This window comes from Blautia sp. OF09-25XD, assembly GCF_003482095.1.
In the GTDB taxonomy this organism is placed as follows: domain Bacteria; phylum Bacillota; class Clostridia; order Lachnospirales; family Lachnospiraceae; genus Fusicatenibacter; species Fusicatenibacter saccharivorans.
The window spans coordinates 345,632-403,302 of record NZ_QUMG01000001.1; the positions used below are offsets into that span (position 1 = coordinate 345,632).

A 57,671-nucleotide genomic window follows, 5' to 3' on the forward strand; every position below is an offset into this window, starting at 1 on the left:
ACGGCTACAACGAGTCCGTCGAGAATATTATCAAGAGCCAGGGCGTCAACGCTGAGTATGCCGTTGCAACGACAGGCGACAACTTTGCGCAGATGTTTTCTGCCATGGACGATGATTACATGAGAGAGCGCGCGGCAGACGTAAAGGATATTTCCGAGCGTCTGATCTCCATCTTAAACGGAGACGACACCGACGCATCCTTAAACGACGAACCGGCGATCATCGTGGCAGATGACCTTGCGCCGTCTGAGACGGTACAGATGGATAAGGACAAAGTTCTTTCTTTTGTTACCGTACACGGTTCTTTAAATTCCCACACCGCTATCCTTGCAAGAACCATGGCGATTCCGGCACTGGTCGGAACACCGCTTCCGCTGGATGAGAGCGTAGACGGAAAGCTCGGCATCGTGGACGGATCCGATGGAACCATCTATGTTGATCCGGACAAGGAGACTCTTGCTGCCATGCAGAAGCGTCGCACCGAGGAGGAGGAAAAGAAAAAACTGCTCCTCACCTTAAAGGGAAAAGAAAATATTACACTGGACGGACAGAAAATTCTGCTGTATGCTAATATTGGAAACATCAAAGACCTTGCGGCTGTCATGCAGAACGACGCGGGCGGCATCGGCCTGTTCCGAAGCGAGTTTATCTATCTTGAGCAGGATCACTATCCAACAGAGGAGGAGCAGTTCCGTATCTACAAACAGGCAGCAGAGACGATGGCGGGAAAACGCGTCATCATCCGTACCCTCGATATCGGTGCCGATAAACAGTGCGATTATTTCGAGATGGAAAAAGAGGAGAATCCGGCACTTGGCTGCCGTGCGATCCGCATCTGCCTGACGCGGCCGGAGATCTTCAAGACACAGCTTCGCGCGCTGTTCCGCGCAAGCGCATATGGAAAAATTGCCATTATGTATCCAATGATCACAAGTGTCGGCGAGGTTAGCCAGATCAAAGCGATTGTGGAGGAAGTAAAAGCTTCTCTCGCTGAGCAGGGCATTGAGTACGGAAATCCAGAGCAGGGTATCATGATCGAGACCCCGGCGGCTGCCATCATCAGCGATGAGCTGGCAAAAGAGGTTGATTTCTTCAGTATCGGAACGAACGACCTCAGTCAGTACACCCTCGCGATCGACCGCCAGAACACAAAGCTGGATCCGTTCTTTGATCCGCATCACCCGGCGATCCTGCGCATGATTCAGATGGTTGTGGAGAATGCACACAAAGCCGGCATCTGGGCCGGTATCTGCGGCGAACTCGGCGCTGACCAGGAGCTGACAAAAGAGTTCCTTGCGATGGGCGTAGATGAACTTTCCGTTTCTCCGGGAAGCATCCTTCCGCTCCGCAAGATCATTCTGGAAACAAACGTGGCAGAATATAAGGCAGGAAAGAAATGTTAACACAGCAGAGACATGAGATAATTTTGAAACTGTTAAAAGAAAAGGGAAGCATCACCGTGACGGAAGTCCGGGATCTTCTCGATACATCGGAGTCCACGGTACGCCGCGATATCACAGCGCTCGACAAGGAGGGCAAGCTGGAAAAGGTATTCGGCGGCGCCGTGGAAGCCGGCCAGAAGGTGACGGCACACGAGTACACCGTTGCACAGAAAAATGAGCTGAACTGCGATGCCAAACGGAAAATCGCAGAATATGCGGCATCCCTCATCGAGCCGGACGATTTCGTCTTTCTCGACGCGGGAACGACAACGGCGCATATGATCGATTTCATCCGGGCAACCTCCGCCGTTTTCGTGACAAACGCCGTTGCCCACGCACAGCGGCTGGCATCACGTGGGTTTAAGGTCATTCTGGTAGGCGGCGAGCTCAAAAGCTCCACAGAAGCCGTCGTCGGAAACCAGGCAATCCGCACGATCCAGGAGTATCATTTCACCAAAGGCTTTTTCGGAACAAATGGCGTAACCCGAAGAAGCGGCTGCACAACCCCGGACGTCAACGAGGCCGTCACCAAAAAGACCGCCATGGAACAGTGCCGCCAGTGCTACGTCCTCTGCGACGCAAGCAAATTTAACAGCATCAGCTCCGTCACCTTCGCAGACTTCGAAAAACCGATTTTTATCACGGACCGGAAAGTTCCCGGGTATGAGAAGAGCAAACATATCATCGTATGCGAGACGGAGCGAAAATAAAAAGCCAACATCTTACACGCACATAAATTGCAAAGCGCCCCGGCCCTGCAGATCATCTGAATGCAGGACCGGGGCGCCGTTTACAGACTTATTCTTTGATTTCCGCCAGCGTTACATCTGGATGATGATACTGCGGACGATGTTTCAAAAATGGAACTTTAAGCAGGGTAGCATTCTTGGGACACCAGTGAAGACAGGCATAACAGGCTGCACAGGAATGTCCTCCATAAAAATACGATGCAGTAACAAAATCTTCTTTTGGCAGACTTCCGTCAGATGTAAAGTTTGTTTTTCGTTCTTTTATAAAAGATATGATAGATTTTAACCGTTCCGGTGCTTTTTTCAGTCGTTCCAGATTTTCCTGCTCTGAGCTGATTAAACAGTTGCCTGGCATCTGCAGATCAAAGACAGCCGACAGGTTTGCACCGCTGCGGGAAAGTGCCTGACTTAGGCTGACAAAAGAATTTCCGCTTTTTCCATTGTTAGAAGTCATGACGACAAAAGTATAGCAGTCAGGATTGACCGTTAACTTCAATAAAAATTCTTTTACAATCCATGGCAGATCGCTCATGTAGGTAGGAAAGACAAAACCGATTATATCGTCTTTGCAGAAAAAATTGCTTTCTGTTTTCTGTTTTATAATATTCTCAACAGGCTGATTCAGCTCTTTTCCAATTTCTTTTGCAGCCCAAAGCGAATTACCAGTTCCGGTAAAATAAAAAATCATAAGTTTTTCCCTCTCTTTTTGAAGTTTATGACGGAGAAAATATTTTTATCCGTTTGCTTTATATTATTTTAAAACTATGATGTTGGGGTCAAAAGCCCCTCTATAGTACCTTGAAAAGTTCATATATTTTGTAGTAAATACAAGCCTAAATGGTTTACTTGCTGTATAATAGAGATATCTTAGTAGGAAAGAAGGCAATCTCTATGTCATTCAAAGAAAATACTTACCAGCAAATGTCATTTACAGATAGTTTTTCTGGATTAACTGCCAGAGAACAAAAAGCATTGGAAAAATCCTGGGCAAAAGTCTTTGCCGATGAAATATTTCCTGCCATTGATGAAAAGCGTTTTTCTGCCTTATACAGCGATAAGGCATCCAGACCGAATACTCCGGTCAACGTGATTGTTGGTGCGCTCATTATCAAAGAGCTTTTTGATTATTCCGATGACGAGATGGTCGAAAATCTTATGCTGGATTTTCGAATTCAGTACGCACTGCACACAACAAGTTTTGAAGAACAGCCTTTGAGTGACAAGACCTTAAGCCGTTTCCGCAAGAGGCGCTATGATTATGAAACACTTCACAACAAGGATCTTTACCATGATTGTGTGAAAGATTTAAGTGCTTCCATTGCAAAACTGATGGGAATCAGCGGTAAAGTCAGACGTATGGATTCCGTGATGATCGAATCCAACGTCCGCAGGCTCAGCCGAATGGAACTGATATACACCTGCATTGTAAAGCTGGCGATGTATGTGAATAAAATCAATGGTTCCGTTCTGTCTGACGATTTAAAACATTATATCGATCCTAACGATTTTAACAGAGTGATTTATCGTCAGCGCAGTACCGATGCAGATGAGCGCATGAAGCAACTCTTAACGGATGCGGATAAACTTCTTGCTCTGTGTGAGTCTGATTACAATGATTCAACAGAGTATGATCTGTTTGTCAGATGCCTGTCAGAACAGACCATTGTTGAAAATGAAAACCGAAGACTCCGCACGAAAGAAGACGGCGGCATGAAATCAACCATGCTGCAGAATCCTTCTGACCCTGAAGCGACATTCCGGAATAAAGCAGGAAAAGAGCATCGAGGATATGCTGCTAATCTTGAAGAATCCGTTGGAGCCAATGGTTCTGTTGTAACAGAGTACCAGTATGAGCAAAACAACCATAGTGACAGTCAGTTTATCCAGGAGCACCTTGCGCAGATGGATAACCAGGAAGAACGGACTGTTATAGTCACGGATGGAGCATATAGTGGAACAGAAAACACACAACTTGCAGCTCATAAAAACGTAGAACTGATTACCACAAGTCTGACGGAGAAACCGGCTCCGGATATCCTTGCTGATTTTGAATTCAACGAAGAGGGAACAAAAGTCCTCCGATGTCCAGCCGGCCATGCACCGAAAAGCTGTTCTTATATGAAACCAAGCAATCAGTGTGCCGTTTCCTCTCTGCATGAGCAGTGTGCCAACTGTCCGTAGCAGGATCAATGCAAGCCGAAGATCTTTAAGAAGGTTGCAAAAATAGTAACATCCAAAGCAGCGCATGAACGTGCGAAAATCCAACGGAACATGAATAGCAAAGAATTCAAAAATTATACAAGGCTGCGTAATGGAGTGGAAACTGTTCCATCGAATATACGCAAGAATTACCACTTGGAAAAGATACCTCGTGGGAAACAGCGGGGCAAGTTCTTTTTCGGTTCCAAGATAGCAGCATTGAATTTCAGAAAACTCTTCAACTATGTGAAGGGTTTAGGACATTACGCTCAAAATCCGGTACTTGTATAAAATCAAGGAAGGGAATACCAGCGTATATCCGAAGAAATCCGGTATTATACTACAAAATATGAATTTTTCAAGGTGCTATAGAAATAGAGGACAAAGTTATTTATGGTTTTGACCCTAACATCATAATATAAAGCGGGGAACAAAAAGAGATGGGATGGATATGATGGATCGGATATCTGCCTACCGGGAACTGATTCGGAAAAATATTGATTACGAGAACTACCCGCCGATCTATAACAAGCAGGAAGTGGATGAACTGATCGATCTGATTGTAGAAACCCTAATGCTGCCGCCGGATGCAGGAACAATTCGGATTGGAGGAAAGGAACGTCCTGTTCCGATTGTAAAAAGCATGTTCCTGAAGCTGGATAAAGATCACATCTGTTATATCCTGAAGTGCCTGCACAATACGGAAAAGAAAAAAGAGTAAAAATGGCCGTATCAAAAAAACAGCCAGCGAAAAAAGGCAGAAAAAGAAAAGCAGCTTGTGGATCATAGCGTTGATTGCTGTTATTTTGCTGATTCTTGTTGGAGTCGTATTTTTGGTACTGCCAAAATTTCGAAAAGAAGCTGCACCGGAAAAACCGGAAACGATCAAGGTGGAAGCTGCAGAGAAAAGCTATGCTGCCGGAAGTAGGATTTCAGAAAAAAATTTCCGCGTATACGGAATATCCGGGAAAAAGAAACAGCTTCTGGATGCAGATACATACAGCGTGTCACCGGCTAAAGTGCCGGCACATGGCCACAGTGTTACCGTAGAGGTTTCCTCCAAGGCATATCCGGATATCAAGGCAGAGATAACAGTGCTTATTGACCGTGATGAAAGTGTTAGGTATAAAATCGGCAGAGAAAATCCAGATGATGTGGAGGCTATCCTGTATTCCAACGGGGATCTAGAAATATCCGGAAAAGGAAGCGTCCGGAATTTCAAATCAGATTCTGCGCCATGGAAGAAATATTCTGTTCAACGGCTGACCTGGATTGATCCGGAGGCAGAAGTGGAAAGCATGGACTACTGGTTTACAGGAAATGACGAATACCTGGAAACATTGTGCCGCATCCCGGATACAGTGAGAAGCATGGTGGAAACATTCAAGAATGCTACGGCGATGACCAGTATGCCGGATATGTCTGGTGCGGTCCGGCTGGAAGATATTACATCCTGCGCAGAAGGGTGTATCGCACTGGAAAAGGCCATGGAACTTCCAGGAAATATAAAACAGGCAAAAAAAGCATTTTACGGTGATACGGCACTGATCGAGGGAGCCGATACAACAGCCTGTATGCAGCTGGAGAACATGGATTCCATGTATTACGGCTGTATGGCTCTGGCATCTGTCCAGATTCCGGACAGTGCGAAAGAACTTTCGAATATCTGCAATGGCTGCGTCAACCTGAAAGAAGTACATATCCCATCGTCTGCACAGAAAATGAACAGCAGTTTTTTCGGATGTACCGCACTGGAATCCATAACCGGTGAAATCCCATCTTCCTGTACGGATAGCGGGAACCTGTTTTCCGGCTGTAAGTTCCTGAGTGGAACACTTACCGTTTCCTGTACATCCAAGACAACCCTTTCAAGCTCGTTTTCGGACGCTGCAACGGCTGGAACAGGACTTACGATCATTTTACGGTACGATGCAGAAAAATCGCAGGAAACGGCCAATACGGGCTTCTACGGGGGAACAAAAAAGTGCAGATGAAATCCTGAACGCATTAAAGGCATCTATGGAAGCCGCATTCAGCAGCGGAAGCCATATTACAATAACAACAAGCAAATAAAACAGAGGGGTGATTAGAATGTAATAAAAATGCAATATGAAAAATAGCAAAAGACTCTTGTAATTACGGAATTGGAAAGGTAATATGATAATATGATCCAAAGAAATAAAAAAGGGGAGAAACCATATGGACATGAAAGAGCTTCGAAAAAATGCAGAAAAAGTAATAGCAGAACGTTTTCCGAATTTCAATTTTTCCACACTGGACTGGGGAGAGCTTGATCCATTCTATCTGGAGCATCCGGAAGAAATACCGATTGAGCATGAGTTTATTGGCTACCGGCAGGATGGTGATGTAGCGGAAGATTACCAGGGAAATCTGTATCTGGTTCTTTGTGATCCAGGAATCCACCCGATCGGAAGTGTATGCATGGAACAGTCCGAACTGGACGATGCCGTAAAACTTGGAAAACGGGAAGATTATACCGGGGAACTTCTGGAAGAAATTCCGGAGTAAAAAGTGAAATAACAAAACAAGGAATCCCGTGTCAAACGTTGACATGGAATTCAAACAGAAAAATCGGTGTCAATGTTTGACACGGACGGAGGAAAAAGTATGAGAAAAAGAATCGCAATGGTACTTCTTGGCCTGAGCCTGGCAGTAGGTACACCGGCCACAACAAATATGTTCCCAACAGTTTCTGCCCAGACAGTACAGGCAGCTGGAAAAACCGGATGGACGCAGGAGTCCGGAACCTGGTATTTTTATAAAGACGGTGTAAAACAGACCGGCTGGCAGACCTGGGACGGAAAAAAATATTATCTGAATGCAGACGGAACCATGAAAGCAAATGAGTGGATGATTGATACGGATGGATCGGTTTACTACTTCCGCAGCTGGGGTGGAGCTTACCTGAACTGCAAGGCAAGAATCAACGGCAGAAGTTATACATTCGGTGCAGACAGTAAGGTACAGGGTTCCCAGTGGGTTGTAAAAGGTGGAAAATGGTATCTGGTGAAAGACGGAAAAATTGCAACGGGCTGGCAGACCTGGGATGGAAATAAATACTACATGAATAGTGATGGAAGTATGCGCTCCAATGAGTGGAGACTGGATGATACAGGGAAAATCCGCTATCTGTGCAGCTGGGGCGGCGCATATAAGAACAGATCTGCCAAAATCAACGGACGCTCCTACACTTTTGATGGTAATGCTAATGTAACCAACATGCAGTGGATCGTGATGGATGGACAGTGGAAACTGGCAAAAGATGGAAAAATTGCAACGGGCTGGCAGACCTGGGACAATAACCGTTACTATCTGAACGCAGACGGAACCATGAAAGCAAATGAATCTTTCACGGACGGGGGAAAAACCTATTTCTTCTGCAGCTGGGGCGGAGCTTATAAAAACTGCTGGCAGACCTGGAACGGAAAAAAATATTACCTGCATGATAACGGTGCAGCCTATCAGAATGAGTGGCTGAAAACCGGAGGAAAATGGTACTGGTTCCAGGCAGACAGCACCATGGCAGTGAACACAAGCTTTACATACAAAGATAACCTGTATTTTGTGGACGGAAACGGAGTTATGCTTTCCGGATGCTGGAAAGAAGAAAACGGAGCAAAATACTATATCCGGAGCTGGGGCGGAGCCTGCAAGGATATGCAGATGAAAATTTCCGGAAAGACATATTATTTCCGATCAGACTGTAAGATGGTAACGGATCAGACGGTAAACGGAAATTACTACGGAAAAGACGGTGCGCTTACAACAAAACCGGAAGCGAAACCAACAGAGACACCAAAGCCAACGGAAACGCCAAAGCCAACGGAAACGCCAAAGCCAACGGAAACGCCAAAGCCGACAGAGACACCGAAGCCGACAGAGACACCGAAGCCGACAGAGACACCGAAGCCAACAGAGACACCGAAGCCAACAGAGACACCAGCAGAAACCGTTTATGCAACAAGCGTAACAATTACACCGAACAGTAATCTGGAATTAACTGAAGTTGGACAGACACTGCAGCTGGCCGCAACCGTATATCCGGAAAATGCAACCAACAAAGCGGTAAAATGGACTTCGGATGATCCGGAAGTAGCAAGTGTAGATGAAAATGGACTTGTAACGGTTCATAAAAAAAATGGTATGCGAAAAGTTATTATCTCAGCTGATGCAATGGGATCTAAGCCAAACGGAGGTGTTGTTGGAAGATACGTAGAAGTAAAAATTAATATCCCATACACCAACGAAGAGGCTCTTGGAATGACCGTTTACGATCAGGAAGTTTCCAGAAAGATTTTCGATCTGGTAAATGAAGAACGTGTCAAAGAAGGACACGCAGCCATGATCTGGGATGATAAGCATTGTTATCCGAGAAGCGTTGCCGCTGCCGGATACCATATCATGAGATCAATCACACAGCCAGGATACGGAACTTCTGATAATCTGGCCCTGCATGGTGGCAGACAGAACGGCTGCGGCGGTGGTCTGTCATATACAGATTCCGATGATCTTGCCCGCCAGATCTTCAACCTTTGGATGTCCTCTCCAGGCCATAAAGCAAACCAGATGGATGATTATAATGCATATGGAGCAATCGCTGTAATGTATGGACAACCGCAGGAGTATAACGGAAGAAAGATTGTGAATTTCTCAGCTGTATTTTCCTTCTCAGATCAAGATTATGATTATGCAACAACCTGGGAACATATGGACGATGGTATGAGTGATGTACTCGGCATGACAGAAAACGATTATTATCAGATTACAAACTACTTTATCCGATAAAAAAGAATCCCCTCTCGTAGACGAATTGCGAGAGGGGATTTGTATGTCGAAGAGGTAGTAAAATAGTCGATGATATGCTATACTGAATCTAATCAGATCAGAACGTGATAGGGGATAGCCTATGTCTCTTGTTGCTCTTTGTAATAATTTAGATTATTTCAGAAAGGCAACCACCGACACTGGTATATCCTTGATTGCTTCTGATTTGATTATAAGCTGCCGGACGAAAAAAGTCAAGCAGTACGGGGGATGCGCAGAACTTTGTGCATCCCTTTTTTAGAAAAAAGGCAGTTATAAAAATGTCATCTTTTTTGAAAAAATGTCATATCTTTTGAAAAAATGTCATGTTTTTTGAGAAAATGTCATGTTTTTCAAAAAAATGTCATATTGCACGTCACAGAAAGGTATGCTATGTTATACTTGCAAAAGAAGGAAAACAGAAGGGACAGCAGGTAGGACAAAAAAATCTTTCAATTGCTCGTGTCAATGATTGACACGGAAAAAAGAAAAATGGGCTTTCATGCATCAGAACATGGTTTTCATGGGCTGGTGTATTTTTTATGCCCATTTTTAGGGGGTGACGCCGTTGCACGGAAAAAGTGGCAACAAAAAGTAAAAAAGGAGAGAGAGGAAAAATGAAAACAAAAGTAATACACGCATTCCTATGGATTCTGGTTTGTATGGTGCTTGGTATTACCTGTTATCAGTGCCGTGATTTAAGGGGTTATGTGATTCTGTCAGGTTCTATGGAACCTGTGATTCCCACAGGATCAGTGGCAGTTGTGGATTCATCGAAGAGGGATGTACGTCCAGGAAATATTGCTACGTTTGAGAGGCACGGGGATCTGGTGACTCACCGGATTTTGTCAAAAACAGAAGAGGGATACCAGACAAAAGGGGATGCAAACACAGATCCGGATTCCGGAACCATTCCGGCAGAAAACATTCGCGGAACATATCTGTTCTGCATTCCATATTTGGGCTACGGATTCATGTGGGCTAAAAACCACATGTTTTTAACCGTAGGTTTTCTGGCGCTGTTTATGCTTCTGGTTTTCTATTTTCCGGAGAAAAGACCTGAACCAAAGGAACGGGAACAGGTAAAAAAAACAAAAAGAAAAAAAGGAGAATTACGATTATGACAAAGAAAAAAGTAGCAGCATTTTTTACAGCAGCAGCACTATGCGGCGCACTGGCCGTTGGATCATCCATGGCATATCTGACAGATCATGATTCTGTAACCAACAAATTTTCTGTAGGTAAAGTAGACATCGTTGGCCATGAGCCGAACTACACACCGGATAATGATGGAAAAACCAACAATATCGTTCCGACCCAGGTAATCAAAAAAGACCCGCAGATCGAAAATGTTGGAAAAAATGATGCTTATGTATATCTGGATGTTTCTATCCCGATTGCAAAGGTGATTACTGTTAATGCTGCAGGTAACCGTTTGAATGGAGGCGTTGCAAAAGATACAGAGCTGTTCTCCATGAACAATGTTTCTAAGAAATGGACTCTGATGTACAACAAGCGTGTAGGAGATAATATGGTTTACACCTACAGCTATAACGAAATACTTGCACCGGGAAAAACAACAGATCCGATCTTTACAAGCCTGACAGCTGCCAATATTGTAGAGGGACAGCTGGATGGAAAAGATCTGAATGTGCCGGTACATTACTATGCAATCCAGGAACTCAACACCGGAGAAGGAACCACGATTCCACAGAAAGCAGCTTCCGCATGGAAAAAATATGAACTGCAGAACCAGGGCCAGGCAGGACAGATCACGACTCCGCAGTCTGACGAAAGCGGAAATAATGGGGTTACAACCGTTGATGGAAACGGAAATGCAGCATCGGATGAAAACAAAACAAATACCCCAGATGATGTTCAGGTTGAGCCGGAACAGGATGGAAACAACACTTTATCATAAGAATACTTTTCAGAACAGTCCGGAAAGCCATCCGGACTGTTCTGAAAAAGAAGGGAAAACAGCATGAAAAAAAAGAAAAAACGAATGCTGTCAATTGCCGGAATGTGCTGCTGCGGTTTTCTTGCAGCAGCCACCGCAATATCGGGATCTTCTGCTTACCAGACGGACCATGATGAAGTAGTAAACATTATCAGGACTGGAAATAACACCATTATTCCGGATGAGGATTTTCCGACACCGACACCGGTTCCATCCAGCGGATCAGTAGTAAAAAAAGTCAGGGCAAAAAATACAGGAGATGTACCTTGCTATGTCCGGGCATATATTACATGCAGTGAACCTGTAAAAGAGTTCACGGGACTTGATACCACAAACTGGTTTAAGGGAAATGATGGCTATTACTATTACAAAAAAGCTGTTCCGGTTGGAGGAACAACAACTTATCTGTTTACGGGGGTTACTGTTGCAGATGAATATGAGCAGGATAACCTGGAAGTAACAGTTTACGAGGAATCCGTTCAGACAACAGATGGTCAGAAGGAATACACTTCTTATCAGGACGCATGGAAACGGTTTGGAGGAGGTGGCCAGTAATGAAAAGGAAAATTGCAATAGCAGCCGGAATTCTGGTCACGGCAGTAAGTACCATCAGTGGATCATATGCTTACTATCAGGACAGCGTTACCGTTACAAACCACATCAGTACCGGTGATGTAAACATTGGAATCCAGGAATACGAAAAAGATGGTGATACGGAAAAAGTTTACGCAGGACCTGCAGATGGAATTGTGCTTCCATCCCAGAGCATTTCAAAGATTCCTCGTATCACGAATTATGCGGAAACCTGCTACATCCGGGTGAAAACCACTTATTCCGGAGAGGCATCGGATTCCGTGTCAAACGTTGACACGGAAAAGCCAGAGGAAGATTCCAAAACGGATGCAGACCCGAATGAAACGCCGGAAGCAACAGAAGAGACAGCACAGGAAACGACAGAAAATGCCGAAACGGAAGTAACACCAGCACCGGAAGAGCCAGAAAAACCGGAAATAACGCCTGAACCTACAGAAACACCTTCGGTGGATCAGGATAAGGAAACGCCTGCGGAGTATGTTCTGAGTGATGAAGAACTGGATGGAATTTCCGATGAATGGGTAAAACAGGGTGAGTATTATTACTATACGCAGCCGTTGAAAAACGGAGAATCCGCAGACTTTTTCCAGAACGTAACGATTCCTGCAGCGTGGACATCAAAAGCACAGGACAGGGTTCTTGGACTTACTGTGACCGCAGAAGCGGTGCAGGCAGCAAACTTTACACCGGATTTTAATTCGGAATCCCCATGGGGCGATACGGAAATTGAACAGTGCGTACATGAGACGGATAACAGCATCACAGAAGTGACAAAACAGTATACCGCTATGTCCGTCACTTATGAAGGGGCTGCCAGAAAGCTGGTGGCTGCGCCGGAAGATTTCTTTAGAAATTTACAGACGGCAATGCCTGGCGATACGATCAGTGATAGTTTTCAGCTTTCCAATACGACAGCAACCAGTGCCGAATTTTTCTTCCATACGGAAACGCCTGGAAATTTAACGGATGAAGAACTTGACCTTTTAAAACAGTTTAAATTGACGATCACGCAAAACGGAAAAACCCTGTATAACGGTGATTTGCAGGCTGCATCCCTGAATCAGGAAATCAGTCTTGGAACACTGGAAACAGGGAAAAATTCGCGGGTACAGTTTACGCTGCAGTTACCGGCAGAACTGAAAAATGCATATGCAAAACGGGAAAGCATGGTAAACTGGATTTTCCGTGTACAGGGTGCTGAAGAACCGGGCAAAAACGAACCGTCCCCTGCCATTTCGCAGACTACGGCACCAAAAACCGGTCTTGCAGATCCATACGTTTTTGTTCCTCTTGGAATTGCGGCGGTAGCGGCTCTTGGAACCGTGAAACTGTCCCGTAAAGAGAAGAAAGAGAGGAGGAAAAAACTGTGAAACGATGGAAAAAGGCACTGTCAGGGCTGCTTATGGCAGCCTTGATGGTAACTGGAATTTCTTTCCCGGAAAATGTTTTTGCTGTCAGCGCAGGCATGGATGGGTTACCATCTGTGGTTGATTCTGGCATTGGAAAAAAGGTAGATACAAACAGCACGATTGACGGAACCTACAATTTTACGCCAGTCATTGGAGCAAACACAAAGGTTTCATTCGGTAGTACAGATGGTACGAAATGGGATAATCAGTTTTGCGTTAATGGTGAAAAATATGCACAGGTGTGTTCGAAATGGTGGCCATTATCAGATATAGGTGATAATGGAAATACCCGTTCTTTTATTCCGTATGAAAGATTAAAAGGAAAGATGTATGCAGAGTATACCAATGTAGGCAATGCTAATGGTTTACCTGTTACCATGCGGATCTGGTTTTTGGACTGGCAGAATACTAATATCAGCGGGTATCCGGGATATGAAGATGTAGACAATGTTGTTGTTTCTGTAGACAATACAAAAGGCGGTGCAACTCCTGTCATTGATATTAAAGGCTTGAAATGGATTAAGGTAAGATTTTCATATTACGATGAAAATGGAAATCCACTTAAGGTTAAGGGACATTTCACTTTATCTGATCTGGACTATTCCCAGGGATTTTATATTGATGGAAAAGTCGATGGCATTTATGTCACGAAGGAAGCTGATGATCGTCTAATCTATGATGCAAGAACGGATGCAATCTGGTCAGCAAAAAAGGGTTCAAATGCAGATGATGGTACTTCACCGGATAACCCGGAAGGATGGGTTACTTACACATATGAAGGCGATTCTCAGACTATGGTCTTTTATAATGGAGGAACCATACAAAATGTGGACGGTCCAGGTAAGGGACTTACCACAGTGCAATCATATCCAAAAGACTTTACATTTACTGGTGGGGATGCCATATTTAATGGATGGAAAGGATCAAGCCGGACCGAGGCAACAGATTGGCACGTATGGAATACTTCTGAGTTTGGTTATACATCAGAAATGGTTATGCATCAGACCAAAAATGTTGACCTTGTCATCAAAAAGGCAGATGAAACAACAGGAGAAGCCCTAAAAGGCGCAGAATTCACTGTTTACAAGATGCAAGGCGGCCAGTGGGTAACGTATACCAAGGCCGAATGGAAAGATGAGTATAAAGCTTATCGAGCATTAAATCTCCATGCAGAAGATTCAGAAGGTGGAAAATTCAAAGTAGTAGAAACCAAAAATCCGACAGGATATACCGGAACCTGGGAACATGAGTTTACAGCAGAAAAAGAAGGTGTTGTTACTTTAACACTGGATGCGACAAATGCCAGAAAAACCGGTCAGATCACAATCACAAAAACCGGTGAGAATAATAAAAAAACTTTCCGGTGCGGTATTTGAAATCAAAGCTGCAAAGGATATTAAGACAGCCGGAGGCACAACCCTGGTTGCTGCCAATACGGTAGTTGATACCGTAACTACAGATGGCAATGGATCGGCAGCCAGCAAACAACTGGAACTTGGTCAGTACATTGTCAAAGAAAAAACAGCTCCGGATGGATATGTCCTGGATACTACAGAACATGCAGTTACCCTGGATAATAGCCATACCAGCGTCAATGTAGCCGTACAGAACCAGAAAAATGCGATCGTTCTGCAGAAAGTAAGCAAAAACGATGGCACAGTCATGGAAGGTGTTACGTTCCATATCTGGAATGATGACAAGAGCTATGATAAAACGCAGAAAACAGATAGCAATGGACGGATCACGATTGATGGTGTGAAGGATGGAACCTGGCATTACCAGGAAACGGCAACCAAAGATGGATACGTACTGGATAATGCAGTGAAAGATTTCACAGTATCCGACGGAAAAGTCAATGGGCAGTCAAACCTGACAATCACGGTAGAAAATGATTATACAAAACTGGATCTTGCAAAAGTAGATTCCGGTACCGGAGAGAATATTTCCGGAGCGAAACTTTCTCTTCTGGATAGCAATGGCCGTCTGGTAGAAAGCTGGACATCCGGAAGCACACCGCACCGGATCGAAAAACTGAAACCGGGTCAGTATACTTTACGTGAGGATCAGGCCCCGGATTATTATAAACTTGCTGATCCAATTACCTTTACGCTGGAAAGCAAAGCAGATACGCAGACCATCACCATGAAGGATATGCGCTATGCAGACCTTACCATAGTAAAGAAAATTAAAGCAAGCGATATTACCTGGGCGCATGGAAACCCAACCTTTATCTTCACCGTAAAAGGAAAAGATATTAATGGGAAAGACCGTACCTTCCAGAATTATGTAGAGTTCACGGAAAATTACGTAAATTCACATACCGATGGACAGGGATATGTAGAACTTTCTGTCACCTGGAACAAAATCCCGGTAGGAGAGGACTACACAGTAACAGAACAGGATGTGCTGCGGTATCATCTGGTGAACGTTACCGGAACAGAGAATGTAAAGATTTCAAAATTACAGGAACCGGCGAAGGGCGTTGCTCCGGATAAAATTTTCTCCGTACATGCAAATTTAAAGGCGAAACCAACCGGTACATCCATCACATTTGAAAACCAGAAAGATGACTGGGGAACTACAACGCATGATACTTCTGTTAAGAACATCATTCCGTTAAAGTAACCAGCAAAACCGGATTTATACCCGTGTCAATGTTTGACACGGGTATTTCATTAAAGAACAGGGAGGCGTGAAAATGCGAAAAGCTGCTGGGTGTGTCCTGCTGGCAATTTTATGTCTGCTGGGTGCGTCTTATCTTCCACGGATTTTGCAGGAAGCACAAACCGACCGGGAACAGCAGAACCTTATCAGTGGCTATATCCAAAATCCGGATACAACAGATGAAGAAAACACAGAATCAACTACAGATGAGCCGGAAGAGGAAACAGATCCGAATATGGAAAGAATAGTTGATTTTCAGAATTTACAGCAGATCAATCCTGAGATTTTGGCATGGATCACAGTTCCCGGAACACCCATTGATTATCCGGTTGCTTTAGGAGAGGACAACAGTTATTACCTGAACCATACCGTAACAGGAGAAAGCAATATTCTTGGTTCCATTTTTGCAACTGCCGGAACAGATTTCGAAGAAAGCCACATTATTTTATATGGGCATAACATGGCATCCGGGAAAATGTTTGGAAGCCTGAAAAAGTACCATGATAAGGACTTCCGGAACACTTATCCTTATGTATATGTTTATACACCGGAAACTACTTATACCTGTGCGATATACAGCGTATACAGCACCCGGTATGACAGTGATGTTTTTACACTGGGATATAAAGGTGACAGCGAGGAATGGAAACAATGGATTGCAGAAACCGTACAGAATGCGGAATATGACTGTAATATTGCCCCGACCGGAAAGGAGAAAGTTTTTACTTTATCCACCTGCGTAGGTGATGGCTCCAGTCCTTACAGATTGGTTATACACGCCGTTACGGTTGCCCAGAAAGAGGTCGCGAATGCGGAAAAGGAAGCGTCTTAAAGCAAAAGTAAGAGCCAGAATTTGTATGATTTTGGCTTGCCTGCTGCTCTGCGGAACCGGAGTTTCCTTATGGAATGGAAAACGGGCTGAAAAATCCGTGTCAAACATTGACACGGGACAGAAAAGCAGCAAAACGGTGTCAAACATTGACACGGATACGGAAAATCCCAAAGCGGTGTCAAACGTTGACACGAGTACGGAAAAGCCACAAGCGGTGTCAAACGTTGACACGAGTACGGAAAAGCCACAAGCGGTGTCAAACGTTGACACCGATATGGAAACCACAAAACAGGTGTCAAACATTGACACAGATACAGAAGGTATGATTTTAAAGGCTGATCCGGTGGATACGCAGATAGGAATCATATCTGTTTTTTTGCCGTTTTTTTTATCGGCAGTTGGAGTGTATTGATGTTTCTTACTGCAATACGAAAAAAGAGTAAGAAAGATATTGGCTAAGCGCCCGAAGAAAGGATACGTCATGGATGAAAATACATTAAGTATGGCCGAAAAAATGAATCAGCTGTATCAGGAACGAGAAGAGCAATATAAAAAACGTGAAAAGCTGTTCGATGACCGTTCCAAGCAGCTGCAGTCTCTTGCAAATGCATTGGAAAAGCAGAAAAATAGCCAGGAACAGAAAGCAACAGATCTGGATAACCGGGAAAAAGAACTGGACCAGATCCAGGATGCTCTTGCAGCTAAAGTAGAGGACATGGAAAAACAGGAAACTGCTTTAAAAACCTGGGAACAGGAAACAAAAGAATCCCTGGCGAAAGCAAAGCAGGAACAGGAAAATGAGCTGATTAAGAAACGGCAGGAACTGCAAATGGAAAAGCTGCAGGCACAGAACTTAAGTATTGAGCTGCAGGCAGAGAGGGATAACCTTAAGATGATGCAGGAAAATTTAAAACTGTATCCGGATATGTCACTTCCAACGGATAAGGAAACAGAACTGCAGGCGAAAATTGAAACATTGCAGAGCCGTCTTTCCATGGCAGAGAAAGAACGTGATTCCAAAATGGAACAGATGGAAAAATTACAGAAAGATTTTGATGCAAAGGAAGATGAACTTGCGAACCTGCAGTTAAAAGCAGAAGATAGCAGCACTGATCCGGAAGTAGAAGAAAAGTTGCGAAAACGGAATGGAGAACTCCAAGGAAAAGTCATTGAACTAAATAAGCAGGTAAAATCTTTGCAGAGAGATCTGGATGATCAGGCAAAAGACAAGGAAGAATTACAGAGACAGCTGGAAGAAAACAGTAATCAGCCGGAAAGCCACGATTTAAGTGCAGAAGAACTGCAGAATTACTTGCTGACACTGCCAGAGTTCGAAAATGTGACAACCCGCCATAATACGGATGGAATTATTGTAGATGCGGTATGTGGCGAAAAGAATTATCATTTCCGCTTTGATTCCCTTCCATGCTATGAAATCAGTGTTCCACGCCGCGAAACCAAGAACTTAAAAGAAGTCATCTACCAGATGAACGCAGAAATGCCGGAATATAAGGCATCTTATGATGAATACGAAAAAGCGGCAGTTCTGACCGGATGGTATGACAGAAGAATTTCGGCAGAGGAGCTGGTAGAACTTGCAGTAGATGCATCACGGAATTTCAAGTAAAGGAGATCGGCCATGGAAAGTATAAAGTCATTTTTGGGAAATCCATATTACTTGATGACCGCGGTGCTTGCGATCGCAGCGTTTGGTTTTGCAGCAACAGCTGTAATCAGTTTAATACAAGAGCGAAAACAGAAAAAGGAAGAAACTCAAGAAGAGCCGTTGGAAAAAAAGCTTGGGGTTGATACCAAAAAGCTGAAAAATGTTTTAAATGTTCCAGATTTAAAACGAAAAAAGAATATACCTGTCATAGAAGAGGAAAAAACGGAAAATGCGCCGGAAGAACTTCCGAATGATAAAGAAGAAGTTCCCGTGTCAAACATTGACACGGAACCGGAAGTGTTAAACCCGGCTGATGTGGCAGAATTTAAAAGCCGGATGATAGAACATTTCCGGCGAAAAGACACACTGCAGCAATCCCTTTTAGAATTGCAGGAAATTTATGAAAATGGTCCGATTCTGGAAAGGATTGAAAAGGCACTTACGTACAGCCAGCGCAGCCGTTACCGGGATTTTGAGACAACCCTTGACATTTTATTTGAGGGCATGGATGCAGAAACCCTGCGGGATGATTTACTGCGGATGGAAGTTCTGCGATACCGGAGGCTGCCTTACCGTCAAGAAAATACAACTGGCAATCTGGTATAAGGAGGGCAAACATGAATCAGATTAGAATCCAGGGTGTTTGCACCTGCGTCCCACAATTTTCCTATGAAAAAGACAGGAGAGGGAGATCAGTTCCAACATGCCGGTACATCTTGGCCGTGCAGCGACCGAAAAGTTCTTATTCCGATTACATGTACTGTGTCGCCTTTGGAGAACGGGCAATGATAACATTTCAGAGAATAAAAAAAGGAACGACAGTGTTTGTCCAGGGACATCTTCATACAGAGGAAGGCCGGGATGCCAACAATCAAAAAGTATATTTCGTTACTGTGACAGTAGATTATCAGCAAATAATTGAAAAACAAGAATTTAATGGACTGGAATTGTGTACTGGATTGCCCCAGTTTCCGGTTCTGAAACAGGAAGAAAAAGGAGGAAAATAGAGAATGCCGATTCAGTATATTATCCCGATTATAGCGATGGTAGGATGTGTTATTGCATTTTTAATTGGAAGATTTCACAAACATGATGATGATGATGACGATTAAAAAATGTCGTGTGAAGGATTGACACGAAAGAACAAACGAAAATAAGGCCTGCACCAAAATTTGGTGCGGGCTATTTTTAGATCAAAAAGAGGTAAAAGATATGAAAAAGCCAATCGAAGTAAAAAAGAAACTGAAAAAAGTCACGGAATATACGGCTTGCTTTGCGTTTTTGATGTTCCTGCAGGGAGTAGGTGCGCCAATGGTTTTTGCAGATGCAACGGCCGCAATAAATGCGAAATTTGAAATTTTATGGAATCTGATCAGCGCTGTGGTACAATCTGTGGGTGGTGTTATTTTATTATGGCACGCATTTGAATTTGGAGCTTCCATGCAGGCACAGGAAGGCGGAGGTGCTATTACAAGATCTTTAAAAGGGATTGGCGGTGCGTTAGTTATGCTGGTTGCTCCGGTAATTACAACTGCTCTGAAGGGATAATGAAAAGGGAGGGAATATCCTCCTTTTTCTTATGGAGAAAATATGATAAATGAGATATTAGATTTTTTCAAAACGGTTTTTGCGGGAAGTGGTTTCTTTTCCCTTGGGTGCAATGTTTGGAATTCATTAATTGCATATGCGTTTGATATGCTGCAAACGAGTCCACAAAGTTTGGCAGGTGGTGAACTTTGGGATGAAGCATACCGGATTTTCCAGGCACTACAGATTCTAGGTGCGACACTTGTAAGTGTTTTCTTTATGGTTAATTTTTTCAAAGAAACAACGGATATTAAACACGGAATGACCATGGAAGCAAGCATCCAGTTTTTTATCAAGCTGGCACTTGTGGATGCTGTTTTTTTAAATCTCACGAATATACTCGTTTTTTTGATTGAAATTGAACAAGCATTTTTTGGTATTATTGTTCCGGAAGATGCCGCTTCACTGGTTATAAGAGTAGGGGATGACTGGGAAATGAGTGGATCCGGACTTATTTTTGGAAATCTGTTTGGCATTGTGTTTTTCTTTATCTGCCTGGGTGGCGCAGTTCTTACATTATGGACGGTTTATAGGGTTTTCCTTAAATTGTTTTTTTATATGGCTGTTGCACCACTTGCACTTTCCACTTATGCAGGCCCACATGAAATTGGACATACTGGATCAAGCTGGGTCCGTACATTTCTTTGTGCATTGTTTGAAATGACAGGAATCATGCTAATGATGCGACTTGGAACAATTTTAATAAATGCCGGTGGGCTGTTCCCTACTGCATCAGAAGATATATTGGGCGGAATGTTGGGATCACAAGGATGGGAAGGACTTCAAGCTATTCTTGGTATCCTTATTATAACGGGATCAGTATCTGATACGGATGCGATGATTCGAAGAGCATTTGGATTTTAATAGTAGGAAGGACATAGCTTATGGTAAACATGAATGAAGATTTTGGTGCATATAAGGATAGCATCTGGAAAGGACTTACAGCAAGAGAGTTAGGTGTGATGGCCGTTTCTGCTGTCTCCTGTGGTATTATCATTATCTTGTTGTATTTTATACTTGGATGGAACTTATATATATCATTTTTGATTGGAACTGCTGTTGCTGCAGCTATCATTTTCAGTCAGGTATGGAAGTCACGTAGCGGGCTTTCTGCAATAGAGTTTTACCGGGCAAGAAAATACAGAAAGTCCACAGCCAAACTTGTTTGGAAAAGTGACGAATATAACCAGGCAAGAAAAAATTATTTGAAAAAAGAAAAATAATGATCGGGAAAAATCCCGACTTTTTTATATACTTGGAAAGGATGGAACAGAATGGGATTTTTTTCGAATGAGGAATTTATCCGATATAAAAAATGTACACAGCCAGTTTACCAGACACCGGCCAGTATTCAACAAATGCTGGATATTGCAGGTGTACACGAAAATGGAATATTTGAAATAGAACCGAATAACGGGGCAGGGAAAAAGCGGAGAAAATTTGATCGTGTGTATTCTTTTTCAGACTTAAACTATGTGGATCAGGACAAGCAGCAAAAAGACGGCATCCTGTTTCAACTACGGAAATTTCTAAATTCCATGGACACAGATTTCAAGATCACAATACAGTGTGAACCACGGGACGTAACAAATTTCCAGAAATCTCTGTTGCAGGATGAAAATAAAAGTGAGTATCCAGAGCTGGCCCGCTACAATAACGAAATGATTAAAAAATCTCTTGAAAAGGGACAGGAAAACGTTCGAAAACAGCGTTATTTGACTGTGAGTGCAAATTGCCGGTCAATAGAAGAAGCGGAAGGATGGTTTGATACATTCGAGCATACAGCACTTCCAATCTTTCATGCAATGGGTTCGGAATTGGTTCCTTTAAACGCTGTGCAGCGGTTTCAGAAAATCAGAAATTACTTTTTCACAGATGATGGAGAGGAAAGTTTTATTCTCCCGTTTCAGGATATGGTACAGGCCGGAAGAGATTTTCGCAATTCAATCCTTCCACATTCTGTGCGGAATCACAAAAGCTACATGGAATTTGATGAAGAGTGTATGCGGATTCTTTTTGCTGCGGTTCTGCCAACCAGATTGAATGAAGAAAAGTTGATTTTTGAACTGACAGATTTTCCGTTTTATACCTGCCTTACCATAGATACGGCATATATCCCACGGGAAGTGTTACGTGGAAAAATCAGCAACACGAATTTCTACAATGAAAATGCGATCGGGCAGGAAGTACAGGCCAATGCAAGTATGGGTAACTTCTATAGTGAGCCGTCCTATGCAAAGAAAAAGAAGCAGGCCAATCTGAAAAAATATATGGATCAGATCGAGGAAGATGATGAAAATGGCTTCTATGTAGGAATCCTGTTGGCAGTGCGTGGAGCAAATAAAGAGGAACTGGATGCAAACACGGCAGAAGTCAGACGCCGCTGCCGGAAACATTCTATACAGATTGTTCCTTACTACGATCAGCAAATTCAGGCACTGAATACGTTGCTTCCGATCGGAGCGAGGCGTGTAAATAATATGCGTTCCGTCCTGACAAGTTCTTATCTGGCATTCCAGCCATTCTATTCCTGGGATCTGATCCAGCCTGGCGGAACATGGTATGGTATAAATAAAAAAACCAGAAATCCGATCATTGGAAACCGAAAGACATTGAAAAACAGTAATGGTGTTATTTTTGGCCACACTGGTTCTGGAAAGTCCATGCTGCTGAAAATTACGGAAATCGGACAAACATTGATTAACAGTACAGATGATATTTTCCTGATTGATCCGCAGAATGAGATGAAGGGAATCACCCAGAGATTCCGCGGTCAGTATTTTGATCTTTCTGATCCGGATCTGCGCCTGAACCCTCTTGAGATTCCGGAATCTTTGCTGCAAAAGAATGCAAAGGGCCGTGAAGAATATATCCTTTCCCAGCTGCAGTATATGGAAGCATTTCTGTACAGTATCATGACCGGTATACGTCCAAACGGTATCCATAAATCGTTGATTTACCGGTGCGTTGAGGAATTATATCAGAATACGTTTTCAAAAAAGAAACCGATATCCCCGGTGCTTTCTGATTTGGAAGCAATTTTCCAGAAACAGCGGGAACCGGAAGCGCGTGATTTGTATGGATCACTGGAGGCTTATACAAAGCATAGCTTTTTGACATTGGAAGGACAAAGTACACTGTCTACCAGCAGCCGGTTTGTTGCATTTGGAATGAAAAATATCCCTGAATTGATGTGGGAACCGCTGATGATAACAATCATGCATGTTTTAACGCAGCGTTTTTCCTACAACGTTGAACAGCAAAGGGCAACGCATTTTATCGTTGACGAGGCTCAATATGTCTGCCGCCATGAGACAAGTTGTAATGAGCTGGAAAAGGCGTATCTGACGTACCGTAAACTTGGTGGTATCTGTACGATCTGTCTGCAGAACGTTTCAGCAGCAACGGCCAACCGGAAAATTATGGAGATTGTATCAAACTCCGATTTCAAGGTGCTGCTTGACCAGGCCGGTGATGATCGGAACGAATTGCTGCAGATTATGGAGTTATCACAGAAAGAGTTTGAAGCGCTTTCTGATCCGACACCGGGCCAGAGTTTGATTGTCTGGGGCGGGCATATTTTGCAGTGTGATTCGACGATTAGCCGGGACAATCCGCTGTATCATTTCTACAGTACAAACTTCCATGAAGCCGCTGCCGAAAATCGGAACGTATTTTACAGCCAGGAAGCGGATCAAGATGAACATGAAGATGATCTGGAATCCGTGTCAAAGATTGACACGGATGAAAACAGAGACTCGGTGTCAACATTTGACACTGATCCAGACAAAGAGTCTGTTGAGCTTTTAAATGGCGAAGTAGAAGAGCCAATCAGTGAAGAAGAGCTGTTCATGTACCATAAAGTACAAGAAGCTGACGAATGTGATGAATGGCTGGATTGCTATGGTGCCGGAATTTTATGCGGTGTTTCCAATAAACAGGCAGAAGAGATACTGGAATCTCTTGTGAAAAAAGGATATATCGAAAAGATCCAAGGTTGTTACCGTATGCCGGAAAACTAAAGGAAGGATAACGCATGACACCAAAAGACAAGCACACGGAAGTTGCATGGCAGGCAAAACAGCGGGAAGTTAAAACAGGATCTGTGGAAAAGACGGTACACAGTGCTACTTCTGCAATCTATACTGCGTCAGAGATACGATCTGTTATGAGCCACTCTGAAACGCAGGAAATAACAGGAAACCATATTACGCGGGAACAACAGCTGCAAAATATGCGTCTGGCGACGCAGAAATATTTGCAGCCGGAAAATCAAGTAAATACACAAAGTATCTTGCCGGAAAACACTGGACATACGGAACAGGCTGCTGTACAACCGGAAATCCTGTGGCATAAGAATGAATCAAATTATGTACCGGAACAGCCTGTATATAATGGCTCCAGTGAAAAATATGAGGCGAAAGCTGCACAGTTCCATGCACCTGTTTCAGAGACGTATAAAATACCAGAAAAACCGGACAGACAAGTTGCCCGGGAACAGCAGTTGAAAAGTATACGACTGGCAACACAGAAATATGTGCAAACAGAAGCGGGACGTTCCCATGCAGAAGAGAAGCAACAAACAACCCATTTTATTTTAAAAAGTACAGGTTCAGAACGGGAAGATAATATTGAGGCTGCATCAGAGAATCGGATTCAGGAAAATCACGGTAAAAAATATGCTGCAGCCAAGATGAGAGCTTCCATCCCGAATACTGAACAGCTGGAAATGTCGGAAAATAATGACATAAAAGAAGAAAAACGACAAAGTATGCGTCTGGCCATGTGGAAATATCTGCGGCGGCAAGATACAGAAAACACACAGGGCATTGGAATAGAGGAGAAGCGAAACGGAAATCCGTTGTCTGGAAAACCGACACTTTTTCAACAAGAAGAGGAAGAAAGTAATACGGATGAGAGAGAAAAAAAGAAGGATTTCAGCCGAAAATATACGATTGGCAGGATACAATCATCCACAGTACAAGATTCTAAAGGGGAAGAATTATCATCCAACCAGAGTAAAACTTTCAGACAGCAGCATCAAAGTTTGAATACTGCATCCATGCTGCATGGTATGACAGCAGCGAATGTAGAAAAAGAGGTTGAAGATGATGAGCCGGATTCCCAGAATGATTTAAAAAAATCAAAAACACTTATATATCTGGCAAAATTAAAAAAGAATCGAAAAAAAGAAAAAATCACGAGTAAAAATACTTCGGAAGATAGTGAAATTTCAGAAGAATCTTCAACAGAAGAGGAAAAGGAAACTCTTGGTGAAGATGAGGAGAAAACGTCCAATCAGAAGAAGGAAATAAAAAATAAGGAACATACAGAAGAAACATCTGAAAAGAATCCGGCAGAAGATAAAAATAGGCAGGAAATAAAACCGTCCCAGGCGGCAGAGGAATGGAATAAAGAAATGGATCATGCTGAGGAAGAGGACTCAGAGGATGATTCCGGAAGTGAAAAACGGAAAGCCAAAAAGAAAAATCGGAAAGAAAGTGATACAGAAAAGTCAGGAAAGAATGAAAAAGATTCTAATGACCGCAGAGGAAAAAAGGATGAAAAAAGTTCTCGTAAAGAGGGAAAAATTAGAACATCCTTAAAATGGTTTCGGAGAACAAAGAACTTCCATACAACCGTTCAATCCCTCCGGTTATCCGGGAACGAAGAAGAGATAAAAAAAAGGGCTGATTATCAACAGCGGATGCTACTTCGGCATGGAGTCATTAATACGGCGAAAATATCCGCAGGCATCATTAAAATTATAGCATCCAATGTTTTATTGCTGCTTCCGATTATTTCGCTTTTTCTTCTTTTGAGTCTTCTGTTTCTTGGGGTAAAGGCTGAACGTCAAAGTGCTTCTTCCGCTTATGATGGAGCCTGTTATCTGGCGGCAAAATATGAATCCGGCGGAAACCCGGATCAGGTTGGTGGCGATGGCGGAAATGCATGTGGTGAATTTCAGTTCGATAATCGTTATGAGCTTGGGCCGTTTGTTCGGTGGTGCTATGAAAAAGATCCAACTACATATGGTCCGTTTGAACCATATCTTGGCATGACCACAGAACTAAAAAATAACGCCGGATTTTACGGGGCATGGCATTCGATCTGCATAGAACATAAGATTGCATTTGAGGCAGCCCAGTGCGAATACGTCTATACACAAACACTGCAGCCACTTCTTACATCACTGACAGAATATTATGGTTTTGATTTTACAAACGCGTCTGATGCTTTGAAAGGCTGCGTTCTTTCTTTTGGCAACAGAGATGGAAAATATGTTGTAAGCCTGAAAAGATATTTTGATGGAACAACATCTGCATCAACGGACCGGGAAATTATTGAAAGGGCATATGATGCCATGATCGCCCGCAGACCGAACGTATCCAGGTGGAGCTATGAGAAAGCGGATTGCCTGGCGCAGCTTGATGGGACGCTTGACATTTATGCACCATCCGAAAATGGTGCCGGTGGGATTGACTGGTCCTGGAAAAAAAGCATAGGTGCCGGAGAGTCCGGAAATGCTGCCGTGCAGGCAGCTCTGAATGCTGTAGGAAGTGGTTATTCCCAAAGCAGAAGAGATGATCCGGGATGGTATGATTGTTCTTCCCTGGTTTACCGGAGTTATGCTGCAGCTGGTATTACTTATCTGAATGGAATGGATGCAGCAAGCGAAGCAGAATGCCTGGTAAACAAAGGAATGACTGTCAGCTATAGTGAACTGCAGCCGGGAGACTTGATCTTTTATTCTTATTCGGCCAACGGAAAATACAGGAATATATCCCATGTTGCCATATATCTTGGAAATGGTGAAATGGTTCATGCTGCAGATGAATCCAGAGGGGTATGTAAACAGGCAATGTCACAATCAAATCTTTCGCCGCAATTATATTGTCGGCCACAATAGTAGAAGGAAAATAAGATGGATAAATATGAATACATAGTGAATCTTGCAGAAAAAACAGCTAAAAGGGTTTCACAGAACCGGGAATCCTGGATGAAGTTCCTGACCTCCGCTGCACGGATTTATAAATATCCGTTTAAAGAACAGCTTCTGATTTATGCACAGAATCCGGATGCAACAGCGTGTGCTTCCATCGAGATATGGAATAAACGTATGAACTGCTGGGTAAATAAAGGATCTTCAGGAATTGCACTTCCGGATGATACTGCAACATACGGTCATAAGCTTAAATATGTATTTGATGTTTCGAATGTTCATGCTGTAAAGCCAAATGGACGTTATCCGAAGGCGTGGAAACTGCGGGAAGAGCATAAAAGTGATGTACTGCATAGGCTCGAACAAATATATGGCAGTACAGACAGCACAAAACCCTTTGAAGAAAGAATTATTGAAATTTCAGATCAGCTCGCGGCGGATGCCTATACAGAACTTCAAATTGATTATCCGGATTTACAGGATAGGATAGGATTTGATAAACTGAGCGAACAGGACTTTGCTCTTTGCTTAAAAAAACTTATATCGGAAAGTGTTTCTTTTACAATTTTATCGGCCTGTGGAATAGAAATTTCCGATCATGAATTTTCATTTGATTATATCAATCAGTTTGTTTCTATTAAAACATTGTCAGTATTAGGAACAAAAATTAATGATTCTTCCAGAGGTGTTCTTGCAGAAATCGGAAAAACAGTACGCATTTATGATAAACTTCGCGAGAAAGAACAGGAAAAAGAAATCTCCAAAAAAGAACTTGCAAATGCACCACAACCGCGATATAATGCTTTAAAGCGTGAAAGTTTGCAAGAGGGTAATTCCAAAGATAAAGATAATATTGAAGGAGGAAAACAAAATGGACCTGGAATACGAACAGATGGGAGATTATCTGATTCCGAAACTGAAAGCAAATCCGGAACCGGAGGGAATGGTAACGAAATACGGACTTCTGAGGGACAAATTTCTGAGGGAGAGATACGATGGGGCGAGAACAGCAATGTTTCTGGAAGGAACGCTGAAAGCACATCTTCTCGAGATTCAGGAACAGGCAAGAGAGAGGATGGAAGTCCTGACATCCCAGATGGCGGAGAAAGAAGGAGTAAACGAACAGCTCAAAGCACAGGATCAGATGCTTTGGGTGAAGAAGATGAACAGCATCCAGAGCCGGGCGGAGGAAGTCGTACTGAAAGAACTGATTTACAGCCGACCAATTTTGTAAAACCAGAGGAATCATACACACAATTAAGTCTGTTTCCATCAGCAGAGGAACAGAGAGGATCAATTACAGCAGCGGAAGCAAGTAAAAAATATACTATGCCCGCTGCTTTCTATTTGCCGGAAACCGATCTTGAAGTAATCATCCGAAGTGGTGGCGGGCAAAAAGATAGCCGGAAACGGATTTACGCCAAATATACCGAAGGAAAAAGTACCGATGAAATAATTGCTTTCCTGAAAAAAGAATATGGTCAGGTCGGCAAAGGTTTTGAATTACACGGTCATCCAATATCTGTATGGTTTGATGAAAACGGAATGACTGCCGGTTATGGTATGCAGGCAGCGGAATCTGTAGTTACAACATTAAGCTGGGATCAAATCGAAAAGTACATTCACGCCATGATTACGTATGGCTTGTATATGGATGCGAACGAGGCAGCACTCGTAGACAAAACAGAGATGGAGAGGGTATCTTATCAGATCGGCTATTTTCTCCGTGATTGGATAGATGATGTACCGGAAGAACTTAACAGTATAGAAAAAATAGAAACTCTTCTTTCTACGCATGAAGGAAGAGAACAGCTGGAAAGCTTTTTGGAAGATGTCGATGCACGGATTTCCTATGGAGAATTAAAGCCGAAAACTGTGAAATCTCCAGGATATCTATTATCCGAAATCGCGGATCTTGACAGGGAGAGAATTCATTTTCCACTTCATGATACGGTAGATGTCAGACAGGAAGATTTCATCACACAGGACGAAATCGACTATGCCCTTTGCATTGGAAGTGGTTTTGCAGATGGAAAATTTCGAATCTACGAATATTTCATGGACCTGCATAACCAGAAAGAAAATGCAGACTTTCTGAAAAAAGAATATGGGATTGGTGGCCAATCCGGTGCGTTACCTGGCAATAGTAGTTCCAACAGTGAACATGATGCGAAAGGTATTCTCCTGGAGAAAGGAAGCCTTTTAAATCCATATACAAAAGTCCTTTTAAATTGGAATGTCGTAGAAGAAAGAATCTGCGAGCTGATTTATGCAGACAAATACTTTTCACCACAGGAAAAAGAAGAGTATAAGAATTATAAAAAAGAACAGGAAAAAAAGGCAAAAGAAGCCGAAATTACCCGGCTGAATAACGGAATCCGGTTAGAGTGCAAACAGGAGATCGAAAAACAGATTGCCGAAAAATACAATGGATTTTCCGTTCCACAAAATACGGTATCTGAAATTGTAGAAAAATACGGCATAGACTGTGTACAATTTGTTTTGGCCAATACCATTGTGCAGGCATGGAAGGAAGGTCGGTTTTCTCTAAGAAACAAAGAATGGGCGAGTTCCATCCTTACAGAAGGAGAATGGAGCAATACACTGATCTTAAACACCCACCCAACTATTTTGGATGGATTTACAAACCAAGTCAGAAACCTGCAGCATGAAAAACTGCAGCATGAAAAAGAACAGGTAGTACAGGAACAGCTTACACTGGATGGCCATCTCTGCATTCTGATTGACCAGTGGGAATCTGGAAACGTTAAATATCTGATCGGAAATTGTGTTGATGATCCGGACTTTTATTATGTTCAGTGTAAAAATCGAGTCTTTGAATTTGACCATAAGCCAGATAAAGTTGAAGTAGAGGACTATTATATCGACATTCTTGCTGAAGAAGACATTGATCGACATGAAGCGGAAGTTGGTGCCAAACTTGATGGGGAAGAACTGCAACGGTTATCCTGGCAGGTGGTACATGAGGCAGATGATGCGTTTGGAAATCCAACAAAATGGAGCGCAAGGCTTTTTTCGGATGTCTTTTTGTGGATCAACAAAGGAAATGCCGTATATTCCATTTATGATGCAGAAGGTTATCCGCCATTGGAAACTTTTGAATCTTTGGAAGATGCCATGGCATGGGCCGATGAACTTGCTGCAGATGGAAGAGACATTGAAAATTCTATTCCAGACGAAACGACGCCAGATACCGAAGAAAAACAAGAAGAAAGTAAAGCTGCACCGGATAAAAGTGCAGCTTCCAATTTTCAGATCAGTGATGACCATTTGGGGGAAGGATCTCCAAAAGAGAAATTCAGAAGGAATCTTGCTGCCATTGTGCTGCTTAACCGGATCGAATCGGAAAACAGATACGCTACAGCAGAAGAACAGCAGGTTCTCAGTCAATATATTGGATGGGGTGGACTGGCGGATGCCTTTGACGAAAGCAAACCAAACTGGTCTGAAGAATATCAGCAATTAAAGGCTGCATTATCGCCGGATGAATACCGTATGGCCAGGGAAAGCACTTTAAACGCACATTATACCAGTCCAGTGATTATCCGGCAAATTTACAGTGCTTTGGAACGAATGGGTTTTTCCAAAGGAAACGTTCTGGAACCGGCAATGGGAGTTGGAAACTTTTTGGGCATGATGCCGGACTCCATGAAAGAAAGCAACTTATATGGAGTTGAACTGGACAGTATTTCCGGACGGATTGCCAAACAGCTGTATCCACATGCCAACATACAGATATGTGGTTTTGAAAAAACTACATATCCAGATAACTTTTTTGATCTTGCCATTGGAAATGTTCCGTTTGGACAATACAAGGTGGTAGATAAGAAATACGATCGGAACAAATTCCTGATCCATGATTACTTCTTTGCAAAAACACTGGATAAAGTACGTCCCGGTGGTATTGTTGCCTTTATCACAAGCAAAGGAACACTGGACAAGTCCAATCCGGAAGTGCGGAAATACCTGGCACAACGGGCCGAGTTACTTGGTGCTGTCAGGCTTCCAAATAAAGCCTTTAAATCGAATGCAGGAACAGAAGTAACATCCGATATTTTGTTTTTGAAAAAACGGGATCATATGATTGTTTCTGATCCGGATTGGGTCTATCTTGGAAAAGATGGATCAGACATTACCATGAACAATTATTTTGTTGAACATCCAGAACAAATTGTTGGAAAAATGGAAATGGTATCCGGTCCTTATGGAATGGAAAGTACCTGCACAGCAGATGATTCGCAACCGTTTGAAGAACAATTACAGGAGTCTCTGCAAAATATCAATGGAGAATTTGATGCGATTGATCCGGAAGAGATTCTTACGGAGGACTTAGAAGAGCTACTTTCTGCAGATCCGAACGTCAAAAATTATAGCTTTACGGTTGTTGGAAAGGAAATTTATTACCGGGAAAATTCTGTTATGCGTCCTGTTGACGTTTCGGCCACAGCAAAAGAGCGGATCAAGGGAATGATCGGCATCCGGGATTGTACTCGTGCGTTAATTAATTTGCAGCTGAATGAGTATTCCGATGCAGACATTAAACAAAAGCAGGAAGAACTGAGTGCGTTGTATGATGGATATACAGCAAAATTCGGTATACTGAATTCGCGTGCAAACAGAATCGCATTTGATCAGGATTCCAGTTATTCTCTGATTTGCTCATTAGAAAACCTTGATGAAGAAGGAAATTTCAAGGAAAAGGCTGCTATATTCCAAAAGCGTACAATTAAGCAGGAGAAAGTTGTTACAAGCGTTGACACAGCCAGTGAAGCATTGACCGTATCTCTTTCAGAAAAGGCTGTTGTTGATCTTCCGTATATGAGTGAACTTTCCGGAAAAGATACCAAAGAAATTGTGGAAGAACTTCGCGGTGTCATATTTGAAGACCCAATCACCGGAAAATGGGAGACTGCAGATGAATATTTAAGCGGTAATGTCCGGGAAAAACTCAAAATTGCAACATCTTACGCAGAAACAAAACCTGAGTTTAGCATTAATGTGCAGGCACTTAAACAGATACAGCCCCAAAATCTCGATGCCTCAGAGATAGAGATCAGGATTGGTGCCACATGGATTGATCCGAAGTATATAGATGACTTCATGGGGGAAGTCTTTCAAACACCACATTATCTATTAGATCCTGGTACTGTAAAAACAAGTTTTTCGAATATAACAAGTACATGGAACATTGCCGGAAAAAATGCTGAAACTTCCCGCTCTTTTGCAAATACCACATTTGGAACCACAAGAGTAACTGCGTATAAGTTGCTGGAAGATACCTTAAATTTGAAAGACATAAAAATTTATGATACCTTTGATGAAAGGAGGGTACTGAATAAGGAAGAAACGACTATTGCAAGTCAAAAGCAGGAAAACATAAAAGAAGCGTTTAAAGACTGGATATTCCGTGATCCGGAACGAAGACAGAAGATTGTAGAAACGTATAACGAACTATTCAATTCTGTTCGTCCACGGGAATATGAAGGCTCTCATTTGACATTTCCTGGCATGACGCCAGATATTGAATTAAAGCCGCACCAGAAAAATGCAATAGCCCATATTTTATACGGCAACAATACATTACTTGCCCAGTGTGTTGGTGCTGGAAAGACATTTGAAATGATTGCTGCAGCGATGGAGAGCAAAAGACTCGGTTTATGCCAGAAATCATTATTTGTTGTCCCAAATCACCTCGTAGAACAATGGGCTTCTGATTTCCTACGGTTATATCCGGGGGCAAACATCCTTGCGGCCCGGAAAAAAGATTTTGAACCGGCAAACCGGCAAAAATTCTGTTCCAGAATTGCTACCGGAGATTATGATGCAGTTATTATCGGACATAGCCAGTTTGAAAAAATACCTCTTTCCGATGAACGACAAAAAAAATACAATCATACAGCAGATTGATGAGATCGAAAAAGGACTTCGTGAAATAAAAGCAGAGAATGACGAACGTTTTACCATTAAACAGATGGAAAAGACCAAAAAGAGTCTGGAAACGCGTCTTGCCAAGCTTTATGACCAAACCAGAAAAGATCAAGTTGTAAATTTTGAAGAACTCGGTATAGACAGGCTGTTTGTGGATGAAAGCCATAACTATAAGAATCTGTTTTTGTATACCAAAATGCGCAATGTGGCAGGTATCCCGCAGACAGAAGCCCAGAAGTCCTCAGACATGTTTGCAAAATGCCAATATATGGATGAACTAACCGGCGGCAAAGGTATCACCTTTGCTACCGGAACGCCGATTTCCAACAGTATGACAGAGCTGTATACAAATATGCGTTATCTGCAGTACGGCACACTGAAAAGATTGGGAATGACACAATTTGATTCCTGGGCAGCATCATTTGGTGAAACACAAACAGCGATTGAGTTAGCTCCAGAGGGGGTTGGTTACCGTACAAAAAGAAGGTTTTCTCGCTTTTTCAATCTTCCTGAGCTAATTTCAGTATTCAAAGAAGCGGCCGACATTAAAACTGCAGATATGCTGAATCTTCCTGTTCCGGAGGCTCAATACGAAAATGTAGTTCTGAAACCAAGCGAATACCAGAAAGAAATGGTTGCATCGCTTGCTAATCGCGCTGAAGCAGTCAGAAACCAGCTTGTGTCACCTTATCAAGACAACATGTTGAGGATAACAAACGACGGCCGGAAACTTGCTCTCGATCAGCGTCTGATAAACGAAATGCTACCTGCGAATGAAAATTCAAAAGTTGCAGTGTGTGCCGAAAAATCTTATCATATCTGGGAAGAAACCACTTCAGAAAGATCTACACAGCTTATTTTTTGTGATTTATCTACGCCAAGGAAAAATAGGGATGAATCTTTTAGCGTATATGATGAGTTAAAGTCTCTCCTTATGAAAAAGGGTGTGCCGGAAGATGAGATTGCATTTATTCATGACGCCAATACAGATCAGAAAAAAGCTGAATTATTTGCTAAAGTCCGTAGCGGACAGGTTCGTTTTCTGATCGGATCTACTTCTAAAATGGGTGCTGGAACAAACGTGCAGGATCGTTTGATTGCGTTGCACCATCTTGATGTACCGTGGCGTCCATCCGATGTAGGACGGATTTTGCGGACATTCAAAATAAAAAAGAATGTGGAGGTAACAGACAATGGCAAAATCATTATTTGAGGAACTGGGCGGCAAATACGAAAGGCAAGGGGATTATTTGATACCGTGCTTAACTGTACCCGCCGAAGAAGAACAGGCAATAGGCATCTGGGGGCAACGGCATTTAGATTATCTAAAACAGTACCGTAAAGTTACATACACCAATCTTCTTACAAGCGGCAGGCTAAACGCCTACCTTGCCGACATCAACAGACAGGCACAGGAACGCTTTGAAAGGCTCATAGAGGGTATGAAACAGGCACAGGGCATAACGGAACAGCTAAAGGCAGAAAACGCCTTAGAATGGACAGGATGCCTCAATAACATAAGGGCTTGTGCGAGGGAGATTGTGGAAAAGGAAATTATTTTTGCATAAACAGATGATTAGTGGCAGGGGGAAATCCTGCCGCTTTTTCTGCTTTAGTTTGTCAGCTTGACAAATAAAGGGTTAAGGAATATAATTAGATTCAGTATTATACAAGGAGTTAATAAATATGCGGCAAGGTATTCTTAAATAAACTGTCAATTTGATAGTGGGAACAAAAAGTAGCAGTCCCGTTTCACTTTTAATATGGGGCTTAGTTTTTTGTACCCAGTTTAAGAATACTTTTATCATGTAATTTTATATGCCCGAAAACATATAAGTGTTTTGGGGCTATTGGAGTTATTTACCCAGTGATAGGAGTATTTATCACTGGGTATTTTTATGCCCTTTTTTGGGTGTTGATAGGAGGAAAATCACATGAAAATAATTAACTTAGGCATTCTGGCTCACGTTGACGCAGGAAAGACAACATTAACGGAAAGTTTATTGTATACCAGTGGTGCAATTGCAGAACTAGGGAGCGTAGATGAAGGCACAACAAGGACAGATACAATGAATTTGGAGCGTCAAAGGGGAATCACTATCCAGACAGCAGTGACATCTTTTCAGTGGGAGGATGTAAAAGTCAACATTATAGATACGCCAGGCCATATGGATTTTTTGGCGGAAGTATACCGTTCTTTATCCGTATTAGACGGAGCAGTATTATTAGTTTCTGCAAAGGATGGCATACAGGCACAGACCCGTATACTGTTTCATGCACTACAGATAATGAAGATTCCGACAATTTTTTTCATCAATAAAATTGACCAAGAGGGGATTGATTTGCCAATGGTATATCGGGAAATGAAAGCAAAGCTTTCTTCGGAAATTATAGTGAAGCAAAAGGTTGGGCAGCATCCCCATATAAATGTAACGGACAATGACGATATGGAACAGTGGGATGCGGTAATTATGGGAAACGATGAACTATTAGAGAAATATATGTCAGGGAAACCGTTTAAAATGTCAGAACTGGAACAGGAAGAAAACAGGAGATTCCAAAACGGAACGTTATTTCCCGTTTATCACGGAAGCGCTAAAAACAATCTGGGGATTCGGCAGCTTATAGAAGTAATTGCCAGTAAATTTTATTCATCAACGCCTGAAGGTCAATCTGAACTATGCGGGCAGGTTTTTAAGATTGAATATTCAGAGAAAAGGCGGCGTTTTGTTTATGTGCGTATATATAGCGGAACATTGCATTTGAGGGATGTTATTAGAATATCTGAAAAAGAGAAAATAAAAATCACAGAGATGTGTGTTCCGACAAACGGTGAATTATATTCATCCGATACAGCCTGCTCTGGTGATATTGTAATTTTACCAAATGATGTTTTGCAGCTAAACAGTATTTTGGGGAACGAAATACTGTTGCCGCAGAGAAAATTTATTGAAAATCCTCTCCCTATGCTCCAAACAACGATTGCAGTAAAGAAATCTGAACAGCGGGAAATATTGCTTGGGGCACTTACAGAAATTTCAGATGGCGACCCTCTTTTAAAATATTATGTGGATACTACAACGCATGAGATTATACTTTCTTTTTTGGGGAATGTGCAGATGGAAGTCATTTGTGCCATCCTTGAGGAAAAATATCATGTGGAGGCAGAAATAAAAGAGCCTACTGTTATATATATGGAAAGACCGCTTAGAAAAGCAGAATATACCATCCACATAGAAGTCCCGCCAAATCCTTTCTGGGCTTCTGTCGGGTTGTCCATAGAGCCGCTCCCTATTGGAAGCGGAGTGCAGTATGAAAGCAGAGTTTCACTTGGATATTTAAATCAATCGTTCCAAAATGCGGTTATGGAGGGGGTTCTTTATGGCTGCGAGCAGGGGCTGTATGGATGGAAAGTGACAGACTGTAAAATCTGTTTTGAATATGGATTGTATTATAGTCCTGTAAGTACCCCCGCAGACTTTCGGCTGCTTTCCCCTATCGTATTGGAGCAGGCTTTAAAAAAAGCAGGGACAGAACTATTAGAGCCATATCTCCACTTTGAAATTTATGCACCGCAGGAATATCTCTCACGGGCGTATCATGATGCTCCAAGGTATTGTGCAGATATTGTAAGTACTCAGATAAAGAATGACGAGGTCATTCTGAAAGGAGAAATCCCTGCTAGATGTATTCAAGAATACAGGAACGATTTAACTTATTTCACAAATGGGCAGGGAGTCTGCTTGACAGAGTTAAAAGGATACCAGCCAGCTATTGGTAAATTTATTTGCCAACCCCGCCGCCCGAATAGCCGTATAGATAAGGTTCGGCATATGTTCCACAAGTTAGCTTAACAGCTTGCAAAAGTCATATAAAATGAGATTTGAAAGGATTAGAGACTAATTATGATGAAATGCGAATGGATATTGTGTCCTGTTTGTGGGAGCAAAACCCGTAATAAAATTAGGAAGGACACTGTTTTGGAGAATTATCCCCTTTATTGTCCAAAATGCAGACAAGAAAGATTGATTAAAGTTGACAACTTGAAGATAACTGTCATCAAAGAGCCAGACGCTTAAGACGCAGAGCCGATGAAATTGTGGAACAATTCACGAATCATCGGCTCTTTTTGTTTCGTATTTGAAAGAACAAACTCACCAAATAAAAAAAACGATATTCGGGTGGGTTATTTTGTTATACCCTAAATTACCCTCTGAATTTGTTTTTAAATTTGGAGGGATTTTTTTATGTCCTTTTTTCGGGCAGTTATCTATCTGCTCATACGAAGCAAAATTTATCAATACATAGCATATCAGAGAACGGCAGGAAACCAGTTAAAAAAATTTCTGCCAGTGCAACGGTACTTCTCACCTTGAAAGTAGAAGTACAATCTCCATACAATAGAATTACTATTTCCTATAACCGTAAAGGTCACAGAGCCTTTGCGGTTTTTCTTTTGTCGATTTTTGTTGGAAAGTGCCGTAGGGCTGTTTCTGATATGCGGTGTCGTTCTCCGCCTCTCCATCTGGATTTTTTACATTTCAAAAATTCAGATGGGAGGTATTTATGGTGAAATATGCACCAAGAAAGGTATATATCAGAGAAAGTGGCGGCTATGTGGAATTATCCTACACGGAGTTCTGCCGTTGCAGGGAATCCGACCAGACCTATATGGACAAGCTGTTTATCCCCATTCAAGGCTGTCTGCTTGAAGTCGTGAGGGAGCAATACACAGACTTCTACCGTGACAAGGAACGGTGGCGTTATCTGCAAAAATTAGATACAAAGAATAGACTGCTATCTCTCGACGGATTTACGGACAGCGAGGGGAATCCTCTGGACTTTATCACTGATGAAGCGGTGGACATTGCAGAAACCGTTGTCAATGCGGTCATGGTGGACAGGCTGAAAGCCGCCCTGCCTTTGCTGTCGGATAGTGAACAGGAGCTGATACAGGCAATCTTTTTTGACGGACTTTCCGAGCGTGAAGTCGGGGCGAGGTTGGGCATAACCCAGAGCGTTGTAAACAAACGCAAAGCCAGAATCCTAATAAAACTAAGAAAGATAATAGAAAATTAAAATTTAAGGCGTTCAGCCCCCTTGTTTTTTCCTTTGGGAAGATGAGGGGGCTTTTCTCTGCCCTCTCAATCAATTCTGATTGGAGGAAGTAAGAATGGCATACAACCACGGACGGGAGGACAGGAAATGGCGTATCTGGAAAGAAGCGGAGGAAAAGCTGCTGCGTGAGTGCGGCGTTGATGAAGCGACCATTGAGCAGATACGCATGGCGGACAGGGCAGACTTCAATTCCAACAGGCGGTTTTACCGATGGACGAATGACGTTGCGGAATATCTTGAGGACATGGCAGGCAGGGAGCGGCAGGCGGAAGTGGGTACGGTTGCGGAGTTACTGGAAGAGATTGAGAGCGAAAATCTCTATCAAGTATTAGTCACGGTGGACGGGCGTACCTTGAAAATCGTCCTGCTGAAAATGCAGGGGTATTCCACAAAGGAGATTGCCCCGCTTGTGCATTTGACGACTGGTGCCATCTATGCGAGGTTAGACCATCTGCGGAAGAAGCTGCGGAAAATTTTATAGCTTCTAAAACAGCCTGCCATCCTGCGGGCTACTGGGTGAGGGATGGAAATCCCCTCACTCATTTTTTGCAGGAGGACAACAGGATGGCATACAGGGTTAAGGCATACACGCTTCGGGAGGAATCCACGGAAAGCGGCACAAGGTATTTTATCAGCTTTAAGGACGGGCAGGGCAAATCCCACGAGTTGGAAGTGTCGGAACAGTTCTTTATGGAGTTTCGGCAGATGGAGCGCAGGAACAGGAATCTTTTCTAATGGGACGAGCGGCACAGGGAGTTTAACGAGGTATGGGACGAAACCCTTTACAGACGGGCGTTGCGTGTGCCTAAGAGCCTTGATGAACGCATGGTTGAGGAAGAACGGAATGAAACGCTCTATAAGGCGGTTGGGAGCCTTCCAGAGATACAAAGGCGGCGTTTCCTGCTCTACTACGAGTATGAGTTCAATTTTTACCAAATCGCCGCTATGGAGCATTGCACCGCTTCGGCAATACAGAAATCTGTTGCGATTGCAAAGGAGAAAGTAAAGGCGGAAATTGAAGAAATATCTCCAACCGTGACCGACACCGCCCGAAAAAGAAATCTGTTTTTTATTTGTGTGGGATTGGCGGCATTACATACTCTCACTTTTTTCCGTGGGAGTAAATCTATTTTTAAGGAGGTCAACGCCTATGTGCAACGAAAACAAAGACACCGCCCGAAAGGAGGAAAGCCATGCAGAAGTTACAGACAGTCAACGCCGAAACGCTCCTTTATGAACCGCTTGAGAAACCATCCTTTGTGGTGGACAGCCTTATCCCGACAGGCTTATCGCTGTTCTGCGGCTCACAGAAGATAGGCAAAAGCTGGCTCATGCTGAAGCTATGCTTATGCGTGTCGCAGGGAATCCCTTTATGGGATATGCCGACAATGGAGGGCGATGTGCTTTACCTCTGCCTTGAGGACACGTTCTGCCGCATACAGGACAGGTTATTTCGTTTGACGGACGAAGCAAGCGGGCGGCTCCACTTTGCCGTGGCAAGCTGCAAGCTGTCAGACGGTCTTATCGTGCAGCTTGAAGATTATCTGAAAGATTACCCAGACAGCAGGCTCATTGTCATTGATACCTTGCAGAAAGTCCGTACAGCTTCAAAAGACAATGCCTATGCAAGCGACTATGGGGACATCTCCCTCATCAAAGACTTTGCCGACAGGCACTCTCTGGCGGTCATTGTCGTACACCACATCCGAAAGCAGAATGACAGCGACGTGTTCAACAAGGTGTCTGGGACGACAGGATTAACGGGGAGTGCGGACGCTACCTTTGTTCTGGAAAAGGAGAAACGTGCGTCTGACACCGCCAAGCTGTATGTGACGGGCAGGGACACGCCTTATCAGGAATACACGCTGCGTTTCCGTGATTGCCGTTGGGAGCTTGTGGAGCGGAAAACGCAGGAGCAGCTTGCGAAAGAAACGATACCAGATGTCCTTTTTCGGTTGGTGGATTTTATGAGGGATAAGGAAGAATGGATAGGCACGGCAACGGAACTGTTAGCCGCTATGGGGGAAACGGAAACCATACCCACGGTGATTACGAAATGGCTGAATGAATACCGCACCACATTTTTAAGCGAGAACCGTATCTGCTACCAGTACAGCCGCAGGAAAGACGGCAGGCGGATTGCCCTTGCAAGGAGGGCGGGTGACAGCGGTGATGGTGGTGACAGCGATATTAGGATACCCCCCTGTTACTGTCATTGACGCTTAAAGCCATGTAAAGCTGGCGGCTCTGCTGCGGGTGACAGCAGTGACGGTGGTGACAGTGATTTTAGGATACCCTGCCGCTGTCATCCCTACGGGAGAACACCCCGTAAACGCAAAATGCAGGCGTGAGATTTACTCGCCCTTTTCGGTCGTGTAAAACCACCCCTGCGGTCAGAAAAATCATTCCGATTTTTCCGACTGCGTTTACAGGGTGTAACACACTACACTTTGCCCTGCAAAGTCGTGTGCCAGACGTTCCCTCTGGACTCCCTTAAGGCAGGGCTGTGCCCTGCTATCCTACGCCTTACGGCTTCGGATAAAAGAATGGCGGCATGACGGTGACGGCTCTTGCGAGGGGGGTATCCCAAAAACACCGTCATCATCGACATGACCGTCATGCAGGGGGTGAGGGTGACAGTTGCGGCAGTCGGCAGGGGGTATCCCAAAACTGCTGTCACCACCGTCACCGCTGTCACCCCAAAGGACGGTCACCCGCCGAAAGAAAGGAGGAATCCGCCTATGCCTTATGCAATCCTGCGTTTCCAGAAACGAAAAGCGGGCGGCGTTGCGGCTTGTGAACGCCACAACGAGCGGAAGAAAGAAGCCTACAAAAGCAACCCAGATATAGATATGGAACGCTCTAAAAACAATTACCATCTCATAGCACCACCAAAGTACACCTACAAGAAAGAGATTAACCGCATGGTAGCCGAAGCGGGGTGCAGGACAAGGAAAGACAGCGTGATGATGGTGGAAACGCTCATCACAGCTTCACCAGAATTTATGAACCAGTTACCGCCCGAAGAACAAAAAGCGTATTTCCAGACGGCTCTTGACTTCATTTCGGAGCGTGTTGGAAAGCAGAATATCCTCTCCGCTGTCGTCCATATGGACGAGAGAACGCCCCATATGCACCTCTGCTTTGTGCCGATTACGCCAGACAATAAGCTGTCAGCGAAAGCTATCTTAGGCAACCAGAAATCATTATCCGAGTGGCAGACCGCCTACCATGAGCGGATGTCCTCACGGTGGAATCAGCTTGAACGGGGGCAGTCCTCAATGGAAACCAAGCGGAAACACGTCCCCACATGGCTCTATAAATTAGGCGGCAGGCTTGATAAACAGTATGAAGAAATCGTGTCTGCCCTATCCGACATCAACGCCTTTAACGCAGGGAAGAAAAGGGATAAAGCGTTAGATTTACTCTCTGCATGGCTGCCAGACGTGGAGAAATTCTCTAAGGAAATCGGGAAACAGCAGGCGTATATCGACAGTTTGAAAGAGAGAATTGGGCAGGAATCAGACTATGCGGGGCGTATGCGTGATGAAAAGTACGAGCAGGAACTAAAGGTGCAGAAAGCGAATCAGAAGATATTTGAATTGCAGAGAACCAACGAGCAGATGGGGCGGCTGCTGTCAAAAATACCGCCCGAAGTGTTGGAAGAATTGCAGAAAAATCATAGAAGCAGAGCGAAAGAAAGGTAGATATGTGAATGAAGAAACAGGATTTTAAGGTGTTAAAGACCAAAGACTTGTACCCGTTCCCCGACAATCCGTTTCATGTGGCAGAAGATGAAACACTGTCAGAGTTAGCGGAAAGCATCAAGGAATTTGGCATTGTCACGCCGATAATCACACGCCCGAAAGAGGACGGGGACGGTTATGAAGTGATTGCAGGACAGCGGCGTGTCCGTGCTTCTGAACTTGCAGGGATAAATACCGTGCCTGCGTTTGTCCTGCCCTTAGACCGTGACCGAGCCATCATCACCCTTGTAGACAGCAATTTGCAGCGTGAGAATATCCTGCCATCGGAGCGGGCGTTTGCTTACAAGATGAAATCCGAAGCCATGAAGCGGCAGGGTTTCCGCACAGACTTAACCTCGTCACAAGTTGTGACGAAGTTGCGGACGGACGACAAGGTGGCACAGGGCTTCGGCGTGGGCAGGATGACCGTGCAGCGTTTTATCCGCCTGACGGAACTGATACCGCCGATTTTGCAGATGGTGGACGAGGGGAAAATCGCCCTCACGCCTGCGGTGGAACTGTCCTTCTTGAAGAAAGACGAGCAGGAAAACCTCTTTGCCACGATGGAGAGCGAAGAAGCAACGCCCTCACTCTCACAGGCACAGCGGATGAAACAGTTAAGCCAGAGCGGGCGGCTTGACATGGATACGATATTTGCGATTATGACGGAGGAAAAGGGCAACCAGAAAGAAACCTTGAAAATCAACACAAGCAAGCTGAAAAAATACTTTCCGAAGAACACAACGCCGAAGCAGATGGAGGAAACCATCATCAAACTTTTGGAGCGTGAGTTGCAGAGGAAACGCAACCGTGACAGCCGCTAATCTTCTTTTTTCGGGAAGTAAATACAGAGAGTTGAGGTATGGAGAATGAGAGAAATCCAGTATGAAATCGTAAAGGAAATCGCAGTATTGTCTACGGGCGACAGTGGCTACACAAAGGAAATCAATCTCATTTCATGGAATGGGAAAGAGCCGAAGTATGACATCCGCAGCTTTTCCCCGAACCGTGAAAAGTGCGGCAAGGGAATCACGCTGAACGCTGATGAAGCGGCGGCACTCCTTAAAGCATTACAGAAAGAATTAAACAGCGAGGATTAATGGTATCTGATTGGCAGGGCGGGGACATTTCCAAACTCTTCCCTGCCCTGTCTGGAAAGGAAGATTTAAGTATGGGCGAGGATAAGAAAGCAGATAAAAAGAGAAAGCGTATCGTGCCAAAAGCACCAGTGCAGATGATAATCAGCCGTGAATATGTCGGCACACAGACCGTTACAGAAGCGTTTGTCCCGATTATCTCCGAGGATATTCGGAAGAAGATTGCCGAGGGCGACACCTTCGACAATGAGGGGCTGTCCGCTTAGAATGTACGCAATGGGACATGAAAACAGATAGGACAGATACGGAGGTTTTACAGTATGGCAGGAATCAAAGAAGAAAAGAAAATCTATTTAGTCGGCATTTATTGCCGCTTATCTAAAGACGATGGTACGGATAACGAGAGTGCGAGCATTGCGACACAGAAATCCATCCTCACGGATTATGTGAAAAAGCAGGGATGGCACATAGCAAAAACGTATGTGGACGATGGTTATTCTGGTACAAATTTCCAAAGACCAAGTTTCCAGAATATGATAAAAGACATTGAAAGCGGTCTGATAAACTGCGTGATTACGAAAGATTTATCCCGTCTGGGGAGAAACTATCTTGATTGTGGGTTATATCTGGAAGTTTTCTTCCCAGAGCATAACGTGAGGTATATAGCGGTCAATGACGGCGTAGATACCTTGAATAAATCTGCTATGGACATCACGCCTTTCCGCAACATTTTAAACGAAATGTATGCCGCTGACATATCTGTTAAGATAAAATCGGCATATCGGGCGAGGTTTCAACAGGGGAAATTCATGGGAACTACCGCCCCTTATGGCTATATCAAAGACCCTGCCGACCACAACCATCTGCTGATAGATGATAAAGTGGCACATGTTGTAAAAGAGATATTCGACCTTGCATTAAAAGGGAATGGAGTTGCCAAAATTTGCAGACATCTTAATAAACAGCATATCCTACGCCCTGCCGCTTATGCGGCGGAGCGTGGCGAAACAGGCTTTGAACGTCATTTTGAGGGGAACGAGGACAAACGCTATATTTGGAGTGGGAACAGCGTGAGGAGCATTTTAAGAAGCCCGATATATGCGGGAAATCTTGTAGGCTACAAACGGATTGCCGCCAATATGAAAAGCAAGAAACGCCCCTCTAAGCTGCCCGAAGAATGGGAAGTGATACCCAATACCCATGAGGGAATAGTCACGCAGGAGGAATTTGATATTGTCCAACAGCTTATTACAAGTCGTAGGCTTCCACAGAACAAGGGAGGATTTGTAAATATTTTTGCAGGCGTTATCAAGTGTGTGGACTGCGGATGTGCTCTGCGGGCAATGAACGTACACAGGAGGAAACGCCCAGAGATTATCGACTGTGTACAGTATTCATGTAATAATTATGCAAGAAACGGAAGAAGCGAGTGTAGTGCCCACAATATAGAAGCAAGGGATTTATTCAATGCCGTTCTTGCCGACATCAACTGTTTTGCGGATATGGCAGTGAATGATGAAAAGGCGGTCAGGGCCATAGAAAAGCGGCTCACGGAAACAGACCAGAGCAGGGCGAAAGCATTAGAGAAAGAACGTAAGAAGCTGAACAAACGCCTTGCGGAACTGGACAGGCTGTTTTCCTCTCTCTACGAGGATAAGGTCATGGAGCGTATTACCGAGCGGAATTTTGAGATGATGTCGGGGAAATACCAGAAAGAGCAGCTTGAAATTGAAGCAAGGCTGAAAGAGGTGACGGAAACTCTTAATGAAAGCTACGAGAAATCACGGGGAATCCGTGACTTCCTCGCCCTTATCCGAAATTATCAAGGCTTAAAAGAACTGGATGCAACAGTTATAAACGCACTCATAGACAAGATACTTGTTTCGGAGCGTGAGAAGATGGCAGACGGAACAGTGAAGCAGGAAATCAAGATTTACTATAAATTCATCGGCTTTGTCGATGAATTACATATCATACCTACAAAACGGTGGGCAGCAATGCCCGCTAAAAATTGTACGGTGTGCGGCGTTGAATATGTCCCGGGCTCTGGTGCATCAAGGTATTGTCCTGCTTGTGCCAAGAAGATACGGAGGGAGAAATCAAACGAGAGCAAACGCAGGAGCAGAGAACAGAAAAGGATAGCATGTATGAACTGTCCGCAAAAAATGACCGACTGACATTGAACAGCAGGAAGGACGTATTTTAAGGCAGGGAAACCGGAACCGCAAGGTAAAAATATTCCGTTATGTTACAGAAGGAACATTTGATGCTTATTCCTGGCAGCTGATCGAAAACAAGCAAAAATTCATCAGCCAGATCATGACAAGCAAATCGCCGGTCCGTAGCTGTGAAGATGTAGACGAATCCGCTCTATCCTATGCGGAAGTAAAGGCTCTTGCAACCGGAAATCCATATATCAAAGAAAAAATGGATCTTGACATTCAGGTATCACGTTTAAGACTGTTAAAAGCAAACTATACAAGTCAAAAATACCGGATGGAAGATAATATTGTTCAGCATTATCCACGCCAAATCGTTATGGTGAAAGAACTAATCGAAAAACTTGAACAGGATATAGCTCTCTATGAACAAAATGCTGCCACAAGCAAAGATAAGTTCCATATGCAGGTTGGATCAGGTGTGTATGACACAAGAAAGGATGCAGGAAACGCTATCATAAAATTTTTTCAAACTGATGCGGATGGAACTGCCAAAATCGGAACATATCTCGGATTTTCAATGAATATAGCATTCGATTCCTTTAATAGAAAATTCGTTTTGAGACTTAAGGGAGCTATGAACCACCCTGTTGAGATTGGTCCTGATCCAGTTGGAAATATTATTCGATTGAACAATGTTTTGAAAACCATGCCGGATAAGCTTGCCGAAGCCAAAGACAGACTTGAAACCTTAACTAATCAATTAGAATCAGCGAAAATAGAAGTAACGAAACCATTCCAACAGGAAGAAGAACTCGCTGAAAAGCTAAAGCGACTGGCAGAACTGAATGCGCTCCTGAACATGGATGAGAAAGGAACAGATGCTCTTATACTGGAAGATGATGAACAACCTGCAATAGTAAACTCCGACATGGCAGTTACGCCAATCACATCCGTGAAAACAAAACCAATGCTAAAGAAAAAAGTGGTTGGACTATGCTTATAAGAAAATGGGGAGGATTTCAATGGAAATAACAGAAATAGAATGCAAAATCCTACGGATAAAAGCCGGAGCTATTTTAATTCTTGGGATGCAGCTAGGAAGTGAGCTGCAGCTTGATACGGAAGAAAAACGAGAGGATGTTCTGATGCAACTGGTGGCTATGCAGCGGCTTGTCGAAAAAGCCGAATATTCCCCAGATCTTGCATTTGAATATTTCGGTTATTCGGAACAAAAACGGCAGCTTTACAAGAAGGTTGTTGACTACATGATTGATGTTTCGAAATAAAAAAGGTGTTAAAAAGAAAAAAAGGTCGCTAAGGGAAATTTCATCTTTCTCTTACGACATTTTTTGTTGGAGGCATTTATGAGTAAAAGAAAATTTTCAAAAAAAGAGGTTGCCATAAGCATAGCGGCGGCCGCTCTTGCAATAGCAACGGTTGGAGGCGCGGTCGCTATCCATAAAGATTCCAGCAACTCAAATACTGGACATTCTATTACCGTGGAGCAATCAGACTACAGTAAAAAAAAGGAAGAGGCAATCCAGCAGATTCAGGATGCCGTAAAAGACTTATCGGATGACCAGCAATCCGAAATTGACTCTTATATCAAACAGAATATTGAAAACATCCAAAAAGCTGAGTCTGAACGTACCATAGAAAGCACGCTGCAGGAAACACTCGATTACATAGACCAAAGAAGTTTGAGTGAAAAAGAAGAGCAACGAAAAGAAACACAGACAACGGAAACATCTTCTTCCAGTGAAAGGGAGGTTACTTCTTCCTCTGTATCAGAAGAAGATAAATACCATATCCTTGGGGAAGATTATATTTATGAAAATAACGACTATCTTCCAGTTATCAATCAAAGTAACTGGATCTATATGTCTGATGAAGAGAAAGACGATTGGCTGAAGAAATGCACACCGGTAAAAGAAGATTCCGCCCACTCTATCACAGCCATATGTACAGACGCTTATGGTTACAATAAAAGCTGGTTTCTTCCCTGCAGACTGCATAAATGGATCACGGAAAACAATATCACAGCAACGGAAGGTGAATATCTGGCCTATGGAACCTATAAACCAAGTAAGGAAACATTCTATCTCGTACTGAATGACAGTAACCGAACCGTAACTCTGGTTACATACAACAAAAATTCCCAGGACTTTTCCTTTGAATTTGCCGGCATGACAGAGAGTGAGGTACTGGAAATGAAGAAAATGGATGCAAATACATCAGACACCACAGGGCACCAGGAAGATTCCAATAATACTTCTGATGCCGGTGATGCACCACTTTCTGAATCTGCCTTAAATGAAATGGAGAAAAATGCAGAACAAAATCAATAAAATCAAACATACCGGCGTATATGTTCTGGTTGTAGATGATTACTTATACAAAACCGGAGACATATTTGGCGAGTGGGTTTTTCTTCCCATGGATTCACCGGCAATCTCAAAATATGATGATACTTACGTTATTATTAAGTATGATTTAAGTGACATTACAAATCAGACACAGAAAAACTGGATTCAAAAGCAAATCGAGCAAAATAAACATAATATTTCGCGCCTCAATAACATCTTAATAGCGTATATGGAGAACGAAAACTGGAATTCATAGTCTCCAAGGAAAACTGATACTTATAAATTTTCCGAAAAAGGTAGCCTAATTTTGAGGCTGCCTTTTTTGAACCACAAATCAAAAAAAAGAAGAAGTAAAAACATGAAAATACAACGAGATGGGAAAGAATATACCTTGACGGCCGAAGAAGTTATGGAAGCCCACGAAGAATTTGTTACCAGTTTTATGGTTGCCGAATTGGAAAATTCATATGATGTACCACATAAATATTCGAAAGATCTCGCAAAAGAGGCATATGATATGTATGCTGACAGCAGTATTTATTCCGAATATGATTGCATCGAACGTGTTGCAAAGGACTATCAGGATCGCTGTAAAGAACCTACTGTTACAATAACTTGGTCAGAGTGTAACGATTTTGAAGATGGCGAGGTTATTCCGATCGCAGAAGCAAATAAAAGGTTTGAATTAATTGATGCCGATATTCGAGAACAATATGGCGGCCACTATTATGAAAAGACAAAATTCCTGTTGAATTATAATATGGGGAAAGAAAATTTTTCCTATGAAGGCCGCCAGGATTTCGGTGATTATGAGGGTTCCTTGATCGATCACCTTCATAATATGGCACTTATGTATGCATATGATTCTGAGTATTATGATTCGGTGGCATCCAGTAATACACCGGAACTTGCAGAGAAAATCCGTACCAATGGACTGTTTCTTTTAAATAAGCTGGTGCTGTATTTGAGAGCACATGAAGAAATTTCCGATAAATCAGTAACAGTGCATGTTCTGTTTGACAAGCCATCTGTAGAGATAGAATCATGGAAGGAAAAATACTTGATAGATTTCGATAACTATGTATCCGACTGCAGATACTGCCTTAATTCTGGTTTGAATTTACCCGATGAACCGATGTTAAAAGATTACGATCCAGCTTTAATTGCAGAAAGGCAAAAAATAGAGGAAGAACTTAAGCAGGAAGCTGCTGCTGCGGGAATGACGGTAGAGGAATATGCTGCAAATGATTTTATTTCTCCAAAGCAGCAAACAACGAATAAGAAAGCCACAAAAAAACAGCCAACCCTTTAACCTATGTTCAGCAATCTATCCCCGGCTTCTTGCATATACCTAATTTTCTGTTATTATAAAAGTGAGAAAAAATGAAAGAGGCGAAAGAAATATGAAATTTGATATTAATGCATTAATTCAAAAACAAAAAAGACCAATCAAAGATAAAAAACAGCTTTCTGCTGAACTGAAAAAAACTATTGAGCAAGAAGAAGATCCTCGGATTCAAAAACATAAAATTAATGCCTTGAAAAAGGGTTATACTCCAGAAGAAGCGGAGAAAATTGCTAGTATTTGCCGATCATACTATAAGTCTATTGACAAAATGCAAGCGGAACTTTCTGAGAAATCCATGAAAATTCACGAGATTTTTAACGAGCAATCTGTAAAGAAAGGATCATGGCAGCAAAAATACTTGACAGATTTTGATAAATATGTATCCAAATGTAGATACTGCCTTAATTCTGGTTTAGATTTGCCTGATGAGCCGCTATTTACAGATTATGTTCCGGATTTAATTCCTGTAGAGGAAGAACTTAATCAGGAATCTGCTGCCGCAGGAATGACGTTAGAAGAATATATCAAAAAAGAATATCTTTTCAAATAATATTTTCAAAAGGCAAAAAACAGTAAACAAGCATACAAAATGTTCCCAAAAACGCCCAATCATTTAAGACTGCTAAGCAGTCTTTTTTATTACAAAAAAGGAGAAAGAAACTATGGATATAGATACATTAATTGAGCGACAAGAAGTACTGGTTGAAAATCAAAAACAGCTTTTATCTGCGATGGTGTCTACACTTGACCTAATGAAAGCAGAAAAATTACGTCAAGAAATAGATCAGGAAATAGCATTTGATGAACCAAATAAGACTGTTGAGCAAGAAGAAGATCCTCGGGTCCAAAAGCATAAAATTATTGCCTTGAAAAATGGTTATACCCCGGAAGACGTGGAAGAAGTTGCGAGTATTTACCGATCATACTATGAATCTCTTGATGAAATCGAGGCAGATCTCGCTGCAGAAGGTAAGCCAAGTAATGGATCTGACTATGAATTACGAGCTGAAAATGTACGTGCGCTTCGCGATCAGGACTTATCATATATTGACCACAAATATGAAGAGCAGCGCAAACAGAAGTCACGTCCTACGCAGCATCCACTGAAACGTCCCAAAAAAACGATGAGTAAAATTTGACTTGTAGAAAAGAGGAAACCATATGTCAGAGTCACTGGGCCCCCGGAAAAAGGATTGGGATTTTTCATCCACATTAAAAACTCTTCTGGATCGTCATACTCTCGAACTTTCCAACGAAGAATTAGAGGAAATCAATCTATACCTTTTAAATCAAAGAGAACACGCGATCACTTTATACTCTCAGCAATTATATGGAATGAAACGTACAGCCAATCGTTTATCCAACACTTCAACATCCTTTCAGGATCAGTTACAACACATGAACTAAAAAGAAAGAAGGGTTCTTATGTCACAAGAAATTGAAAATAATTTTGAAGAACGAAAGAAAGACTGGGACTTGACCGGGCTTTTGGGCGATGTTATTCGAAGGTACATATATCAACTGACTAATGATGAGCTTAATGAAATCAACTTGGAAAAAGCTTCTGGAATGCCAGATGAAGAGATTAAAAATGGAATCAAACTCCCTTTGGCTACTATGCAGCAACGCCGTGAAACATGGGGTTCTCAAAGTAAATTAGATGTACAAGAGCCTATGATTTTTATATTGCAAAGTACAGTAGAAAAGTTGTCCGTCGGAGACAAAATCCCATTATCAGACGCAGATAGCTTTTTGATTCACCAAGAATCCGGTGTTCTTAATTATGAACTTCATTATTTGATGAATGGTACGCCGCAGGAGTATAATGCATTCCTTGATCTTTCTAAAGTTAAAGTGGCCGACACGTTAATGGATGGCGTTACGCACAGCACTCCACCTGCTTTATCGGATTACCTTGAGCGGCATCAACAATTAAACGATACAGAACTTGGAGCCAAACGATTGCAGAAGTTAAATTGTGATTCAAAAAATGTATCTTATGCAAATGCTCTACTTTCCTATGTAAGAGAAGCAAGGGAATGTTTAAATTCTGGAAAACAACTTCCACAGCGGCCAACCAGAAGTTCTATTACTCTTGAAAAGCCAAACGAAGAAGTTGCAGTTCCGCTTTCCGAACAAACTCCAGAAGAAACTGCTGTCCTTGATCTTAATTCTGCACCTGAAATTAGTATCCCTTCATCCAACAATGAAGAAGTTATGCAGCATCAAAACACCACTCCGGAAAGTCCGGAGGCAGAACATCAACAAGCAAAAATGGAAAATCTTATGGATATATCTCTTCCATTGGTTGATCAGGAACCATTTCAAGAGATACTACAGGCTCTTCTGAAAAATGATATGTCTCAAGCAGCTAATCTGTTGCAATATCTCGGAAGTCATCTGGATAAATTACAAGAAGAGCATCAGAAAATGCAAGTAGAATTCCGGGAACTCAAAGAACAGGTAAATTCTATTGACGAAAGATTTTTTAATGATTCTGACAGTGTTGATACTGTACAGAATAATCTTGATCAGAGTGAAAAACTCATAACACTTAACAAGTCCCGCCTTGCCAATGTTGTTCTGCAGACTAAGAGTAAATTAAAAACTGCTGGAAAAAATGCGCTTTTATCGTTTGCTGAAAAAATTCATGTTCCAAAAGCTTTGGCTTCGTTGCAAAAGGGAATGCAGCATACGCAGGATTCTCTCGATGTACTATTCCAGCGGCTGAACGATGCAAAGCAGGCCGTACAAGATGTTTCCAATAGTGTAAAAAACGTTGGCCGGGCATTGACCGGAAAAGAACTTCTTGAATATGTCCCGTGGGACCCAGAAAAGGGTAAGATTGCTTCTGTCCAGCGTAAGATTTACGCTATGGAGCGTACATTGGGTAATTTGCAGGAAAGAACAAATACATTACTTTCTAAAATGCAACGTCCTGAGCAGAAACCCGAGAAGCAGGTAAAAAAGACAACTAAAAAGGTTATTTAAAGGAGGTATTAAAAATGGCAGCTGAAGATGCAGGTGGAAGTGGTGACCTTGCTATCTTGGTCAACACAGAAATGATTGTTCTTAAAGGGGCTGTTAAAGCAGCAGCTTCCGCAGGTAGTGTAACCGGAAAGGTAGTAAATAAAGCTCTGCTTTCTCCCTTCCGACTGATTCAATTTTGTATGAAACTACATAAGCAACATATAATCTCCACGTCAGACTTCAAAAGTTTTACACAATTCATGAAAGCCTGTGATGGAGATTATATTATCGCAAATCTCCCCACACGCGATCCGGAACAGTTGGATAAACTCATGGATTCCATGACAGAGGTTGGAATTACCTACTGTCTCCTTCCTGATCTGGATATTCAGGATTCCTGCCAGCAAATTGCCATACGTGGAAAAGACGTTGCAAAATGGCAGGCATTATACGAATCTTATGTAACAAACCAGCTCGATCTTGGTGGTCCACTGGATTTTGAAGAGTTGAAAGCTCTTACTTCCGGAAATTATAAAATCAAAAGTCTTGCACTCGGAGATGCTTCGGAAGATAATGAGCAACTAGAGCAATTCCTGGATATATTGGACGAACGTGGCGTGAACTATTCTGTTCTTCCGGATCTTAAATATGGAGATAATCACATCCAGATTGCCGTTGCGAATCAATCTCTGCAACAATTCGCAGCAGCTATTAAAGCATATTTAGAAGAATTTCCGGATGCAGCTAAAAATTTGGTAGAAGATATAACTGAACAAGAATATTTTGATTCTGGCCGTATGTCAGAGGAAGATTATATGAAAACAGCTTCGCCGGAAATAAAGGAAAAAACCGATCCAAAAAATTGGCAGAAAGGAAAAAATCTGAATGCACAGTCTTTTGAGCAAGCCCTGGCTGGGAAAGAAGTCGATCGTTATGAAACCTTAAAGAACCGACCAGGGTTAATCGAACGATATATTCCTTCTCAAAGAGTAGCTGCCAGAAGAGAAGATGAAATTGCGCTGCAGACAGGTGACCGAGAATATGTTCGTATTCAGGAAGCTCTTTCCGTTGACAATGGTAAGGGCTTTATTATTTTTCTTGATCCGGAAAAAAATTATAATGTCTATCGTCCGGATGAAAAAGGGATTCTTCAGACTCCTTCCGGCAGTCTGTCTGGAAAAGAATTTTCCAAGTATACAGAACAATCTGACGAAACACATCGTTTAGATTATATTCCGTATGCAGAAACTGAAACTCCGTCCGAAGCTCCTCAAAAGCAATCATCAAAAGCAAAATCTATGGAAAAAACTGTTTCACAAAGCTCTCCAGATGTTTCTACTCAAGAAGCAGCTTTTCCCGTTACCATTAATTGTAGTCTTGTTGATGATATTATGGATGACAAGACTTTTATTTCTCGTATTCCTGGTTCTAAATTGCATATCAAACTTCCTCTTTTTTCCATTGCTGATGACGGAAAAACTCTTGTTTCAGCAATTGATCCACAAAAGGAATATGAAATTTTTAAAAATGATTCACCAACATCGAATCCTTTATTGAATATGAAAGGAGCGCAAATACTACCTTATTATGATCCAGTTCGACGCAAAAACATAACAAAACAGTTCGGCCAGAATCAAAATAAGATTTTAAAGTTTTCTCAAAATCCTGCTTCTAAACACAAGCCTAAATCTTCCCCTATAAGGAAAAAAGACTTAAAGCTTTAATATAAGGAGAAAAAATGATAAAGAAAAAAAAGATTCCAATTAAAAGTCTTGTGCTTATTCTTATTTTGGTCGAATTAATCTGCCTTGTATTTGCAGGTATTTTGGGTGAACCTGGTAATGATATAAATCTTAAAACAGCGTCATGGATGAATCATCCATGGCGCTGTTTTAATCAGTACACATTGATTAGTCTTGGATGTGGTCTGACCGGATGGGTATTTTTTCTTGCGTTTTATTTGGATACGCATCGCAACACACATTCAGACATCGAACATGGTTCTGCAGAATGGGATGATCCGGACACTGCAAATAAACGCATGGCCGATCTTAAGCATCCGGAAAATAACCGCATTCTTTCCAAACACGTAAATCAGGCTTTATCCGGTTCGAAATCCTTTCCAAATAATAATATGATTGTTGTCGGTGCTCCTGGTACCGGTAAATCATTATTTGTGATTGCTCCAAATATTTTAAAATGTATTTCTTCCTATTTATTCATGGACCCTAAAGGTGAACTTGTGGAAAAATATGGAAACTATTTGCAAAAGAACGGTTATCAGATCCGTGTTTTGAACTTAAAAAACATGGAATCTTCTGATCGATACAATCCTTTTGTTTATATCCGAACAGAAGATGATATTCCACGATTGATTATGAATATTTTCAAGTCTGTGGAACCCCCGGATGCCCAAAAAGGCGACCCTTTCTGGGATGATGGTTGCGCTCTTTATCTGCAGTCTCTCTTTTATTTCGTGTGGGCTGTATCTGTACCAGATAAAAAAAAGATTTTTGCAGAAGCCGGTTTAAAATGGGAACCTGTATATGCTACGCAAACTTTAAATCAAGTAACAAAGCTCATGCAGCTGGAAAGTAAAAAAGTACCACCTCGCTCTGAGGATGAAGAAGAGTCCACAGAATTATCTTTATTAATGGATGCATTAGCAGATATGTATCCAGATCATCCAGCTGTCAGAGATTATCGTAAATTAAAAGAAGGTGCGCCCGAAACAGTTGCTTCCGTTCTTTTAATTTTAAATGGAAAATTCAAGTTCTTTTATTCGAAATCTATTCAGCGCATTTTTGAAGCAGATGATATGAACTTATGGGAACTTGGAACCGGTTGGCACAGGGATGGAAAAAGTAAAGTAGCATTATTTCTAGTCCTAAAAGAAAACGATAGCAGCTACAATTTTGTGGGAAATATGCTTTATCAACAGCTGTTCGATGAACTTTTGGTAGAAGCAGATCAGAATTACCATGGTGTTCTTCCTATTCGTGTTGAGTGTTGGATGGACGAGTTTGGCAACGGGTTACGGCCGGAAGGTTTTGAACATTTAATCACAACCCTTCGATCTCGTAACATTGCTGTCATGCTGTTCCTGCAATCAATTAGTCAGCTGCAAACCATGTACAAGGGTGACGGATGGAAAGTATTCATGGATTCCTGTGCTGTATTTTTATTTCTTGGTTCCGGCCGTGGTGCGTATGACACCCAGGAAACTATCAGTAAAATGTTGGGTGCTGCCACAATCGAAAAGGCATCCGGTAGTGTTTCATACGGTCAAAACGGAAGCAGCAGCACAAGCTACGATCGCCTGCAGCGTTCGCTTATGGATGCAAATGAAGTTGCACAAATGGATAAAGACAGTTGCATCATTCTTCCATTTGCAAGTAAACCAATCATCGACAAAAAATATAAGCCATTCCATGATCCCTCTTATTTGAAGGCAAAAAAATATGGACCTTATACCCATCCAGTTGAAATTTTCCGTGATAAAAACGGAAACCTGCATACAGTAAATCACCAGGAGAAATTTTATTTTCCGGATGAAGGTCTTCAAGCAAAAATACGCGATGATCTAAAAGAAGGGAAATCTTCCGGCATGTTATTCGAACTCAGCGAAGATGAATTTTGTTCTCTGGATCTGGATGATCCGAAACTGAATGGCCCGCAAGGAAATCTTTTTTTGCTTCAACAGTTAAAGAAATTGGAAGATGATAGTGCCACTTTAAAATTACAGAATGCTGTCAACGAAAAAATGAATTCTGTAATTTATGATACGTCAGACAACACATCCTCCTTGGAGGCAGATGAAGAATCTGCCGCAGAAACCATTTCTGTTTATGATGTGCGTCAATCTTGGGATCTTTCCGGGAATCTGGAAGATGTTATCCGAAGATATATACTCGAACTTTCCGAAGATGAAGTATCAAACATCACAGAAGCTATGAATCGGCATATCCCGGAAAAGAAGATCAAAGATTGTTTAACTCTTCCACCGGAAAAATTATGTCTTATGCTGCAGTTTTATATGAAACAAGCAAACTAAAGTAACTTAGAGAGGAAGTATACCTTATGGCCGAAGAGAAAAAAAACAGATCAGAGGAACTAGAAAGTCTGGATAAGAAAATCAATGAGATTATTAATGGATGGAATCAAAATCCGGAAGAGATTGTTGAATTTTTACAGTTCTCCAGCAAATTTTCTTACGCTTATTCACCACGCAACATGATGCTCATTGCTCAACAGCAAAGAGGAGCTTTACTCTGTAAATCCTTTAAAGCCTGGAAAGAACTTGGTTACTCTGTAAAAAAAGGTGAGCATGGAATGGAAGTGTACGTCCATACACCGATCACTATTTTAAAAACAGATGATGGAGATATTCCTTATAGTAAAGCATCCAAAGAACAGCAGGCCGCTTATGATGTCGGAGAAATAGAAGGAGAGAAACTTTCGTATTTCAAAAAAGGATATACATTTGATATTACGCAGACAAACTTTCCTCCGGAAAAATATCCAAAGCTTCTTGACCGTGGAATTCCATCTGAATTTCACAGAAGCTGCACAAATATATTAAAAGAATACTGTGAAGAGAATCTTGGGCTTAAAGTTTTTCTGCAAGACCAGGAACAAAATATTAAAGGAGTTTCCCTTTATGGCTATCACAGTCCGTCAGAACACGAAATTCATATTGCTTCAACTTTACAGGATACCGCTGCTTTCTCAACATTAACACATGAATTCGGACACGCTCTTGCACATGGATCTGTCGAAGAATCTCTGAATACAAATTTGCATCAAAAAGAATTTGAAGCTGATGTTATGAGTATTATGTTTTGTCAACACTATGGGCTTGAAATAACCGACGAAAGAAAGAGTCATCTTTCTGGTCATTACAAAGATTGGAAAAAATCCGATCCGAACAATTTTCATCCGGATAAAAGTATGCGGAAAATGTTTGACTTATTTAGGGAACACTCAACTGTCCTGGATCAAAAAATAGTTAAAGCTTTTCCAGAGCTTGCAACAAAATTACTTCCGCAAGAACTAGAAGTGAATTCAGAAAAAAAGAAAGTTGTAAATAAAACTGCTAAGAGAAAACCAAAGAAAAAGAAAACACCAAGACTGTAAATACGATTTTTTATGAAGAAGAAAAATAGATGCGCAGACGAATTTCCATCCAGCAGTATCAGAAAATACATCGGCTATCCAGATAGTGCGTATATACATTTTGATGAAGTTGGTGCAGTGCTTTTTATTTTTCGAGCAAATCCTTCTTTGAAAGAATTGGATGGATTCGAAAAAAAATTTGAAATTCGAATTACAGAATTTTCAAAAATCATGTTTATCTCTTTTCGCTTTGGATCTTCTGACTGGTGCAGCATCTCATATTCTCCATACTTAGACACATGGCAGAGCAAACAATTTATTTTTCCGAATTGTAAGTACGGAATAAATTTATTCATAGCACTTTTCGATACATCAACCGGAAAAATATTAAGGGCCAGGATGCTCGATCTTCCGTGCCTCTTTTCAAAAAAAATACGCTCTGCCATTGTACTGCAGGCACTGCAGCCATTCAATAAAGAGAAATATATTAAAGTTATTAAGCAGTTTACTTTTTTTCATTCGCAAGAAGAAATTGCAGTGCAAAGCAAATTATCATCACGCTGCACAGTCCATTATCGTGCATCACAGACTGTCCCTATACAAAAATAATGAATTATTTTCACACCACACATTTCAAAATAATCAGAAAAATGCAGAATCACTATTCTGTGTTTCATAAAAAATTAAAAGTGAGGTAACTAAAATGGAAAGAAAAAAAAACTCAGGCAACAACAGCAAAGTTAAAAAAGGTTCAGACCGAAATCAAAAAGACAAAGGATAAACTCAATAAACTTATGGCAGAAGAGGAACGTTTGACTGTTCAGTATCAGACAGAAAGTTACGAAGAGACTTTAGCTTATTTGAAGTCTGCAAGCAAAAATGGAAAGCCAGATCTTGAAGAGATGTGGAAGTTTTTGCAGAGCACTTATTC

Annotated in this window: 48 protein-coding genes and 5 pseudogenes (2 of these 53 running past the window's edge); 52 read left to right on the top strand and 1 reads right to left on the bottom strand. The window is 42.3% G+C overall.

Features of this window, described 5'->3' with window-relative positions; genetic code table 11:
- Together ptsP and DXA93_RS01660 are read left to right on the top strand one after the other, a co-directional pair.
- Positions 1-1,403: the 3' portion of a phosphoenolpyruvate--protein phosphotransferase gene (ptsP, locus tag DXA93_RS01655; RefSeq protein WP_118594763.1), read on the top strand. The gene continues 247 nt to the left of window position 1, outside the view; only the last 1,403 of its 1,650 coding nucleotides appear in the window; the start codon falls outside the window, past its left edge; it ends in the stop codon at positions 1,401-1,403.
- Positions 1,397-2,152 carry a DeoR/GlpR family DNA-binding transcription regulator gene (locus DXA93_RS01660; RefSeq protein WP_118594764.1) on the top strand — a complete coding sequence of 252 codons (756 nt, stop codon included), beginning with the start codon at positions 1,397-1,399 and terminating at the stop codon, positions 2,150-2,152. Before ptsP ends, DXA93_RS01660 begins: the two co-directional genes overlap by 7 nt.
- Positions 2,153-2,240: 88 nt before the next feature.
- Here DXA93_RS01660 and DXA93_RS01665 read toward each other — a convergent pair whose 3' ends face one another.
- Positions 2,241-2,879, bottom strand: coding sequence for an EFR1 family ferrodoxin (locus DXA93_RS01665; RefSeq protein ID WP_118594765.1), 639 nt, complete (start codon positions 2,877-2,879; stop codon positions 2,241-2,243).
- A 203-nt stretch (positions 2,880-3,082) separates the two neighbouring features.
- Here DXA93_RS01665 and DXA93_RS01670 point away from each other — a divergent pair, with 203 nt between their 5' ends.
- The 50 genes and pseudogenes from DXA93_RS01670 to DXA93_RS01915 form a co-directional block, all read left to right on the top strand.
- Entirely contained in the window at positions 3,083-4,372 is a 1,290-nt protein-coding gene (locus DXA93_RS01670) for a transposase (protein WP_243037963.1), read from the top strand.
- Between the two features lie 15 nt (positions 4,373-4,387).
- A pseudogene (locus tag DXA93_RS20405) lies at positions 4,388-4,681 on the top strand (transposase); the annotation flags it as partial.
- A 127-nt stretch (positions 4,682-4,808) separates the two neighbouring features.
- Positions 4,809-5,111: a DUF6017 domain-containing protein gene (locus DXA93_RS01675; protein WP_305764419.1), complete on the top strand. Its 303-nt coding sequence runs from the start codon at positions 4,809-4,811 to the stop codon at positions 5,109-5,111.
- Between the two features lie 112 nt (positions 5,112-5,223).
- On the top strand, positions 5,224-6,384 hold the full coding sequence (locus DXA93_RS01680; protein WP_119207641.1) for a leucine-rich repeat protein: 1,161 nt from the start codon (positions 5,224-5,226) through the stop codon (positions 6,382-6,384).
- 205 nt (positions 6,385-6,589) lie between these two features.
- Positions 6,590-6,919, top strand: a complete 330-nt coding sequence (locus tag DXA93_RS01685) for a hypothetical protein (RefSeq protein WP_117812925.1) — start codon at positions 6,590-6,592, stop codon at positions 6,917-6,919.
- Between the two features lie 99 nt (positions 6,920-7,018).
- The gene (locus DXA93_RS01690) at positions 7,019-9,196 is read left to right on the top strand and encodes an Ig-like domain-containing protein (RefSeq protein WP_158583250.1); all 2,178 of its coding nucleotides are present in this window, start codon (positions 7,019-7,021) and stop codon (positions 9,194-9,196) included.
- 635 nt (positions 9,197-9,831) lie between these two features.
- On the top strand, positions 9,832-10,338 hold the full coding sequence (locus tag DXA93_RS01695; protein WP_117812927.1) for a signal peptidase I: 507 nt from the start codon (positions 9,832-9,834) through the stop codon (positions 10,336-10,338).
- Positions 10,335-11,135, top strand: a complete 801-nt coding sequence (locus tag DXA93_RS01700; protein ID WP_022461031.1) for a TasA family protein — start codon at positions 10,335-10,337, stop codon at positions 11,133-11,135. The genes DXA93_RS01695 and DXA93_RS01700 overlap by 4 nt, the downstream gene beginning before the upstream one ends.
- Before the next feature lie 63 nt (positions 11,136-11,198).
- Positions 11,199-11,729 carry a hypothetical protein gene (locus tag DXA93_RS01705; protein ID WP_119207643.1) on the top strand — a complete coding sequence of 177 codons (531 nt, stop codon included), beginning with the start codon at positions 11,199-11,201 and terminating at the stop codon, positions 11,727-11,729.
- Complete coding sequence (locus tag DXA93_RS01710) at positions 11,729-13,138, top strand: hypothetical protein (protein WP_119207644.1); 1,410 nt, start codon at positions 11,729-11,731, stop codon at positions 13,136-13,138. The genes DXA93_RS01705 and DXA93_RS01710 overlap by 1 nt, the downstream gene beginning before the upstream one ends.
- Complete coding sequence (locus DXA93_RS01715) at positions 13,135-14,553, top strand: MSCRAMM family protein (protein ID WP_119207645.1); 1,419 nt, start codon at positions 13,135-13,137, stop codon at positions 14,551-14,553. The genes DXA93_RS01710 and DXA93_RS01715 overlap by 4 nt, the downstream gene beginning before the upstream one ends.
- Complete coding sequence (locus DXA93_RS01720) at positions 14,516-15,802, top strand: MSCRAMM family protein (protein WP_119207646.1); 1,287 nt, start codon at positions 14,516-14,518, stop codon at positions 15,800-15,802. Before DXA93_RS01715 ends, DXA93_RS01720 begins: the two co-directional genes overlap by 38 nt.
- 73 nt (positions 15,803-15,875) lie before the next feature.
- On the top strand, positions 15,876-16,673 hold the full coding sequence (gene srtB, locus DXA93_RS01725; protein WP_117805203.1) for a class B sortase: 798 nt from the start codon (positions 15,876-15,878) through the stop codon (positions 16,671-16,673).
- Between the two features lie 136 nt (positions 16,674-16,809).
- Positions 16,810-17,085, top strand: coding sequence for a hypothetical protein (locus DXA93_RS17605; protein ID WP_147399491.1), 276 nt, complete (start codon positions 16,810-16,812; stop codon positions 17,083-17,085).
- Positions 17,086-17,154: 69 nt separating this feature from the next.
- Complete coding sequence (locus DXA93_RS01735; RefSeq protein WP_119207648.1) at positions 17,155-18,300, top strand: hypothetical protein; 1,146 nt, start codon at positions 17,155-17,157, stop codon at positions 18,298-18,300.
- A gap of 12 nt (positions 18,301-18,312) precedes the next feature.
- Positions 18,313-18,945: a hypothetical protein gene (locus DXA93_RS01740; protein WP_119207649.1), complete on the top strand. Its 633-nt coding sequence runs from the start codon at positions 18,313-18,315 to the stop codon at positions 18,943-18,945.
- Between the two features lie 11 nt (positions 18,946-18,956).
- Positions 18,957-19,346 carry a single-stranded DNA-binding protein gene (locus tag DXA93_RS01745; RefSeq protein ID WP_119207650.1) on the top strand — a complete coding sequence of 130 codons (390 nt, stop codon included), beginning with the start codon at positions 18,957-18,959 and terminating at the stop codon, positions 19,344-19,346.
- Positions 19,347-19,551: 205 nt separating this feature from the next.
- Positions 19,552-19,887 (top strand): hypothetical protein, encoded by a 336-nt coding sequence (locus DXA93_RS01750; protein WP_119207651.1) that lies wholly within the window; start codon positions 19,552-19,554, stop codon positions 19,885-19,887.
- Positions 19,888-19,929: 42 nt separating this feature from the next.
- Positions 19,930-20,790 carry a hypothetical protein gene (locus tag DXA93_RS01755; protein ID WP_119207652.1) on the top strand — a complete coding sequence of 287 codons (861 nt, stop codon included), beginning with the start codon at positions 19,930-19,932 and terminating at the stop codon, positions 20,788-20,790.
- A gap of 20 nt (positions 20,791-20,810) precedes the next feature.
- Positions 20,811-21,149, top strand: a complete 339-nt coding sequence (locus DXA93_RS01760; protein ID WP_117805197.1) for a PrgI family mobile element protein — start codon at positions 20,811-20,813, stop codon at positions 21,147-21,149.
- A 51-nt stretch (positions 21,150-21,200) separates the two neighbouring features.
- Positions 21,201-23,948, top strand: coding sequence for a VirB4-like conjugal transfer ATPase, CD1110 family (locus tag DXA93_RS01765; RefSeq protein ID WP_118659171.1), 2,748 nt, complete (start codon positions 21,201-21,203; stop codon positions 23,946-23,948).
- Between the two features lie 14 nt (positions 23,949-23,962).
- Entirely contained in the window at positions 23,963-26,836 is a 2,874-nt protein-coding gene (locus DXA93_RS01770; protein ID WP_117812934.1) for a C40 family peptidase, read from the top strand.
- Positions 26,837-28,927: 2,091 nt separating this feature from the next.
- A pseudogene (locus DXA93_RS20415) lies at positions 28,928-29,518 on the top strand (DUF3849 domain-containing protein); the annotation flags it as partial.
- A 561-nt stretch (positions 29,519-30,079) separates the two neighbouring features.
- Positions 30,080-34,031 (top strand): annotated as a pseudogene (locus tag DXA93_RS20420) (DEAD/DEAH box helicase family protein); the annotation flags it as partial.
- Positions 34,012-34,386 carry a TnpV protein gene (locus DXA93_RS01780; RefSeq protein WP_001129922.1) on the top strand — a complete coding sequence of 125 codons (375 nt, stop codon included), beginning with the start codon at positions 34,012-34,014 and terminating at the stop codon, positions 34,384-34,386. The pseudogene DXA93_RS20420 and the gene DXA93_RS01780, both read left to right, overlap by 20 nt.
- 366 nt (positions 34,387-34,752) lie before the next feature.
- A complete protein-coding gene (tet(O), locus tag DXA93_RS01785; protein WP_000691758.1) occupies positions 34,753-36,672 on the top strand; it encodes a tetracycline resistance ribosomal protection protein Tet(O) in 1,920 nt (639 codons plus the stop codon).
- Between the two features lie 54 nt (positions 36,673-36,726).
- A complete protein-coding gene (locus DXA93_RS01790; RefSeq protein WP_004614788.1) occupies positions 36,727-36,897 on the top strand; it encodes a cysteine-rich KTR domain-containing protein in 171 nt (56 codons plus the stop codon).
- Positions 36,898-37,387: 490 nt separating this feature from the next.
- Complete coding sequence (locus DXA93_RS01805) at positions 37,388-37,897, top strand: sigma-70 family RNA polymerase sigma factor (RefSeq protein WP_105116765.1); 510 nt, start codon at positions 37,388-37,390, stop codon at positions 37,895-37,897.
- Positions 37,898-37,991: 94 nt separating this feature from the next.
- On the top strand, positions 37,992-38,417 hold the full coding sequence (locus DXA93_RS01810; RefSeq protein WP_000323895.1) for a sigma-70 family RNA polymerase sigma factor: 426 nt from the start codon (positions 37,992-37,994) through the stop codon (positions 38,415-38,417).
- 83 nt (positions 38,418-38,500) lie between these two features.
- Positions 38,501-38,975 (top strand): annotated as a pseudogene (locus DXA93_RS01815) (RNA polymerase sigma factor).
- Positions 38,976-39,129: 154 nt separating this feature from the next.
- Positions 39,130-40,162, top strand: a pseudogene (locus DXA93_RS01820) (AAA family ATPase).
- 515 nt (positions 40,163-40,677) lie between these two features.
- A complete protein-coding gene (gene mobV, locus DXA93_RS01825; RefSeq protein ID WP_001820668.1) occupies positions 40,678-41,643 on the top strand; it encodes a MobV family relaxase in 966 nt (321 codons plus the stop codon).
- 8 nt (positions 41,644-41,651) lie between these two features.
- Complete coding sequence (locus DXA93_RS01830) at positions 41,652-42,506, top strand: ParB/RepB/Spo0J family partition protein (protein ID WP_000743700.1); 855 nt, start codon at positions 41,652-41,654, stop codon at positions 42,504-42,506.
- Between the two features lie 45 nt (positions 42,507-42,551).
- Positions 42,552-42,782, top strand: a complete 231-nt coding sequence (locus DXA93_RS01835; RefSeq protein ID WP_001206986.1) for a YdbC family protein — start codon at positions 42,552-42,554, stop codon at positions 42,780-42,782.
- Between the two features lie 71 nt (positions 42,783-42,853).
- Entirely contained in the window at positions 42,854-43,045 is a 192-nt protein-coding gene (locus DXA93_RS01840) for a hypothetical protein (RefSeq protein ID WP_001820669.1), read from the top strand.
- 54 nt (positions 43,046-43,099) lie between these two features.
- Positions 43,100-44,956, top strand: a complete 1,857-nt coding sequence (locus DXA93_RS01845) for a recombinase family protein (RefSeq protein ID WP_001820670.1) — start codon at positions 43,100-43,102, stop codon at positions 44,954-44,956.
- A gap of 142 nt (positions 44,957-45,098) precedes the next feature.
- The gene (locus DXA93_RS01850) at positions 45,099-45,944 is read left to right on the top strand and encodes a helicase (protein WP_118595999.1); all 846 of its coding nucleotides are present in this window, start codon (positions 45,099-45,101) and stop codon (positions 45,942-45,944) included.
- 19 nt (positions 45,945-45,963) lie between these two features.
- Complete coding sequence (locus tag DXA93_RS01855; protein WP_117805192.1) at positions 45,964-46,227, top strand: hypothetical protein; 264 nt, start codon at positions 45,964-45,966, stop codon at positions 46,225-46,227.
- A gap of 78 nt (positions 46,228-46,305) precedes the next feature.
- Positions 46,306-47,289 carry a hypothetical protein gene (locus tag DXA93_RS01860; protein WP_118595998.1) on the top strand — a complete coding sequence of 328 codons (984 nt, stop codon included), beginning with the start codon at positions 46,306-46,308 and terminating at the stop codon, positions 47,287-47,289.
- Positions 47,270-47,563: a hypothetical protein gene (locus tag DXA93_RS17685; RefSeq protein ID WP_117805190.1), complete on the top strand. Its 294-nt coding sequence runs from the start codon at positions 47,270-47,272 to the stop codon at positions 47,561-47,563. Before DXA93_RS01860 ends, DXA93_RS17685 begins: the two co-directional genes overlap by 20 nt.
- A gap of 102 nt (positions 47,564-47,665) precedes the next feature.
- Positions 47,666-48,619, top strand: a complete 954-nt coding sequence (locus DXA93_RS01870; RefSeq protein ID WP_118595996.1) for an LPD25 domain-containing protein — start codon at positions 47,666-47,668, stop codon at positions 48,617-48,619.
- 91 nt (positions 48,620-48,710) lie between these two features.
- Positions 48,711-49,205 carry a hypothetical protein gene (locus DXA93_RS01875; protein WP_117805188.1) on the top strand — a complete coding sequence of 165 codons (495 nt, stop codon included), beginning with the start codon at positions 48,711-48,713 and terminating at the stop codon, positions 49,203-49,205.
- 112 nt (positions 49,206-49,317) lie between these two features.
- Positions 49,318-49,794, top strand: coding sequence for a hypothetical protein (locus DXA93_RS01880; RefSeq protein WP_117805187.1), 477 nt, complete (start codon positions 49,318-49,320; stop codon positions 49,792-49,794).
- Between the two features lie 22 nt (positions 49,795-49,816).
- Complete coding sequence (locus DXA93_RS01885; RefSeq protein ID WP_118595995.1) at positions 49,817-50,062, top strand: hypothetical protein; 246 nt, start codon at positions 49,817-49,819, stop codon at positions 50,060-50,062.
- Between the two features lie 18 nt (positions 50,063-50,080).
- Entirely contained in the window at positions 50,081-51,646 is a 1,566-nt protein-coding gene (locus tag DXA93_RS01890; RefSeq protein WP_119207654.1) for a DUF6674 family protein, read from the top strand.
- Positions 51,647-51,660: 14 nt separating this feature from the next.
- Positions 51,661-53,349: a hypothetical protein gene (locus DXA93_RS01895; RefSeq protein ID WP_118595994.1), complete on the top strand. Its 1,689-nt coding sequence runs from the start codon at positions 51,661-51,663 to the stop codon at positions 53,347-53,349.
- A 14-nt stretch (positions 53,350-53,363) separates the two neighbouring features.
- Complete coding sequence (locus tag DXA93_RS01900) at positions 53,364-55,679, top strand: VirD4-like conjugal transfer protein, CD1115 family (RefSeq protein WP_118595993.1); 2,316 nt, start codon at positions 53,364-53,366, stop codon at positions 55,677-55,679.
- Between the two features lie 26 nt (positions 55,680-55,705).
- The gene (locus DXA93_RS01905) at positions 55,706-56,761 is read left to right on the top strand and encodes an ArdC family protein (RefSeq protein ID WP_117812942.1); all 1,056 of its coding nucleotides are present in this window, start codon (positions 55,706-55,708) and stop codon (positions 56,759-56,761) included.
- Between the two features lie 12 nt (positions 56,762-56,773).
- Positions 56,774-57,349 (top strand): hypothetical protein, encoded by a 576-nt coding sequence (locus DXA93_RS01910; RefSeq protein ID WP_117805181.1) that lies wholly within the window; start codon positions 56,774-56,776, stop codon positions 57,347-57,349.
- A gap of 185 nt (positions 57,350-57,534) precedes the next feature.
- Positions 57,535-57,671 carry the 5' end (the start) of a hypothetical protein gene (locus DXA93_RS01915; protein WP_119188435.1) on the top strand. Its footprint extends 169 nt past the window's final position, so 137 of the gene's 306 nt are visible here — the first part of the coding sequence; it begins with the start codon at positions 57,535-57,537; the stop codon falls past the right edge of the window.

What these genes read in the sequence shown, in the direction of transcription:
- DXA93_RS01665 (WP_118594765.1), bottom strand. Translation starts at nt 2,879, where the DNA reads ATGATTTTTTATTTTACCGGAACTGGTAATTCGCTTTGGGCTGCAAAA.
- DXA93_RS01890 (WP_119207654.1), top strand. Translation starts at nt 50,081, where the DNA reads ATGTCACAAGAAATTGAAAATAATTTTGAAGAACGAAAGAAAGACTGG.
- DXA93_RS01780 (WP_001129922.1), top strand. Translation starts at nt 34,012, where the DNA reads ATGGCAAAATCATTATTTGAGGAACTGGGCGGCAAATACGAAAGGCAA.
- mobV (WP_001820668.1), top strand. Translation starts at nt 40,678, where the DNA reads ATGCCTTATGCAATCCTGCGTTTCCAGAAACGAAAAGCGGGCGGCGTT.
- DXA93_RS01790 (WP_004614788.1), top strand. Translation starts at nt 36,727, where the DNA reads ATGAAATGCGAATGGATATTGTGTCCTGTTTGTGGGAGCAAAACCCGT.
- DXA93_RS01860 (WP_118595998.1), top strand. Translation starts at nt 46,306, where the DNA reads ATGAGTAAAAGAAAATTTTCAAAAAAAGAGGTTGCCATAAGCATAGCG.
- DXA93_RS01660 (WP_118594764.1), top strand. Translation starts at nt 1,397, where the DNA reads ATGTTAACACAGCAGAGACATGAGATAATTTTGAAACTGTTAAAAGAA.
- DXA93_RS01695 (WP_117812927.1), top strand. Translation starts at nt 9,832, where the DNA reads ATGAAAACAAAAGTAATACACGCATTCCTATGGATTCTGGTTTGTATG.
- DXA93_RS01745 (WP_119207650.1), top strand. Translation starts at nt 18,957, where the DNA reads ATGAATCAGATTAGAATCCAGGGTGTTTGCACCTGCGTCCCACAATTT.
- DXA93_RS01710 (WP_119207644.1), top strand. Translation starts at nt 11,729, where the DNA reads ATGAAAAGGAAAATTGCAATAGCAGCCGGAATTCTGGTCACGGCAGTA.
- DXA93_RS01850 (WP_118595999.1), top strand. Translation starts at nt 45,099, where the DNA reads ATGACAAGCAAATCGCCGGTCCGTAGCTGTGAAGATGTAGACGAATCC.
- DXA93_RS01670 (WP_243037963.1), top strand. Translation starts at nt 3,083, where the DNA reads ATGTCATTCAAAGAAAATACTTACCAGCAAATGTCATTTACAGATAGT.
- DXA93_RS01700 (WP_022461031.1), top strand. Translation starts at nt 10,335, where the DNA reads ATGACAAAGAAAAAAGTAGCAGCATTTTTTACAGCAGCAGCACTATGC.
- DXA93_RS01870 (WP_118595996.1), top strand. Translation starts at nt 47,666, where the DNA reads ATGAAAATACAACGAGATGGGAAAGAATATACCTTGACGGCCGAAGAA.
- DXA93_RS01685 (WP_117812925.1), top strand. Translation starts at nt 6,590, where the DNA reads ATGGACATGAAAGAGCTTCGAAAAAATGCAGAAAAAGTAATAGCAGAA.
- DXA93_RS01910 (WP_117805181.1), top strand. Translation starts at nt 56,774, where the DNA reads ATGAAGAAGAAAAATAGATGCGCAGACGAATTTCCATCCAGCAGTATC.
- DXA93_RS01740 (WP_119207649.1), top strand. Translation starts at nt 18,313, where the DNA reads ATGGAAAGTATAAAGTCATTTTTGGGAAATCCATATTACTTGATGACC.
- DXA93_RS01690 (WP_158583250.1), top strand. Translation starts at nt 7,019, where the DNA reads ATGAGAAAAAGAATCGCAATGGTACTTCTTGGCCTGAGCCTGGCAGTA.
- DXA93_RS01885 (WP_118595995.1), top strand. Translation starts at nt 49,817, where the DNA reads ATGTCAGAGTCACTGGGCCCCCGGAAAAAGGATTGGGATTTTTCATCC.
- DXA93_RS01830 (WP_000743700.1), top strand. Translation starts at nt 41,652, where the DNA reads ATGAAGAAACAGGATTTTAAGGTGTTAAAGACCAAAGACTTGTACCCG.
- DXA93_RS01810 (WP_000323895.1), top strand. Translation starts at nt 37,992, where the DNA reads ATGGCATACAACCACGGACGGGAGGACAGGAAATGGCGTATCTGGAAA.
- DXA93_RS17685 (WP_117805190.1), top strand. Translation starts at nt 47,270, where the DNA reads ATGCAGAACAAAATCAATAAAATCAAACATACCGGCGTATATGTTCTG.
- DXA93_RS01835 (WP_001206986.1), top strand. Translation starts at nt 42,552, where the DNA reads ATGAGAGAAATCCAGTATGAAATCGTAAAGGAAATCGCAGTATTGTCT.
- DXA93_RS01880 (WP_117805187.1), top strand. Translation starts at nt 49,318, where the DNA reads ATGGATATAGATACATTAATTGAGCGACAAGAAGTACTGGTTGAAAAT.
- DXA93_RS01855 (WP_117805192.1), top strand. Translation starts at nt 45,964, where the DNA reads ATGGAAATAACAGAAATAGAATGCAAAATCCTACGGATAAAAGCCGGA.
- DXA93_RS01765 (WP_118659171.1), top strand. Translation starts at nt 21,201, where the DNA reads ATGGGATTTTTTTCGAATGAGGAATTTATCCGATATAAAAAATGTACA.
- DXA93_RS01755 (WP_119207652.1), top strand. Translation starts at nt 19,930, where the DNA reads ATGATAAATGAGATATTAGATTTTTTCAAAACGGTTTTTGCGGGAAGT.
- srtB (WP_117805203.1), top strand. Translation starts at nt 15,876, where the DNA reads ATGCGAAAAGCTGCTGGGTGTGTCCTGCTGGCAATTTTATGTCTGCTG.
- DXA93_RS01905 (WP_117812942.1), top strand. Translation starts at nt 55,706, where the DNA reads ATGGCCGAAGAGAAAAAAAACAGATCAGAGGAACTAGAAAGTCTGGAT.
- DXA93_RS01705 (WP_119207643.1), top strand. Translation starts at nt 11,199, where the DNA reads ATGAAAAAAAAGAAAAAACGAATGCTGTCAATTGCCGGAATGTGCTGC.
- DXA93_RS01875 (WP_117805188.1), top strand. Translation starts at nt 48,711, where the DNA reads ATGAAATTTGATATTAATGCATTAATTCAAAAACAAAAAAGACCAATC.
- DXA93_RS01895 (WP_118595994.1), top strand. Translation starts at nt 51,661, where the DNA reads ATGGCAGCTGAAGATGCAGGTGGAAGTGGTGACCTTGCTATCTTGGTC.
- DXA93_RS01760 (WP_117805197.1), top strand. Translation starts at nt 20,811, where the DNA reads ATGGTAAACATGAATGAAGATTTTGGTGCATATAAGGATAGCATCTGG.
- DXA93_RS01750 (WP_119207651.1), top strand. Translation starts at nt 19,552, where the DNA reads ATGAAAAAGCCAATCGAAGTAAAAAAGAAACTGAAAAAAGTCACGGAA.
- DXA93_RS01900 (WP_118595993.1), top strand. Translation starts at nt 53,364, where the DNA reads ATGATAAAGAAAAAAAAGATTCCAATTAAAAGTCTTGTGCTTATTCTT.
- DXA93_RS01840 (WP_001820669.1), top strand. Translation starts at nt 42,854, where the DNA reads ATGGGCGAGGATAAGAAAGCAGATAAAAAGAGAAAGCGTATCGTGCCA.
- DXA93_RS01770 (WP_117812934.1), top strand. Translation starts at nt 23,963, where the DNA reads ATGACACCAAAAGACAAGCACACGGAAGTTGCATGGCAGGCAAAACAG.
- DXA93_RS01735 (WP_119207648.1), top strand. Translation starts at nt 17,155, where the DNA reads ATGGATGAAAATACATTAAGTATGGCCGAAAAAATGAATCAGCTGTAT.
- DXA93_RS01845 (WP_001820670.1), top strand. Translation starts at nt 43,100, where the DNA reads ATGGCAGGAATCAAAGAAGAAAAGAAAATCTATTTAGTCGGCATTTAT.